This is a genomic window from Sporosarcina aquimarina, from assembly GCF_019748715.1.
In the GTDB taxonomy this organism is placed as follows: domain Bacteria; phylum Bacillota; class Bacilli; order Bacillales_A; family Planococcaceae; genus Sporosarcina; species Sporosarcina newyorkensis.
Map to the genome: position 1 here is coordinate 1 of NZ_JACLBZ010000029.1, position 57,671 is coordinate 57,671.

Here is a 57,671-nt window from a genome sequence, read left to right on the forward strand (position 1 = left end):
ACCGTCTTTCAACATCTCTTCATGCGAAGAAATGGATTATTCGGTATTAGCCCCGGTTTCCCGGAGTTATCCCCATCTGTAAGGTAGGTTGCCCACGTGTTACTCACCCGTCCGCCGCTAATCTTTAGGAGCAAGCTCCCAAAGATCCGCTCGACTTGCATGTATTAGGCACGCCGCCAGCGTTCGTCCTGAGCCAGGATCAAACTCTCCATAAAAGAGAAATTCGAGTTAGCTCGATTTCTTGCTGGCATCATTTAAGATACTCATTGTGTTTATGTCACCGGCAGAGCCGATGCACAAACGTATAATTCGTTAACGTTTTGCTGTTCAGTTTTCAAGGTTCATATGGCTGCCCTTTCGTAAGAGGCAACTTTCTTATAATACCAAATCGCTGTTTCGTTGTCAACACTTTTTCTTAAAAAGTTTTAAAGTGTTGTTCGGGTGTTTTGCAACTCCCCGATGCGACGCTTATAAATATACCACCGTCTATTCTATATTGCAAGCTTTTTTATCAAATTCTTTTAAAAGACTTGATTTAAAGCCTTTAAAAAGTAATTTACTAGATCCAGTATAGTAATTCCGGCTATAGTTTCAACTATATCAAGGCTTCTGATCTTAGAAACACAGATATAAAGAATTGTTGATCCTCTTTTTTATTATATAGAAGAAGGATCAACTTTTATATTTATTAGAACATCTTTTCAATAGTAATCTTTCTATTTGCGGATAAGTCAATATGTGTACCGCTGCCGAGGACTTTAACAATCGGCCGCAAAGGAAAATCCCGGTGCAAGTAAATAACTTCAGCTATTTCGTCCGTTGTTAATTTCACTCTTACTCCGATTGACAGTTTATTAATTAAGTCATGTAGAACTTGAATGATCTTCACGTCAAACTTTCCAAACTCATCTTCCTTCAATAACTCTATGACTTTGAAAGAATTTTCTTTTTGACGGTATGGTCTTTCAGATGTCATTGCATGATAGACGTCCGCCACTGAAATTATTTGTGCGAACTCTATAATCTCTTGTCCCTTTAAACCTCTCGGATAGCCGCTTCCATCAAAACGTTCATGATGTTGGAGAATTGCTACCTTCATTTCTTGTCTTACTAATGAAGACTCTTGCACCATTTGAAAACTATGGACTACGTGCTTTTTCACTTCATTCATCTCTTCGCTTGTTAAGAATGCTACTTTATCAATGATTTTAGAATTAATTTTTGCCATTCCGCTATCCGCCAACACACCCGCAATGCCCACTTGCAGGACTTGTCCCTTGGAATAGCCCATTTGTTCACTAATTAATGCAGCTAAAATTCCCACGCTAATGGAGTGATGTGCTTTGTAGTTTTGGATTGCTGAAAAATCATTCAACCTTCTCACATACTCTTTATTTTCTAGAAACGCTTGAATCACAGGTAATGCAATCGAACGGACTACCGCAACGTCCAGTTTCTTTCCGGACCTGTACCCGGAAAACTCTTTTTGGTAAGCTTCCACCGCTTCATCATACAAAGCCTGTAATGTTCTAGACTTAGGAGGGGCACTTTGATTCACTAATTTCTCCACCTCGGGAGTAAGTTTTACTTCGATTTTCTTTTCAGGTGATTCTGGCTCGGATTGGCTCTGGGCTTTGGATTCAATTAAAACCTTTGCTATACCAAATAAACGAAGCACCTCAATATGTGTAAGTGTTAGTTTCGTATTTTTGGCCACAATCGGGTTTTTTGTATTTACATACAGATCTTCTTTAAGGAAACTACCAGGCCTTAACTCACTGACTTCTTTGTAAACTTCCACTATTTTCACCTAATTTCTTTTTCACTATATCTATTATCATATATTATTCTCATTTATAGGGATAGATGCATGAGTATAAATTCATAGACACAAAAAAAGTTATTGAAGTGACGGTTTACGTCTCTTCAATAACTTTTCTTTACTCTGTATCTTCTGTCTCCACTGAAAGGTCCTCTTGTGCATCTACAGATTCTTCTTCAATGTCTTCCTCATGTTCTTCTTCGCTCTTCTCTACTTTCGCGACCGTAGCGACCCGCTCGTCGTCTGCCAATCGAATTAAGCGGACCCCTTGCGTAGACCGGCCAAATATAGAGATATCGCTGATGGACATACGAATTAGAATACCGTGGATCGTTATAAGCATGAGATCTTCTTCACCATTAACAGCTTTCATCGCAACAATCTCGCCGTTACGATCTGTCATATGCATTGTTTTCAGACCATATCCTCCACGTGATTGCGAACGATATTCACTTTCTGGTGTACGTTTACCATAACCTTTTTCAGTGACCACGAGAATGTCATCACCTTCGTCCACCATGTCCATACCGATGACTTCATCATCTATTCGCAGTCGAATGCCCCTCACTCCTGCTGCTGTCCTGCCGAGCGGACGAATGTCTTCTTCTGCAAAACGAATGAGCATGCCTTGTTTTGTACAGATTGCAATGTCTGAAGTACCATCAGTCGATTTCACTGAGATCAGCTCATCTTCTTCACGCAAGCCTAATGCGATCAATCCATTTGCTCGAATATTTGCGTAACCCATAATTGAAGTTCGCTTGATCACCCCGTGCTTTGTCGCAAAGAACAAATAGTGATCTTCCCTGAACTCACTGATCGGGATCATTGCCGTCACCTTTTCTCCTTTTTCAAAATCGATAAGGTTGATGATCGGTAACCCTTTTGCAGTCCGGCTATATTCTGGAATTTCATAACCTTTCTTGCGGAACACACGGCCTCTACTAGTAAATAATAGGATTGTGTCATGTGTGGATGTATTCAATAAATGTTCGACAAAGTCATCTTCATTTGTCCCCATACCCTGAATACCACGACCGCCACGTTTTTGACTGCGATAAGTGTTTGCAGGTAAACGCTTAATATACCCTTGATGCGTTAATGAAACAATGGAATTTTCGACTGGGATTAAGTCTTCATCTTCCAGCATTTCAGAACCGCCCAGCATAATTTCTGTTCGTCGTTCATCTGCAAAGCGTTCTTTAATCTCCGTTAATTCTTCACGTATGATTTCGATTACTTTTTCTTCGTCCGCCAGAATTGCACGCAATTCTGCTATGAGAGTCAACAGCTCTTGATATTCGGATTCAATCTTATCACGCTCTAACCCAGTTAGACGTTGCAAACGCATATCCAAAATAGCTTGAGACTGACGTTCTGATAAGTCGAATGTTTCCATAAGGCTGGACTTCGCTTCAGCCGTTGTTTTGGAACCTCTAATCAACGCAATAATGCGATCTATATGATCTAGTGCAATGCGCAGTCCTTCCAAAATATGTGCGCGGTCTTCAGCTTTATTCAACTCAAATTGTGTGCGTCGTCGAATGACAACTTTCTGGTGTTCCAAGTAGTGGAATAAAATTTCCTTTAACGATAAAACTTTTGGTTGTTTGTCTACAAGCGCCAGCATGTTGATACCAAAACTGGTTTGCAATGCAGTTTGCTTGTAAAGATTATTCAAAAGTACGTTGGCATTGGCATCGCGTCGGACTTCGATCACAATGCGCATCCCTGTACGGTCGGATTCATCTGCCAAGTGGGTAATACCGTCAATTTTCTTATCACGCACGAGCTCCGCAATCTTCTCAATCAATTTTGCCTTATTCACTTGGAACGGAATTTCAGTAACAATAATGGTTTCACGACCGTTTGATTGCTGCTCGATCTCTGCCTTTCCACGGATAATGAGCGAACCGCGGCCTGTTTCATAGGCACGGCGGATTCCGCTGCGCCCGAGGATCATTCCGCCGGTCGGAAAATCTGGACCCGGAACGATCTCCATCAATTCATCTGTCGTGATCGCACTGTTACCTGCCAGCGCGAGCACTGCGTCAATCGTTTCACCGAGATGATGTGGAGGAATGTTTGTTGCCATCCCCACGGCAATACCTGATGTACCGTTAACTAATAAGTTGGGATAACGTCCAGGCAAGACTGCAGGCTCTTTTTCCTGCTCATCATAGTTTGCTTGAAAGTCGATCGTGTCTTTATTGATATCACGCAATAACTCCATTGCAATACGGGACATCCGCGATTCGGTATAACGCATTGCAGCCGCGCCATCACCGTCGACAGAACCAAAGTTTCCGTGACCATCGACAAGCATATAGCGATAGCTGAAATCTTGTGCCATCCGGACCATCGTGTCATATACGGCACTGTCACCATGTGGATGGTACTTACCGATAACGTCCCCAACAATACGTGCGGACTTCTTATGCGGTTTTTCTGCTGTAATACCTAAATCATGCATGGCATATAAAATCCGTCGATGAACAGGTTTCAAACCATCTCGAACATCAGGAAGCGCACGAGATACAATAACACTCATCGCATAGTTCAGAAACGATGTTTTCATTTCTGTATTTATATTTATTTCTTGCACTCCGCCTTGTGGCAAATCTGCCATGTTGTCAAGCTCCTTTCACCACTTACATCTAAAAAATTCTGTTGGCACCGACCAATTACCGATTGGCGACCGATCAGGTATCGATATTTTGTACGTAGACCGCGTTGTCTTCAATAAATTTTCGGCGCGGCTCCACTTCATCGCCCATCAGTTCTTCAAAAGTGGCGTCTGCTTCCATTGCATCTTCCAAACGAACTTGCAGAAACGTACGTTTATCGGGATCCATAGTGGTTTCCCAAAGTTGCTCTGGATTCATTTCACCAAGACCTTTATACCGCGTAATGTCCGGTTTTGGTGAAGCAGGCATACTTCTCAAAATTTCTTGCAGTGTTTCTTCGTCATAACAATATTGCTCATTTTTCCCTGCACGTACACGATAAAGCGGTGGCTGTGCAATGTACACATAGCCGGCCTCAATTAATGGACGCATGAAACGGAAGAAGAACGTTAATAATAACGTACGGATATGCGCACCATCGACGTCAGCATCTGTCATGATCACGAGCTTATGATAACGCGCTTTCTGTAAATCAAATTCGGAGCCAATTCCTGTACCAAGTGCTGTAATGATCATACGAATCTCCGCATTACCGAGTATGCGGTCCAAACGTGCTTTTTCAACGTTCAAGATTTTTCCTCGCAATGGCAGAATCGCTTGGAAGTGACGATCACGTCCATTTTTCGCTGAACCGCCGGCGGAATCACCTTCAACAATATAGAGCTCACTAATCGAAGGATCTCTCGAAGAGCAGTCAGATAACTTACCTGGCAGGCTGGATACTTCAAGTGCTGACTTACGTCGTGTCAATTCACGAGCATTCTTGGCAGCCATACGCGCTCTTGCCGCCATAGTGCTTTTATCCACTACTTTACGGGCAACCACTGGATTTTCAATTAAAAACCGCTGAAGCGCCTCGGAAAACAGGGAATTTGTTATGGTGCTCACTTCTGAGTTTCCAAGCTTTGTTTTCGTTTGTCCTTCGAATTGAGGATCTGGATGTTTAATCGAGATGATTGCAGTCAATCCTTCACGCACATCATCGCCAGACAGATTGCCATCCGCCTCTTTCAACAAGCCATTTTTCCTTGCATAGTCGTTGATTACACGAGTTAGAGCTGTCTTGAACCCAGATTCATGTGTACCACCTTCATACGTGTGTATATTATTGGCAAATGACAGCAGGTTTTCTGCGTAGCCACTGTTATATTGCATAGCAATTTCGATTGAAATTCCATCACGTTCGCCTTCAATGTAAATTGGTTCTTCAAAGATTGGCTCTTTATTTTCATTCAAATGCTGAACGTATGATTTAATACCGCCTTCGTAATGAAATACTTCTGATTTTGGCTCTTCCTCGCGTTCGTCTGTAATCGTTATGCGCAAACCTCGGTTCAGATAGGCAAGTTCACGTAGACGTGTAGCGAGAGTACTGTACTCATATACAGTCGTTTCCGTGAAAATTTCCGGATCCGCTTTGAAACGAATCGTAGTCCCTGTTTCATCAGACTCTCCGATTACTTCAAGCTCTTTTGAAACCGGTCCTCTGGAAAACTCAATCGCATATAGCTTTTGATCAAGCCGAACAAAGACTTCTGTTTTCTCTGATAAGGCATTGACAACAGATGATCCAACACCATGTAATCCGCCTGAAACTTTATAGCCGCCACCGCCGAACTTACCGCCGGCATGTAGAACAGTCATAATGACTTCCACGGCCGGTCTTCCCGTGGATTCTTGAATTCCAACAGGTATACCACGACCGTTGTCGTCTACTCGAATCCAGTTGTCTTTCTCAATTGTTACTTCAATGTGATCACAATAGCCGGCGAGTGCTTCGTCAATACTATTATCCACAATTTCCCAAACGAGATGATGGAGTCCTTTTGCACTTGTCGTCCCAATGTACATACCAGGACGTTTACGGACAGCTTCAAGGCCTTCCAACACTTGTATCTGATTCGCATCATAAGCTGTCTGTACTTCTCTCTCTTCCATTGCCAAGGTGTTCACCTTTCCTTTCCAAACATATCAAACTTTTAATCCTTATCCTTTACGTTGTACGGAACCATCATGGACTTCGAAAATAGCCGCTTGTTGAATAGTGTCATGATCTATTCCCGTAATATTCGTTGTCGTGACAAAAGTTTGAACTTGCCCTTGCATCGTACTTAGCAAGTGTGACTGACGATAATCATCTAATTCGGATAACACATCATCGAGCAACAAGATAGGTGTTTCTCCTACTTCTTGTTTTACAAGTTCAATTTCAGCAAGTTTCAAAGAAAGTGCTGTTGTCCGTTGCTGACCCTGTGATCCAAATGTTTGAATATCGTACCCATTGACAAAAAACTGCAAATCATCACGATGCGGACCTACCAGCGTAAGCCCTCGTTCTACTTCGCGTCTTCGTACCGTCTTTAACTGATCGGCAAAAATCGATTCCATTTCTTCAACAGTCTGCCCAGAATGCAGGTCTTTTAAAGTTCCATATGAAACTTCAAGGGATTCAAGCCCCCGAGAGATCCCTTGATGAATCGGATTTGCCCATTTTTGCAGCAGCTCCATGAAATAAAAACGTTTCCGAATTATTTTGACCGCTACTTGAATATATTGTTCCGTATAAATATCGAACATCACATCTTGAAGATCCAGTTTGCCCCGGTGCTCCTTCAACATTGCATTGCGCTGTTTCAATATTTTTTGGAAACTGACGAGATCATGCAAATAGACCCTTGAAATCTGCCCGATCTCCATATCTAAAAACCGCCTGCGCAGTTGTGGGCTGCCTTTTACAATATTTAAATCTTCAGGCGCGAACATTACCACATTCATCTGCCCCACATACATGCTCAATCGATTTTGTTCGAGATGATTGACTCTTGCTTTCTTTCCTTTTTTGGAAATGGTCAATTCTAATGGCAAACGTCCAAATTTACGTTCGACATCACCTTCTATTTTACCACACTCTTGTTCCCAGCGTATGAGTTCGCGATCATTTGCAGTTCGGTGAGATTTTGCCATGGCCAATACGTAGATCGCTTCCATGACATTAGTCTTTCCTTGAGCATTTTCACCAATCAACACGTTCATGGTGGGGGAGAATTCTAATTCTAAAGAGGCATAATTTCGATAATCCGTTAATGCGAGTCGATCAATATACATCCGACTGTCCAGATTCATCCGCTGACAGTTTATATTTTCCTGCACCCGGAATATTTACAACATCGCCATCATATAATTTTTTACCGCGTCGCTGTTCCGGTTCGCCATTTACATAAACGATGTGTTCTTCTAAAAACCATTTAGCCATTCCGCCTGAACTAATCGTATTTGTCATTTTTAACAACTGACCTAGCGTAATAAATGGCGAGTTAAAATTAACTTTTTCCATTTGCATTCAATCCCTCATCAATAGTCTGTCCCTCTAGTTTACCGAACTTTTCACAATAAGTAAAAAGGATAGCCAACATGTTGACTATCCACTTTATATTTATTTCTTCAATGTTCTTAATTAAAAAGTACGGACCGGTAAAATTAATTGTAAAATCGCTTCACTATCAATTGATTTTAAAATGAACGGCCGCATGCTGCCTGTAAAATGAATCATCAAATCTTGACCATCAATTGCTTTCAATGCATCCATCATATATTTCGCACTGAATGAAATTTTCAATGGCTCGCCTTCAATCTGAACTGCTTCTACCAGCTCTTCTACATTCCCGACGTCTGGCGAATTAGAAGAGATTTGAATATGTGAACTGCCATCTGTTGAAAAGTGAACAATATTGTTGCGGTCTTCACGAGCCAGCAGTGAGGCTCGGTCAATCGCTTGCAATAAATTACGGCCATTTACGGTAATTGACGTTTTGTATTCATTCGGAATCAAGCGTGATGTATCAGGATAATTGCCTTCTAGCAGTCTGGAATAAAATAAAACGTTATGCAGTTTAAACAGAACTTGCTGATTGGCAATAAAAATTTCCACTGGATTCGAATGATCCGGCAAGATTTTACTTAATTCTTGAAGGCTTTTGCCTGGAATGACTGCATTAAAAGGTACACTTGCTTGTACTTCGGGTGTAATAATTCTTCTCGCCAAACGGTGACTGTCCGTTGCAATACAGTAAAGTTCGTCTTCTTTCATTGTCCATTGAACCCCGGTTAATACAGGACGGGTTTCTTGTTGAGATACAGCAAATACTGTCTCTCGAATAATGGATTTCATCAAGTCTGCAGGCAGTTCAAAGCGTTCTGCATCCTTTACATCTGGCAAGATAGGATATTCATCTGCACTTTGGGCAATAATATGAAATTCAGATTGTCCAGAGCGGATATGTGTTTTCATTCCGTCACGTAATTCAATCATAACTTCATTAGTAGGCAATTTACGAATAATCTCGTTAAACACTTTAGCCTGTAATACTAATGTACCCGGTTGAATCATTCGGATAATTTGAGTTCCATCTTCCTCTAGCGGAATAAATGTAGAGATTGTGATGTCTGAATCACTTCCGGTCATCGTCAATCCTTTTTCCGTGGCCTCTAACTTAATACCCGTTAAAATCGGTGTCGTCACTTTATGACTGATTGCTTTGATGACATCGCTTAATCCATCCAACAATCGATCACGCATAATTTCAAACTGCATCTCGATACCTCGCTTATATAATATTAATTAAGTAATTAAAGATAGTAGTAATAGTAATAGGGGCTGTGGATATGTGGAAAAGCCTCCCGAACGTATGCCTATTATAGTTTTCCACATGTGTATAAAACGTGGACGACCTAGCACAGTCTGTCCACAATTATCCACAGTTAATTACGCACGTCCAAGTGCCTTTTTAATATCTTGGATATCTTGCTGAAGGGATTTATCAGATTCTAGCATCTTGGAGATCTTCTCATGTGCGTGAATAACCGTAGAATGATCCCGTCCTCCAAATTCCGAACCAATTTTAGGCAAAGAAGAATCCGTCAATTCCCTCGATAAAAACATCGCGATTTGACGTGGAAATGCAATTGCCCTCGTTCTTTTCTTAGCTACAAAATCCTCCAGCCGTATATTGTAGTGTTCTCCAACAGACTTCTGAATATCCAATATGGAAATAATCCGTGGCCTTGAATTCGGAATGATATCCTTTAGAGCCTCTGCTGCGAGATCGGTCGTAATGTCTGCATTCACTAAAGAAGAATATGCTACAACCCGGATCAGTGCCCCTTCAAGTTCTCGAATATTCGAATCAATTTGATTGGCGATGTATAACATCACATCATTTGAGATATCAATGAGACCATCTGCTTTCGCCTTTTTACGTAAAATCGCAATTCGGGTTTCTAGGTCAGGCGGAGCGATGTCCGTAATCAATCCCCATTCAAAGCGTGAACGCAATCGATCTTCAAGCGTAGGAATCTCTTTTGGTGGACGGTCACTTGAAATGATGATTTGTTTGGATTCTTCATGCAGTGTATTAAATGTATGAAAGAACTCTTCTTGTGTTTGTTCTTTTCCTGCTAAGAATTGAATATCATCAATCAATAGTATGTCTACGTTACGATACCGATCCCTGAAATCACCTGCTTTATTGTCACGAATTGAATTAATGAATTCATTGGTGAATTTCTCAGATGACAAATAGACAACCTTCAAGGATGGATTCTGTTCTAGCACATAATGTCCGATCGCATGCATCAAGTGGGTTTTACCAAGGCCAACGCCTCCATAGATGAAGAGTGGATTGTAGGCTTTTGCAGGTGCCTCTGCAACGGCAAGTGATGCTGCGTGAGCAAAGCGATTGCCGGATCCGATAACGAACGTATCAAATGTATACTTTGGATTGAGCATGCCAGCGGAATTGGTCATTGGTACTTTTTCTGCGACCTTTGGCGGTGCTTTCGGTATTTTAATATCATTTTCCACCATATCTTGCGGAACAATGAATTCTATAATCCGATCTTCTCCGGTTAATTCAGACAAAATTCCAGTAATTAAATGGACATAATGTGTTTCTAACCAATCTTTCGCAAATGAATTGGGGACCGCAATCGTTACATTTTCAGCTTCGAAAGTCAGCAGTTTTGTTGATTTTAACCACGTTTCAAAACTAGGCTTTGAAACACGGGTTTCAATATTCTTCAATACCTGATCCCACAAATTCGATAAATTTTCCAATCGTGTGCCTCCTTTACGATGAGATATTAAAAAGCCTGGAATCCGCTTATGCACAGTATCCAAGCTTGTGGATAAAACTTATCGAAACATGTTGAAAAAACTATCCACACACTATTCACATATGTGGATAAGATTCTTTAAATAAATTATACACACAATAAAAGCTTTTTAATTGTAACAGGGAACATGAATAATGACAAGGTGTCTAATGATTTATTCACAATGCCCGCAACTGTGCATAAAATTGTTATCCACAGCCTTGTATATGTGAAAAACTTGTCGACAAATGCCGGAATAAAAAATCCACAATTTTAGTCTGCACACAATTCATCAAGAATCTGCTTTCAAAGAATTGTGGATAAGTTATATGTTGAACGAGCTAAAATCTAGTGAGTAGTCAAATGCTAATGAATAGAAAAGCATTGACATTCTTTTACTGGGTGGCTATACTATTCAAGACTGTCACAATAGGAAAAGAGACAATCAAGCAGGAGGTGTCTTACGAAATGAAACGTACATTCCAACCAAATAAACGTAAACGCAGTAAAGTCCACGGATTCCGTACTAGAATGAGTTCTAAAAACGGCCGTAGAATTTTAGCAGCTCGTCGCCGTAAAGGAAGAAAAGTTCTTTCAGCATAAGGCCACTGACTTATCAGTGGTCTTTTTTTTGCTATTATGGCTATTTAGGCTAACGGAATTTGTTTACGTTGTTGAGGACCAGCAGATGAAGTTTGAAGAAAATTAAAGCAGGTGGAATTATGAAGAAGAGCCAGCGGATTAAAAAGAATAAAGAATTTCAGACGGTTTTTAAGAAAGGTAAATCATTCGCCAATCGGCAATTCATCGTCTATACCTATAAAAAAGAGCATCAAGAAGAGTTTCGCATTGGCTTGTCTGTCAGCAAAAAGGTGGGCAATGCAGTCACCCGCAATCGAGTGAAACGCTATATCCGTCAATCTTTCCTAGAAATGAAAGATGAGATTAGACAGGATCTCGACTATGTTATCATCGCAAGAAATCAAGCAGCCACGCTCGATTTCCATACGGCCAAAAAAAATCTGCAGCATGTCCTGCGAATTGCCAAAGTATTTAAAGACAAGAAGAAGTAGAACGTTTAGTGTCATCATGATAAACTGAGAAAAAAGTTGAGAAATCAGCTTGTGATTGTTTGGGGGAAAACATGTGAAGAAGAAATTAATATTCCTTTCGTTGCTCGTCGTGGTCGCTGTCTTCATGGCTGGTTGTACGGAATTCAAAGAGCCGATCACCGCGGAAAGTACAGGGATTTGGAACGAGTACATAGTTTGGCCGCTCGTTACCTTGATTATGAAATTCAAATCTTGGCTTGGGACGTACGGATTGGCGATCATAGTCGTAACTGCTATCATTCGTACTGCTTTGCTACCATTAATTATTCAACAAACGAAGAGCTCGAAACGGATGCAAGAAATTCAACCACGTTTGAAGGCGTTGAAGGAAAAGTACAAGTCTAAAGATGCTGTGACACAGAAAAAGTATCAAGAAGAAATGCAACAAATTATGATCAATGAAAAGATCAATCCGGTTGCTGGATGTTTGCCAGTCATCATCCAAATGCCCATATTTATCGGTTTCTACCATGCAATCAACCGGATGAATGCAACACCGACGATTGAATTGGGGAACTTCTTGGGCGTTGCACTTGGTACACCGAGTATCGTATTCGCCATCATCGCCGGACTGTTCCAGTTGATGGTACTTCGCACGGGACCAGCAATGGATAACCCGCAAATGAAAGTCATGATGTATATCATGCCATTCATGATCATGGTTTTCGGATCATTCTTACCAGCAGCACTTGCCCTATACTGGGTTGTTGGAAACATCATTTCACTTATCCAAAATATTTTTATTTACAAGCCGTTTGACAAACCGAAAGACGGTGAAGTTGTAAAAACAGGAGGGAAAAAGAAATGAAGCAACTTACACAAAGGGCTGCAACCGTTGAGCTAGCAATTGCATCAGCTTTACAAGACCTGGGTGTAACGAGAAATGAAGTAGAAATAAAGGTGCTTGAAAACGGCAGAAAAGGATTTTTAGGTTTTGGGGCTAGGGAAGCAGAAATACTTGTGACAGTCACAAAACAGAAGCCAGCAAAGCAGCGAACACCTCAAGTAACAAATGAATTGACTGAATCTGATGAATCCAGAACATTAAATGAAGTCAGCGAAGTACCTTCCATTGTTACTGAGCCTGCACCAGAAGTGGTTCAGGAGCCGGCGGCGGAGTTGCAGCCAGAACCGATAATTGTTTCTGAACTGGAGCAGCAGCCAACTATGCTGGATCCAATTGACGATATGAATGAAGAAACTTCTAATCTCAAGAAGTACAGCGAAGCAGAAGCAATTGAGGAAACTAAACGTTATATAGAAGATGTAGCGAACAATATGGGGATTACAGACTTAGCTATCACGTACGAAACAAAAGGAAAGTACATCAATTTTCAATTGGATAGTGAAAAGGCAGCATTCTTAATAGGAAAAAGAGGCCAGACGTTGAATGCTATTCAGCAATTAGCCCAGCTCGTTGCCAATAAAGTCACCCATCAATTCAAGATTGTACGAGTCGACGTAGCAGATTATCGAGAACGTCGAGAGCAATCACTAGAGCAGCTTGCAGACCGCATGGCGGATCGTGCTATCCGTACGAAACGTCAAGTAGCACTTGAACCGATGCCTTCATACGAAAGAAAAGTCATCCATAATGCATTATCTCGCAGGCTGGATGTCGAAACTTTCTCAGAAGGAAAAGATCCATATCGACATATTGTAATTAAAGGAATCGAATAAATACTAGGCTGTCCGAAAAGTCATATATATGACTTTGGGACAGCTTTTTTTTACTCAATTTCCTCATACACCGTGCCAAACTGAATTCCTCATGCACTGACCAAAGCCTCCGTGGACTGATCTAAACTCTCTATGTACAGAAACAAACTATCCTCAAACAGTTGCAGTCTTGTCAATTTATGACTTGTACACATCTCCTAATTTGTCTATTTGTGAAATTATCCACATTTTTTCATTTCGCACGCTAGGAGATTTAGATGATTTATGATAATATAGGATGTTAGAAAGTTGTGTCCGCATTAAAGATATTCACATGTGGATAACGAAGCCAGGAAGGTGAAAAAACTTGCATTTTGATACGATAGCCGCCATATCAACTCCAATGGGAGAGGGAGCGATTGCAATCGTTCGGATTAGCGGTGAGGATGCGTGGACGATAGCGGACCGTATATTCCGTTCGCCTGCAGCTTTAGCCTTAAGTGAGCAACCCTCACATACGATTCATTACGGACATTTGCATAATCCTGCTACTGCAGAAATAGTGGAAGAAGTCATGGTCTCGATTATGAAAGGACCAAAGACGTTTACACGGGAAGATATAGTAGAGATTAATTGTCATGGAGGAATCACTTCGGTCAATCGGGTACTTGAACTCGTATTGACAGAGGGCGCAAGATTGGCGGAACCCGGCGAGTTTACCAAACGGGCATTTCTAAATGGTCGGATTGACTTATCACAAGCTGAAGCAGTCATGGATTTGATCAGAGCCAAAACGGATAAAGCGATGAACGTAGCGCTCAATCAAATGGAAGGAAAACTGTCCCATTTGATAGGCGATCTTCGCCAAGCACTTCTAGAAACACTTGCACAAGTGGAAGTGAACATTGATTATCCGGAATATGACGATGTAGAAGAAGTGACAATCCCCTTGATGATTGAAAAAGGGGAGTGGGTACGTGATGAGATTGATCAGCTATTACGTACTTCTTCGCAAGGGAAAATTTTGCGAGAAGGACTATCAACTGTTATTGTCGGGCGTCCGAATGTCGGGAAGTCTTCATTGCTAAATAGCTTAGTTCAAGAAAATAAAGCGATTGTGACTGACATTGCAGGCACTACCCGTGATATTATAGAGGAGTATGTCAATGTAAGAGGAGTTCCTTTACGTCTTGTTGACACGGCTGGAATTCGCGAAACGGAAGATATTGTGGAGCGCATCGGGGTGGAGCGTTCAAGACAAGTGCTGAAAGAAGCCGATTTGATTCTATTGATGGTCAATAGTTCAGAACCATTGACCGATGAAGACGAAAGGTTATTTGAAGCAGTTGCTGGAATGGACGTGCTCGTCATCGTCAATAAAACCGATTTGCCAGCGAAGATCGACTTGCAGCGAGTTTATGAAGTGGCGGGAAAAGAACGTGTCATCACAACGTCCATCTTACAGGAGCAAGGGATCACGGAATTGGAAGAAGCAATTGCCTCATTGTTTTTCGAAGGATCGATTGAGTCAAATGATATGACGTATGTGTCGAACGCTCGTCATATAGCGTTATTAAAACAAGCACGCAATACGATTGAAGATGCTGTAATGGCTGCTCAAACAGGAGTCCCGATTGACATGATTCAAATAGATGTAACACGTACATGGGAAATCCTTGGTGAAATTATCGGGGAAACCGTTCAAGATAGTTTAATTACGGAGTTGTTTTCAAAATTCTGCCTCGGAAAATAATAAGTTCAGCCAACCAGCTGAACAATTTAATAATAGGAAGGATGAACGAACATGCCACAATTTGAAGCAGGCACGTTCGATTGTATCGTCATCGGAGCTGGACATGCAGGCGCAGAAGCGGCTTATGCTGCAGCAAAGATGGGCGCATCGACTTTAGTTTTAACAATGAATTTAGATATGATTGCTTTCATGCCATGTAATCCGTCACTAGGAGGACCTGCAAAGGGAATCGTGGTGCGTGAAATTGACGCACTCGGCGGAGTAATGGCAAAAGTTATTGATAAAACGCATATTCAAATGCGTCTTTTAAATACAGGTAAAGGCCCGGCTGTACGCGCTTTGCGTGCACAAGCCGATAAAGTTTTGTATCAGCAAGAAATGAAACGAATTTTGGAGGAACAGCCAAACCTTACACTTCGTCAAGCTGTCGTCGAACGATTGATTGTAGAAGACGATGAAGTAAAAGGGGTGGTAACGCAAATCGGCGCCATTTTCCGCGCGAAGACCGTCATTATCACGACTGGCACATTTTTGCGCGGGGAAGTTATTATTGGAGACTTGAAGTATTCCAGCGGGCCGAACAACCAAATGCCGTCCATTAAGTTGGCAGATCACTTGAAAGAGTTGGGCTTGCAAACAGTTCGATTCAAAACAGGTACACCGCCTCGAATTAATAGCAATACGATTGACTATAGCAAGACGGAAATTCAGCCAGGAGATGACGTGCCGCGTTCATTCAGTTATGAAACGACAGAGTTCATCATGGATCAATTGCCATGCTGGCTTACGTACACGACACCTGAAACGCATGAAATCATTAACGAAAACCTTCATTTGTCTCCAATGTATTCGGGGATGATCAAAGGTAAAGGGCCAAGCTATTGCCCATCCATTGAAGATAAAATCGTTCGTTTTGCAGATAAATCAAGACATCAAATTTTCTTGGAACCTGAAGGCCGCAATACGCGTGAAGTGTATGTCCAAGGATTGTCTACGAGTTTACCTGAACATATACAACATCGCTTAATCGCCAGTGTACCTGGTTTAGAAAAAGCGGAGATGATGCGTGCAGGCTATGCGATAGAGTATGATTCCGTTATTGCTACTCAATTATGGCCAACACTGGAAACGAAGAAAATTAAAAATCTATATACGGCAGGTCAAATAAACGGAACATCCGGTTATGAAGAAGCCGCTGCGCAAGGTCTGATGGCAGGAATCAACGCAGCACGCAATGTTCTTGGCAAAGATGAGGTCGTACTAGCGCGGAGTGATGCGTATATTGGGGTGTTAGTCGATGACTTGGTCACAAAAGGAACGAGCGAACCGTATCGTCTGTTGACGTCTAGAGCTGAATATCGTCTATTGCTTCGCCATGATAATGCAGACATGAGACTGACGGAAATTGGTTATCAAATTGGCATGATCAGTGAAGAAAGACACGAAAGATTTATTGCTAAGAAAGCGCAAATTGATGCTGAAATTGATCACTTGCGTAAGACTTCCGTCAAGCCGACAGAAGAAGTCCAAGCAATTATCGCTGAAGCAGGGGGCACCGCATTGCGTGAACCGATGAAAGCTGCTGATCTATTGAAACGTCCGGAAATGAAATACAGCGAATTACGCAAAGTAGTTCCTCCTCTTGAAGAGATAAATGAGGAAGTGGCGGAGCAAGTAGAGATTTTCATTAAGTACGAAGGATATATCGAAAAGTCTATGCAACAAGTAGAGCGAATGAAGAAGATGGAGAACAAGCGGATTCCTGAACATATCGATTACGATGCGATTTCAGGAATTGCAAAGGAAGCAAAAGCAAATTTAAAGGCTGTACAGCCTTTATCGATTGCACAAGCTTCTCGTATTTCAGGGGTTAATCCCGCAGACATATCCATCTTATTGGTCTATATTGAGCAAGGGAAAATTGCGAAAGTATCCGGTTGAGTATATGGCTGGCGCAAAGATGCGTCAGTCTTTTTGAAAAGGAATGAGAACATGACGGAAGAACAGTTTTACGAAGCATTACGACAGGAAGGCATTGAATTGTCCGATGTGCAAAAACAGCAATTCAAGCGCTATTTTGAAGTGCTTGTAGAGTGGAATGAAAAAATGAATTTGACGGCGATTACGGATGCGCCGTCTGTGTATTTGAAGCATTTCTATGATTCAATCACTAGTTCATTTTACGTGGACTTGTCTTCTGTTGAATCGATTTGTGATGTAGGCGCTGGTGCTGGCTTTCCGAGTATTCCATTAAAGATTTGCTTTCCGCATCTTCAAGTGACAATTGTAGATTCTTTGAACAAGCGAATAACTTTTTTAAATCATTTGGCGAATGAATTGAAGCTGGAAAAGGTGGCGTTCGTCCATGCGAGAGCAGAGGAATTCGGACGCGATCCAAAGTATAGAGAACAATTCGATTTAGTTACCGCCCGTGCGGTAGCGCGTTTGTCTGTACTATCCGAGCTATGTATCCCGCTTGCTAAACAAGGAGGACTTTTTGTCTCCATGAAAGGCGCTGCGGCTTCAGAAGAACTGCAAGACGCAACGAAAGCTGTTAAATTACTCGGAGCAGTGTTGCAGGAAGAACATGAATTTTTATTGCCAGTAGAAAACAGTGAACGACATATCTTTATATTTAAAAAAGAGAAACAAACGCCAAAGAAATATCCACGAAAAGCAGGGGTACCAAACAAAACGCCAATTACAGGCTGAACCTATAAAAATGTTTCACGTGGAACGGAAAAAGAGATAGAATTGTAAAAGGGACTAGTTTCGAAAAGGTGGTGCAGGGGTTGAAAAATACTTTTTCGCGCTTTTTTGGTGGGGGAGAGAAGATAGGATCGATAGAAGAGGACGTTCAGAATCTTGAAAAGGTAGAACAAATTGCAATTGATTTAATCAAACCAAATCAATTTCAGCCGCGAACAATTTTTAATGACGAAAAAATTGAAGAACTCGCTAGAACGATCCATACGCATGGTGTCATCCAACCGATTGTAATTCGGAAAATGGATGAAGAACAGTATGAAATCATTGCAGGGGAAAGAAGATACCGTGCGATGCGCAAGCTCGGCTGGTCTGAAGTCCCGGCTATTGTTCGTAACCTGAATGATAAAGAAACAGCTTCGATAGCATTGATTGAGAACTTGCAACGTGAAGAGTTGACGGCCATTGAAGAAGCATACGCCTATGAAAATCTGTTAAAGCTCCATGAACTGACACAGGAGGCGCTAGCTCAACGATTGGGAAAAGGTCAGTCGACAATTGCTAACAAGATGCGTTTATTAAAGCTGCCTGAAGAAATACAAGATGCAATTTTGAAACAAGAAATTTCTGAAAGGCATGCACGTGCTTTATTACCATTAAAAGAAGCAGCTCTTCAATTAGAAGTAATGGAAGAAGTGAAAATCAATCACTATAATGTGAAGCAACTCGAAAAACGAATCCAAGAAATTCTACATCCTAGTGAAGAAGCGCAGCCTGCCAAAAAACGAGCACCCCGTCGAAAAGCAGTCAGCAAAGATGTAAGAATTGCAGTGAACACACTGAGACAATCTCTGTCTTTGATGACGAAGAGTGGAATCGAAGTGGAATCAGAAGAAGAAGACTCAGAAGAATTCTATACTATCACGGTCAAAATACCTAAAAAGTGACGAACCAAAACTCTTGCTACTCGACTAGCAAGAGTTTTCTTATATATCAATAGAGTTCATCTAATGAAGATGATAAAATGATAGAGACAGTATAATAAGGTATTTCATAAATACAGTAAGCAAGTTAGGGTAGCCTGAACAATCAACAAGTCAGCTTCCCAATCCACTTCAACGCTTGCGGATGGCTCTCGCGATAAGCCTACCGCTTGTGAGGCGCTTACGTTGGTATTATGTTGAATAAATAGTCTTTGCTTAATAATAAGATGAGAATAAAAGGTTAGTTCATTTAAAAACTTTACCAGTTGATTGAAGTGGAAGATGGGAGACTCCATCTGGAGCGGAAATCAACGATGCACAATGACTACCAAAATAATTGAACTATGAAAGAAAGCAGGTGCGAGAGTGGGTAAGATTATCGCCATAGCAAATCAAAAAGGAGGAGTCGGCAAAACGACGACTTCTGTAAACTTAAGCGCATGCCTTGCCCATATCGGCAAAAAAGTGCTTTTAATCGACTCCGATCCTCAGGGCAACGCAACGAGTGGAGTCGGCATCAATAAGGGAGACGTGCAAGACTGCATCTACAGTATATTGATTGATGACGTACCTGTAAAAGACGTCATCCTTCAGACGGAAATTGAAAATCTTGAGATTATCCCTGCGACCATCTCCCTAGCAGGGGCAGAAATTGAATTAGTCTCTACAATTTCTCGTGAGGTACGGATGAAACACGCCATACAGGATATTAAAGATCAATATGACTACATCATCATCGATTGTCCTCCGTCGCTTGGTCTGTTGACGTTAAATGCACTGACAGCTTCTGACTCGATCATCATTCCAGTACAATGTGAATACTACGCACTGGAAGGGCTCAGTCAGCTGCTCAGCACCGTCCGGCTCGTGCAAAAACATTTGAATGACTCGCTTTATATTGACGGTGTATTACTGACAATGTTCGATGCACGAACGAATTTGGGAATTCAAGTCATTGAAGAAGTGAAAAAGTATTTTCAAGACAAGGTGTACCGTACGATCATTCCGCGAAATGTTAGATTAAGTGAGGCACCGAGTCACGGTAAGCCGATTATTATGTACGATTCAAGATCAAAAGGTGCAGAAGTCTATTTAGAGCTGGCAAAGGAAGTGGTGGAGAATGAGTAAGGGTCTAGGTAAAGGGCTTAACGCATTGTTTCCTGGTGAGTCACTGGAAAAAGTGGAACTTCTGCGTTTGAACAGCATCATAGAAAATCCATACCAGCCACGGAAAGAGTTTGATGATACATCGCTTTCGGAGTTAAGTGAATCCATTAAAGAACACGGTGTGCTACAACCGATTATCGTACGAAAAACAGGGACGCAATACGAAATTGTTGTAGGGGAAAGAAGATATCGTGCATCGAAGTTAGCGGGGAAAAAAGAAATTCCAGCGGTCGTCCGCGAATTAACAGATGAACAATCGATGGAAATGGCTATCTTAGAAAACTTGCAAAGAGAAGACTTGACTCCGATTGAAGTTTCAGAAGCCTACCAAAAGCTTATGGAAAGTCTGCAACTCACACAAGAACAACTAGCTTTTCGCCTTGGAAAGAGCAGACCGCATATTGCGAACCACGTCCGATTGCTCGCATTACCGGAGAAGGTACGAAAAGATATATCACAAGGAAATCTGACGATGGCGCATGGGCGGACTTTATTAGGTCTTCGAAAAAAGGAACAAATCCTATTAATTGCAGAAAAGACAAAGAAAGAGCACTTAAATGTTCGCCAATTAGAGAAGCTTGTACAACAATTAAATGAAGATGTTCCACGTGAAACAAAAAAAGAAAAGAAGAAAGATTTGTTCATTGCAGCTCAAGAAACTACACTAAGAGAACAATTTGGGACGAATGTAACGATTAAAAAGACAAAGAATAAAGGAAAAATTGAAATCGAATTTTTCTCAGACGAGGATTTTGAACGAATCCTTGAACTCTTGAATGATTAATAATTCGTCAAATACCTATTTTGCGAATAAAGCAAAATAGGTATTATTCTGACTGAAGAGGACACGGATGTGACTGCATGATATTATTTGGATCGGTGTTTAATGTGCTGACTATTGTGGTAGGTACATTGATTGGGCGTTTTTTACATGGTATACCTGAGCGAATGAAACAAACGATCATGTATGGGATCGGACTAGCAGTAGTAGCAATTGGTTTGCAAATGACGTTCGAGTCCACACAAATCGTCATCGTAATTATCAGCATCGTGATAGGAGCAATCATTGGTGAGTGGGTAGATTTGGATCAAAAGATCAAACGACTCGGCCAATGGATTGAAGGAAAGCTGCCGGCAAGAAAAGAAGGCCCAGGTATAGCCCAAGGTTTTGTGACCGGCACACTTATATTCTGTGTAGGTTCTATGGCAATTATCGGTGCCATAGACAGTGGGCTTCGAAACGATCACAATGTACTCGTGATGAAAGGGATTTTGGATGGTTTTACTTCTATTATTTTAAGTTCTACATTAGGGATTAGCGTGGCTTTTTCAGCTGTTCCAGTTCTTCTGTATCAAGGTAGTATTACGTTTCTTTCAACGTTCATTAGCCGTTTCGTTCCAGATGATTTGTTACAGTTCTTTATATCTGAAATGACTGCGACAGGTGGGCTAATGATTGCGGCAATTGGCCTGAACTTAATCGGCCTGACGAAGATGCGTGTGGCGAATTTTATCCCTGGTATTGGTGTAGTTGCCATCCTGGTGACGATTGTTTATGCTTTTTGAAGTTTGCCGATGATGTGCTAGTTGTAAAGCTCGGCCAATCATGCGGCTCATTTCAAAAGGAAGATGCAAACGGGTACTTTGTAAAACGGCTTGTTCCATAAAACCAGCAATGTTGACGATGCCTTTAATTGAGACATCGCCGATTGGAGGAAGCTCTTTGCCCACTGCTTTTCCTGGTGAAATTGGTCCGCTATGGAACAATAGATCACCGACTGCGTCCCTTTTACTAAGACACGCGTCAATAGCAACAGTGAATGCATCGGGATAAATCTCGGTTGTTTGTTTGATTCGTTGTTGTAAATTTAATGCATGAAGAGGTTCCCTTAAAGTACCGATCACCGGGTAGGGAAATAAGCTGAGTTCAGATAAGTAGGAGCCAGTCAACGGACCCAGGGAGTCACCTGTTGAACGATCTGTCCCGATACAATAGAAAACAATAGGTTTTTGGTTAAAAGGGATATGCTCTGCGAAATAAGAACTTAATTTCCAGACAACACCGGTTTCTTTGTGGGGAATACGGTAATGATAAGAAGACTCAGCAATATACATACGGAAACACCAGTCCTTTATAATTTTTATACGTTAGGGTACTGTGGTAAAAAAATGTAAGTACGTATTGCTGTGCAGTATAACCTGGGGGATTGAGGTTTATACGAAAGGAGGATTTCTTTCAATGGCAGTGTCTACAAATACAGAAGTGAAAGAAAACCTGGAAGATGTAGGGGAAGCGTTTAAGCAAGTGAATAAAACATTATTTGATTCGGATTTTTGGATCAGTACCGGCTTCTTTGCGCTACGAATCTTTTTGATTGTCATGATTTCTATTGTGTTGGTAAAGGTAGGACATATGCTGATCCGCCGATTTTTTTCTATTAAATTAAAGAGTCCAATGCGTAAGAATGAACGGCGTGAAAAGACGATGATCAAGCTGTTGGAAAACGCATTGACGTATGTCGTGTTTTTTTCCGCGATGCTTTCCATTTTGACGGAGTTCGAAATTGATGTAAAAGGACTTCTAGCCGGAGCTGGAGTTCTTGGGTTAGCAGTTGGTTTTGGAGCACAAAGCTTAGTGAAAGATGTCATTTCAGGTTTTTTTATTATCTTCGAAGACCAATTCGGCGTGGGAGATTACGTACGCATTAATTCTGCCGAAGGAACAGTTATTGAAATTGGTCTGCGAACGACAAAGATTGGTTTATTCGGAGGCGAAGTATTTATCGTGCCGAATGGACAAATTGGCGAAGTTATAAATTTTTCGGTGACTAACTCTATGGCCATATTGGATATCGGGGTATCTTATGAAACAGATATCGACCATGCAGAAGAGCTGATATCCGAGTTTTTAAAAGGATTGCCAAAAGATCGCTATCCGGAAGTGATTGGCATTCCGGAAATGCTTGGCGTTCAAAGTATCGACCCATCCAAAATCGTGTTACGCATTGTAGCTGAAACAGAGCCTGTTGCAAATTTCAGAGTGGGAAGGAAGTTACGTCAAGATTTAAAGAAATTCATGGATCAAAATGGAATTGAACTGCCTTATCCAAAAATGGTGTTATTCCAAGAGAAGATGGAAGGGGATTCGCAAAATGGCGGAGAAAGAGTTTGATTTGCATGACGTGGTGGAGATGAAAAAACCACATCCTTGCGGCAAGAATGCGTGGAAGATCATTCGAATGGGTGCCGATATCCGAATAAAATGTGAGGGATGCGGGCATAGTGTCATGATTCCACGTAATGAATTTGCCAAAAAGATGAAAAAAGTTCTTCTGAAGAACGAGTCTTGAGAACAAATAGACATTCAAGCATATTGTCCTTATAATGAAATGGTTGACTATCGAATAATGCAAGCTTTGGATAGATGAGAAAGGTGTGGGAAGAATGGCGTTAACAGCTGGGATTGTAGGTCTTCCGAACGTGGGGAAATCAACATTATTTAATGCAATTACAAAGGCAGGAGCGGAAGCGGCAAACTATCCATTTTGTACGATCGATCCGAACGTAGGGATCGTTGAAGTACCAGATGAGCGTTTGGATAAGCTGACAGAACTCGTTGTTCCTAAAAAGACTGTTCCGACTGCATTCGAATTTACTGATATTGCAGGAATTGTAGAAGGCGCGAGTAAAGGAGAAGGATTGGGAAATAAGTTTCTTTCCCATATTCGTGAAGTCGATGCAATCTGCCAAGTAGTCCGTTGTTTCGTGGATGAAAATATTACGCACGTTGCAGGTAAAGTGAATCCGATTGATGATATTGAAATCATTAATTTGGAATTGATCTTAGCGGACATGGAAAGCGTGGACAAACGTTTGGCGCGCGTTTCCAAAATGGCGAAGCAAAAAGACAAAGCGGCTATGATCGAAGAACCAATTTTATTGAAGTTAAAAGAAGGCTTTGAAAACGAATTGGCAGCGCGTTCTGTTGATTTGACGGATGATGAATATCAAGTGGTCAAGGGCATGCATTTATTGACGATCAAGCCAATGCTTTACGTTGCAAACGTCTCGGAAGATGAAATTGCCGACGCTGACAATAATCCGTATGTTCAGCAAGTGCGTGATTTTGCTGCGAAAGATAATGCAGAAGTCATTGTCGTATGCGCGAAGATTGAAGAGGAAATGGCAGAGCTTGAAGACGATGAGAAGGAAATGTTCTTAGAGGAACTCGGCATCAAAGAATCAGGACTCGATCAATTGATCAAAGCAACGTATAATTTGCTTGGATTGGCTACTTATTTCACGGCAGGCGTTCAGGAAGTGCGTGCATGGACGTTCCGTAAAGGCATGAAAGCTCCGCAATGTGCGGGCGTTATTCATACCGATTTCGAACGGGGCTTTATTCGGGCGGAAACGGTAGCTTACGATGATTTAGTAGAGAATGGGTCGATGGCAGCAGCGAAAGAAGCTGGAAAAGTCCGTTTGGAAGGTAAAGAATACATCGTTAAAGACGGCGATGTTATGTTGTTCCGTTTTAACGTGTAATTGGGGTATTTGAAAAGCTGTTTCCTTATCTTGATAGGGAAACAGCTTTTTTGTACATTCATTCAGTACTATAAATGTAAAGCTTCGGCAGCTCGGGATCATCTTTCACCATGGCGTTATCAGGAAACTTCTTCAGCTCTTTATACATTGCAAAATCCCCGGCTGCCCCGCCAATCAGTAATGCACCCAGCATCAGCAAGACACCGTCACCTATATAGAGCGCAATTACAGCCGGTAAAATCCCTGTCATCCAAAAGGGCAGTAATAACGCTTTACGAATTCCTTTATTGTCCATTAATTGATCTGCCGTGGCATAAGCAATTCCCATTTTTAAATTGACTCCGTAGTCCATGTTCTTCCAAGGTACTTTGCAAAAAACACGGAATCCCAGCAAATGGAAAAACTCATGTACCACAATTAAAATAAGATATCCGATAAATCCATAAATCAAATACCAAAAAGAAAAGGTCAACTCCAATCCGCCTTCTAGCAGAAAACGAATCAGGAAAAGTGCGAGAAGTGGAAGGACTGTCAGCCAAATACTCTCCTTCGCTACTTTTTGCAAATCTAATTCTACAATCACAGGATGTTGTTCTTCCATACGCAATCACTCCTTGATCCTCTCAGTATAGTCTATTAAGGGTTGATGTTTCAACGGAGTTGTGGTAATATCAACTGATGTGAGTAATATCAAAATTACTTACTCCTTGCCCGCTTGAAAAGCAGGGCCCAAGTCCATAAGGAGGTGACTATTGATGAGAAAGTACGAGATTATGTACATTATGCGCCCAACTCTTGAAGATGACGCGAAAAAAGCATTGATCGAACGTTTTGATAACGTCCTAACTTCAAACGGAGCGGAAATCATCGAGTCGAAAGAGTGGGGCAAGCGTCGTCTTGCATACGAAATCGACGACTTACGTGAAGGTTACTACCAATTAGTAACTGCAAACGCAGGTACTGAAGCAATCGATGAATTTACACGTCTAGCGAACATCAACGAAGGTATCATTCGTCATATGACTGTTCGTGTGGATGCGTAAGCTGATATAAACTAATTTAATCTGATGATGAGGGAGGTTTGATTCTGAATGATAAACCGTGTCGTTTTAGTTGGTCGATTAACGAAAGATCCTGAACTAAAGTATACACAGAGTGGTATTGCAGTGACTCGTTTCACTCTGGCAGTGAACCGTGCGTTCTCTAACCAGCAAGGAGAGCGAGAAGCAGATTTTATTAACTGTGTAGCTTGGCGTAAACAGGCTGAGAATATCGCGAATTACTTACGAAAAGGAAGTCTTGCCGGAGTAGATGGTCGTATTCAGACGGGCAGCTTTGAAGGACAAGATGGTAAGCGTGTTTACACGACAGAAGTTGTTGCAGACAGTACTCAATTTTTGGAACCGCGTAGTGCCAATCAAGAACGGCCACAAACGCCATCTTATGGTGGAGCGCCTTCTTATAATAATGCACCTTCGCAAGACCAAGGGTACAACCAGCAATCCTACCAACCGAATCAGCAAAATATGACGCGTGTCGATAACGATCCATTCCAACCAGGCGGCGGTCCGATTGAAGTAACAGATGACGATTTGCCGTTCTGATTGATAGGTTCATTCATACGCAAACAGGAAGGAGGACAACAATTATGGCACCACGTCGTGGAGGTCGCAGACGCCGTAAAGTTTGCTATTTTACTTCAAACAACATTACACACATCGACTATAAAGATGTAGATTTGTTGAAGAAGTTTATCTCTGAGCGAGGGAAAATGTTGCCTCGTCGAGTTACTGGTACAAGCGCTAAATACCAACGTAAATTGACGATCGCAATCAAACGTGCACGTATCATGGCACTTCTTCCGTTCGTAGCAGAAGAGCGGTAATATATAAACCGCCACTGACTGAATTATTCAGTCAGTGGCGGTTTTTTTATCTAAATTTACGAAAGTTTGGTCCATTTTACGTTAGTGTCAGTGAAGTAATCCCTTAAGAGTCGTCCATTTAGAATAATAGCTATTGATTGCGTAGTGTTCACTAAATGTCCTAATTAACTGGAAGTCATAGCTCCCTCTACTTTTGTTTTCAGAGTGAATCATGATACAATTAGAAGGATGAATGTAACAAAATTTTAATAAAGACCAGTAGAACATTGTCTGCTTACGGAAAATCCGTATGCTGGAACAGAACAAGTTGTGAATGAATTGAGGCGTGAAGGATATGCAAGATCAAGCAAGGAGAATTACGTACGGAGCGATGATGATCGCATTATTTGCCCTACTATTGGCGTTCACGATGTATGTACCGTTGCTCGGTGCATTGACGCTGCTGTTTATTCCGCTACCTATAACGCTGTATCGTTTGCGTTATGACCGGCTTTCTACATTGCTGGTGGCCGCGTGCACTTGGCTCATTACACTGCTGATCGGTGGACTGCTGTCGATTCCGTCAGCCATCGTATTGAGTGCTGTCGGATTTGTCATCGGAGATACAGTTCGTACAGGCAAATCAAAGCTTTATGTATTTATGGCGACAGGGCTGACGTTATTAGTGTCTTTGAGTCTATTGTATCTCGGTTCTGTATGGTTTTTTAAGATGAATCCGATTGAACAGCTATTGCAGCAATTCCAATCGATACAGGAAGAAGCATTGGTCATGCTTACCGGAATGGGGAATTCAACAAGAGACATAGAAAAGATGGTGGCTGAGGCGTTTACCTATTATCAAACGATCGTCCCGTCGCTGTTTATTTTATCAGTTTTTATAGCGGCCTATTTGTTTGTAATGCCAATTTTGGCGGTCGCTGCACGCTTACGTTTTGAAGTTCCTAAGTTTGCTTCCTTCCTTACTATGCGTTTGCCGTTTGCTACTGTGGTCGTCTATATGGTTTTGTTATTGATTTCCATTTTATCACAGACGGAACAAGGAACGACATTGTATCTTATGGAAGCGAATGCCATTCTCATCTTTAGATTCTTATTCTTCATACAAGGTTTGGCGTTGATTTATTTTGCATTACACACGATGAAGTTACCGGGAATCGTCAATGTACCGGCTACGTTGCTCGCAATGTTCCTCAGTCCGTTTACTGTAATGCTAGGTGTTATAGATATCGCCATCAACGTTCGTGCTTGGATAGGTAAAGACAAGAGAGGGTAGGAGATGAACTATTGAATTTATTTTATAAAAAACGAGCTATACGGACTCCGTTGGCAATCTTGTCACTCCTTGGAGCGGTAGGTGCTGTCTTGCTGATGCTTTACCAATTTTGGATTGGGCTGTTTTTCGCGGTCATTTTTGCAATGGCACTCGCGATGGCCTGGAAGATGGAAAATGAAAGTTATCAAGAAACTGAAAAGTATATTGAAACGCTATCTTATCGAATGAAAAAGGTCGGTGAGGAAGCGTTATTGGAACTCCCCATCGGGATCATCTTATTAAACGACAAGTACTTGATCGAGTGGGTGAATCCATTTGTCTCTTCTATCTTTCCGGATGAAACATGGATTGGAACCGACCTGTATGATATGAATGAAGGCTTCCGCCAAATAACGAAAGAGGACAATGAGCAGGAAGTCATCACACTGAATAACCGTTCGTACAGAGTATATTATAAACCGGAAGAGAAGTTACTATATCTATTTGACGTAACGGAGCGGATGAAGATCCAATCTCTTTATTACGAGGACCGTACGACCATCGGAATTTTGCTGGTAGATAATTATGATGAGCTATCGCAAACGATGGATGATCAAACTCGGAGCCGTATGAATTCCTTGGTCACTTCACTTGTCAACGAGTGGGCAGAGGAGAATGGTATTTTTGTTAAGCGTATTTCTTCTGATCGTTTCTTAGCGGTGTTCAATGAAGGTACATTGGAAAAGTTAGAGAAGACCAAGTTTGCCTTGCTAGATACAATCCGTGAGAATACAGCAAAGCATACCGCACCGCTTACATTGAGTATTGGTGTTGGAACAGGTACTACGTCTCTCACAGCTCTTGGTGAGTTGGCTCAGTCAAGTCTAGATTTGGTTCTAGGCCGAGGCGGTGACCAAGTCGCCATCAAGCATTACGATGGTAAGTTGAAATTTTACGGAGGTAAGACAAATCCGGTTGAAAAGCGGACGAGAGTGCGGGCGCGGGTTATATCTCATGCGCTGCGTGACTTAATCCAGGGCAGTGATCGTGTATTTGTCATGGGTCATAAGATGCCAGACATGGATGCGGTAGGTGCGTCAATCGGAGTACGTAAAATGGCGCGTATGAATAATGTAGAAGGCTATGTTGTTGTTAATTTTGATGAGTTGGATGCAAGTGTCAATCGACTGATGGATGAAGTTGAAAAAGACGAAGAACTATTTAAGCATATGCTTATGCCAGATGAGGCACTGGAATTGATGACAGAGCGTTCATTGGTGGTCATTGTAGATACGCATAAGCCAAGTATGGTCATTGACGAGCGTGTCTTAGAAAAGGCACAAAAGGTTGTCTTGATTGATCACCATCGACGTGGCGAGGAGTTCATAAACAATACCGTTCTTGTTTATATGGAACCTTATGCATCATCTACGGCGGAACTGGTTACGGAACTTCTGGAATACCAGCCGAAAAATGAAAAATTGACGATGTTGGAATCTACTGCAATGCTCGCGGGGATTGTCGTAGATACGAAAAGCTTTACATTGAGGACAGGAGCCCGGACATTCGAGGCTGCTTCATATCTGCGGACGAATGGAGCGGATACCGTATTGGTGCAACGCTTATTAAAAGAAGATATTGCAACGTATATCGAGCGTTCCAAGTTAATTGAGACCGTAGAGTTTGCGGGCGATGGCGATATTGCGATTGCGAAAGGACACGATGGTGTCGTCCATAGTTCAGTGCTCATTGCACAGACCGCTGACATCCTACTGACAATGCAAGGCATCTCCGCTTCCTTTGTAGTGGCTCAGCGTGCTGATGGAAAAGTTGGAATCAGTGCCCGGTCATTAGGTGAGCTAAATGTCCAAGTCGTTATGGAAGACCTGGGGGGCGGAGGTCATCTGACAAATGCAGCTTGTCAATTAGAGATAGGATCAGTTGAGGAAGCTGTCGAAATGTTGAGGAATACACTAGATCAATACGTGGAGAGGGGAAATGGATGATGAAAGTAATTTTTTTGCAAGATGTAAAAGGAAAAGGTAAAAAAGGTGAAGTAAAAGAAGTATCAACGGGTTATGCGCAGAACTTTTTGCTGAAAAATAAGATGGCAATCGAAGCAACGGCAAGCAATCTTAGCCAGTTGGAAGGCCAAAAGAACCGTGAAAAGAAAGATGCAGCAGCTGAACTGGCAGAAGCAAAGGAACTAAAAGAGACAATTGAGAAATTAACAGTTGTACTAAAAGCAAAGTCCGGTGAAGGCGGCCGACTATTCGGTTCTATTACATCGAAACAAATTGGACAAGCATTGGAAAAACAACATAACATCAAAGTGAATCGTCGAAAAATGGAGCTGCCGGATGCGATTCGTGCGCTTGGATTCACAAATGTACCGATAAAATTACACCCTGATGTAACCGCAACATTAAAAGTGCAAGTTACAGAAGAATGATAAGGAGATAATAGTTTGAACCAGATGATCGAACGTACACCTCCTCATAATAATGAAGCAGAACAGTCGGTCATTGGGGCTATATTTTTAGAACCACAGGCACTAATTACCGCATCGGAAATTTTATTGCCAGATGACTTCTACCGGATTGCCCATAAGAAGATTTTCGATACAATGCTTGTGTTGAGCGATAAAGGACAGCCGATCGATCTTGTTACCATCACCGAAGAACTAAAGGTGAAAAATGAGCTTGAGGATGTTGGAGGAATCTCCTATTTAACGGAGCTTGCCAACGCCGTACCAACCGCAGCGAATATCGTACACTACGCAAACATCGTAGAAGAGAAGGCTTTATTGCGACGACTGATTCGAGTAGCTACGGGCATTGTAGAAGATGGTTATACTCGAGAAGATGAAGTTGAAGCTTTGCTTGGTGAAGCTGAGAAAAAGATGATGGAAGTGTCCAACCGCAAAAATGCCGGTGACTTCCGTCATATCAAAGATGTTTTAGTAGAGACGTATGATAACATTGAATTGTTGCATACACGTAAGGGTGAGGTGACAGGGATTCCAACTGGTTTCCGTGACTTGGATAAAATTACGGCAGGCTTTCAGCGCAATGATTTAATCATTGTGGCGGCTCGTCCTTCTGTTGGTAAGACGGCTTTCGCCTTGAACGTCGCACAAAATGTGGCGACAAAGACGGATGAAAACGTTGCGATTTTCAGTCTGGAAATGGGTGCTGAGCAGCTCGTCATGCGGATGCTTTGTGCGGAAGGTAATATCGATGCACAAGTGCTTCGTACAGGGAATTTAGAAGCGGATGATTGGCGCAAGCTGACTATGGCGATGGGGTCCTTATCCAATGCCGGAATTTTCATTGATGACAGTCCAGGGATTCGTATCAATGAGATTCGATCCAAATGCCGACGCCTGCAGCAAGAGCACGGTCTTGGGATGATCATGATCGACTATTTGCAGCTTATTATGGGAAGTGGGCGCTCCAGTGATAACCGTCAACAGGAAGTGTCCGAGATTTCGCGTTCATTGAAGGCATTGGCGCGTGAATTAAAAATACCTGTTATCGCCCTTTCTCAGCTTTCCCGTGGCGTAGAACAGCGGCAAGACAAGCGACCGATGATGTCTGACTTACGGGAATCCGGAAGTATCGAGCAAGACGCCGATATCGTATCGTTCTTGTACCGTGAGGATTATTATGACAAAGAAACTGAAATGCAGAATATGATTGAGATCATCATAGCCAAGCAGCGTAACGGTCCGACCGGTACGGTGACGTTGGCTTTTGCAAAGGAATACAATAAGTTCTTAAATATTGACTGGAGTCAGCATGAAGCACCTCCATCCTATTGAGCGACAACACTTCTTTTCTCTAGATGTTTAGAAAAGGAGTGTTGTTTTTTCACTATCCACCGAACATGTATTTCCCGGGAAATAGCAACATGTGGTAGCTACTTGAAAAAAGTGCGATTTGAGTGTAATCATGATAGAGTTAAAGGATATGGAAAGATTTTTTCTTTGTAGCTAATTGTCTATAAAACCGATTGCCAAATTGGCAGGAAAGGAACAGACCATGCAAAATAAAACAATATTCATAGTAGACGATGAAAAACCCATCGCAGATATAATAGAATTTAATCTGAAAAAGGAGGGCTTTACGGTTTTTTGCGCGTATGACGGAGAAGATGCGATTAACCGCGTGGAAGAAATTCAACCGGATCTTATGCTGCTCGACATCATGCTGCCAAAGCGTGATGGTATGGAAGTATGTCGGGAAGTCCGTAAGAAATATGATTTTCCGATTATTATGCTGACAGCTAAGGATTCAGAGATCGATAAAGTATTAGGACTAGAGCTTGGAGCAGATGATTATGTCACTAAGCCATTTGGTACTCGTGAATTAATTGCGCGTGTAAAAGCGAACTTGCGACGCCATGCGAGAACAATGGAAGAAGACAAGGAAGAAGCGACAAATGATATTACGGTCGGACAGCTTGTCATTCAGCCAGATGCTTATTTTGTACAAAAGCGCGGTGAAACGATTGAACTAACACATCGTGAATTCGAGTTGCTGTTTTACTTGGCAAAGCATATTGGACAGGTGATGACTCGAGAGCACTTATTGCAAACAGTATGGGGCTACGATTATTTTGGGGATGTGCGAACAGTCGATGTCACGATTCGGCGTTTGCGTGAAAAGATTGAAGACACGCCGAGTCATCCAAGCTGGATTGTCACAAGACGTGGCGTAGGTTATTACTTGCGCGACCCGGAACAGGAGTAAGTCACTATGCAGAAAGTTGGCTTCTTCCGGTCGATCCATGTCAAGTTCGTCTTGATCTATGTTTTACTCATTCTCGTGGCGATGCAGATTATCGGGCTTTATTTTGCTACTACGCTAGAAAAAACACTAAAAGAAAACTTTACAAATTCGATTGTAGACCGGATGAATTTGGTAGAGTTCAGTGTGAGGGAAGAAATTACGAAAGAACGGGAAGATGGCGAACCCACGCTCGAACAAGGCTTAAAAAATGTTCTCACTGAGTTTACTTCAGATGATATTAAAGAAATACAAGTCATTAACCCAAAATATCGTATTTTAGCTACTTCTTCATTTGAAAATCAAATGAGAGTCGGACAGCATTCAAATAATGACAGTGTACGGAAGTCCATCACATCTGAAAGTATTAAAGATGTCATCACACTCGATCCTCAATCGCGTAAACGAGTCCTTGCGTTAGCACAACCTATATTCAATGGGAATGAAATTATCGGTTCGCTCTACGTCGAAGCCAATATCGAGACCGTCTTTCAGCAAATCGAACAAATTAATCGAATACTAGCTGGAGGAGCCGCATTTTCGCTTACCATCACGATTATCGTCGGGATTTTCATTGCGCGGACTTTTACTCGTCCCATCTCGGACATGCGGCGACAGGCACAGGCAATGGCGAGCGGAAACTTCATGCGAAAGGTTAAAGTGTACGGAACCGACGAAATGGGTCAGCTGGCAATTGCGTTTAATCATTTGACCAATCAACTGCAAGAGTCGCAATCAACCACCGAGAGTGAGAGGCGAAAACTAGCCTCTGTTCTGGAAAATATGACGGACGGAGTTATTGCGACCGATCGAAAAGGTCGTGTCAGTTTGATTAATGATTCTGCACTACAGATGCTTAACCTAACGACGGATTTGGTGATTAACCGTCCAATTGCTAGCATTCTGGGCATTGAATCAGAGTATACATTTGAAGAGCTGATTCAAGTAAAAGAGTCGATTCCTCTAGATTTCAGTACGGAAGAGCAATCTTATATTTTACGTGCAACGATTTCTGTGACGCAACGCGAAACAGGCTTCGTCAACGGTTTAATTGTCGTATTGCATGACAATACGGAGCAAGAAAAGATCGACATGGAACGCCGTGAATTCGTTTCAAACGTCTCCCATGAATTACGTACACCGTTGACTACGATGCGCAGTTATTTGGATGCATTGGCTGAAGGGGCATGGAGAAGTGAAGAAATCGCACCGAATTTCCTTCACGTAACACAAAATGAAACAGAGCGGATGATCCGTCTCGTTAACGACCTACTGAAGCTATCTCGAATGGACAGTAAGGAATATGAGCTGAATAAAGAATGGGTAGAATTCAACCGATTCTTCAATGCAGTCATCGAACGTTTTGAGTTCTCCAAGTCACAAAATGTACACTTCACACGCAACCTATATTCAAGCAGTTTATTTGTCGAAATTGACACCGACAAACTAACTCAAGTACTCGACAATATTATTTCCAATGCGTTGAAATATTCACCAGACGGCGGGGAAGTCCGTTTTGGCGTTACAGTTTCCGGTGATCATATTAAAGTTATGATCTCAGACGATGGGATGGGAATCCCCAAGTCGAATGTGAATCGCATTTTCGACCGTTTCTATCGAGCGGACAGAGCACGCTCTCGTGCCCTTGGTGGGACAGGTCTAGGTCTCGCAATTGCAAAAGAAATGATTGTTGCACATAAAGGAAGCATTTGGGCTCAAAGTGAGGAAGGAAAAGGGACAACGATCTTCTTTACATTGCCATTTGAACAACAAGAGGACGGTGAGTGGGATTGAAGTATATTGAAACAATCAAATCCATCATATTACTGTTGCTTGTCCTTCTGAGTGTAATGTTCACCTTCACAATTTGGACGTTCACTCCAAATTATGAACCGATGGAACAATTACAGACGGTTGATATTTCCATTGCCGAAAAGAAGACGATAGATGAGATTATCAAACCGTATAAAGTGATTACTAATTTGAAAGATCAGGTGCTAGGTTCTGTTGATTCTGGCAAGATTAATACGATCCTTTCAGAGATGGGTACTTGGAATTTGACAAACTTGCAGAGAGTGAATCAAGACATGACGAAATTGGATATTTCACAAGTGTTGCGGCAGCCAAGTCAGATGATACTTTACTTCCAAGGCGAAGTCCCAATTCTTGTCTATGATAATGTACTATTGATCGACGATACTAGTATTCCGGAGGATACATTCAATCGACTGGTCATCGACTGGAGTCAATCCACTCAACTGCCGACTGTTCATTTTTTAAGTGAAACAAGTGGCATACATTATCAAGCACAAGTCAGTTTGCCGAATAGATCAAGCTTTCTACGCAATATTGTTGATGTTGGTCAGTCGTTTGCCGAGTATGCTGAAATTGATCGGGGCAACGCACCATTCTTGGCAGTTTCAAAAGATCCAGTCACTATTAAACGGTATACGTATTATCAAGAAGAGGTTAATCCAATTCAATTTCGAAATGCATTATTCAGTGATCCGAGTGCTGTCCGACGCAATCAAACCGATACCAACATAGAAGAGTATGTTGATGACCATCGTGCGCGAATGGACGTCAATACGAAGAATAAAACACTGACCTATGTCATGCCGGTCGCGGAAAGTCAGGAAATTGCAATTCCTTCAGAGCTGCTTGTAAACACAATTGATTTCATCAATGAACATGGTGGTTGGACGGACGACTTTCGCTATGCATATATGAATCCCATTTCCCGCTATGTTAAATTTCAGTTATATGTGGACGGTTTGCCAGTCTATAGTGATCAGTCCGGCACAAATGAGATAATAGAATACTGGGGAGAGTCTCAAATCTACAAATACATTCGGCCGTATTACAAACTTGTCAATTTTGAGACAGTAGATGAAGAACTTCCGTCAGGTTTGGATGTGGTAGAAGCACTCAAAGAGTCTGACGAATTGGACTTTGATTTGATTGATGAAATCTCCACGGGTTATTACTTGATTCATGATGAAAATAGCAGATTGCTCATTTTGCAGCCTTGCTGGTATTATCTGATCAAAGACAACTGGTTCCGCTTTATACCAGACGGCTCTTCTGAAGGAGGTGACCGGGTTGGATTGGAATAGAACCAAAACGATCTTTATCATCGTCTTTTCAATTTTGAATATTTTCTTGTATTCTTTATACGTGAATCGCCAAATGGATGTCGGGGATATGCAGGTCATTGGAAAAACTTCTTTGGAAGAAACGTTGCAGTTAGAAAATATCACCTACAGTCCGATTCCGTTCACTAAAAAGGAAGTCTCTTATTTATCAGCCCATATGGCTACATTTACTGAAGAAGATCTGAAGCAATTAAATAATCAGTCATTTGTACTGATTGATAAAACACGTTTGCTTTCTCATCTGAAAAAGACAGTAAAGGCGAGAGATGGGGATGGCAATTATGAGTTCGATGATTTTCTAGCGAAGTATATTCTCAAAGGTGATAGCTACGCATTGTGGGATGTCGATGAAGAAGAGCAACGTGCTGTATTCTTTCAGCGAGTGAAAAGTGAAACCATCTTCTACAGTCCCAATGCAATGTTGGTTGTTCATTGGGATGACGAAGGGAACATTACGCATTATGAACAGCGTATGCTAGAGGATTTTGTCAGCTTCAATCACAAAAAGGAATTGTTGTCACAGGACGCTGCAGTAGGCTCACTTGTAACGCGTGGCTATTTGAAACCCGATTCTACTGTCGTACAGGTCAAGTCAGGATATTCTATTCTAGTCCAATTGACGGAAACCCAAGTATTTGCACCGACGTGGAACATTCAGGTAAAATTGAAGGATGGAACTATCGAAAACTACTTCATTAATGCAATTGAAGGAAAAGTGATTGAGTTCCAATCCGATCTACTAGAAGAACAGACAGAATAGGAGTTTTCCACATGCGTTTTAGCATTTTAGCGAGTGGCAGTACAGGCAACTCGCTTTATATAGAGACGGACGAGCATGCTTTTCTCGTGGATGCCGGGATGAGCGGTAAGAAAATCGAAGGCTTGCTCGGCTCGATCAATCGCTCCATGAAAGAAATAGATGCTATTTTTGTCACACATGAACATAGCGATCATATTAAAGGAATTGGTGTTCTCGCGAGGAAATACAAAACCCCCATTTATGCTAACGCAAAGACATGGTCAGCGATGGACGGTCTTGTTGGAGAGATTCCATTGGATCAACGTTTTCATTTCGACATGGAGACAGTGAAAACATTCGGGTCGTTGGATATTCAATCATTTGCCGTGTCTCACGATGCAGCAGATCCCATGTTTTACACATTCAATGAAGGGGATCGAAAGCTAGCTGTTATCACCGATACAGGATATGTCAGCGATCGTATGAAGGGTCATATCGCAGGAGCTGACAGTTTCGTCTTTGAAAGCAATCATGATGTAAGCATGCTGCAAATGGGGCGTTATCCATGGTCTATTAAACGTCGAATCCTGAGTGATGTCGGCCACGTGTCGAATGAAGATGCAGCTGTCGCGATGAGTGAAGTCGTAGCTCAAAAAGAGACGCATATTTATTTAGCACACCTTAGTTTAGATAATAATATGAAAGACTTGGCGCGCATGAGCGTGGCACAGACATTGGAGAGTTGCGGTATTCGTGCAGGCGAATATGTCCACTTACGCGATACAGACGCAGCAGAATCTACAGAGCTTGTACTTGTCTGAAAAAATGCGAAAAGCCTTGCTTTAATTAGTAAGGCTTTTTTGCATTTTCAATGATAGATTGGGGTAAAGTACATGTATGATATGTAATGAGAACGTTTGGATGAGGAGGAAATGCGAATGGATGATGAAAGAAGAGGGATAGATGGAGAAAGAGAGCTAGAAAGAGAAGAAACATCATGGCAGCCAATCCCGCCTGCCGAAACGAAACAAGAGAAAAAACGTAGAAGTGGTTTTTGGATGGGCCTGCTTGGTGGAATAATAGGTGGACTGATCGTTTGGTTGGTCGTAATGTTTGCATCTGATTCAACAACAAATGAAGTACAAGTAAATAAACCTTCTAATTTAACAGAGACACAACACAGCCAAGTTCCTATGGATATTTCAACAGAGATTACGGACGTAGTAGATGACGTAGCTTCGGCTGTTGTTGGTATTACCAACATCCAGACAGTTCAAGATTTCTGGTCGGCAAGGACTTCTGTCCAGGAAGCTGGGTCAGGCTCAGGCGTTTTGTACAAAAAAGATGGAGACAAAGCATATATCGTCACCAATCATCACGTCGTGGAAAATTCAGAGCAATTGGAAGTCAGCTTTGACGACGGAACTAAAGTAGAAGGAAAGCTGATCGGCAGCGACTTATGGACGGATCTAGCTGTAGTTGAAATTGATTCGAAACATGTAGATACGGTAGTGGAATTCGGTGATTCCGATGCGCTAAAACGCGGCGAGTCGGTCATCGCCATAGGTAACCCACTTGGACTAGGATTCGCAGGGTCTGTCACAGTCGGTGTCATTTCAGGGAAAGATCGTTCGATTCCAATGGATCTGAATAAAGATGGAATCATCGATTGGCAAGCAGATGTATTGCAGACAGATGCTGCAATCAATCCGGGGAACTCAGGTGGTGCACTGATTAATATGGCAGGTCAGCTGATCGGCATTAACTCCATGAAAATTTCACAGGAGACAGTAGAAGGAATCGGATTAGCAATTCCGATTAATATTGCATTACCGATCATTGAACATCTTGAGGAGACAGGGCAAGTGAATCGACCGACAATGGGTGTTTCCTTACTCGATCTTCAGCAAATTCCAAGTCAACAGCAGCAACAGACCTTGAATTTACCCGAGGATGTGACGGAAGGCGTGGTCGTAACAGAAATCATGCCGAATTCCCCAGCACTTGCGGCAGGCGTTAAAAAGTATGATACAATTGTTCAATTGGATGAGGAGAAAGTGACGGATATGGTCGCGCTTCGTAAATATTTATACAATAAAAAAGAAATTGGCGATCAACTGAAATTGAAAGTGTATCGTGATGGAAAACCAGTGGAGTTAGAGATGGTCTTGAAGGATGGCAACACATTCTAAGACTATCCACAACCTGAACAAATTACAATCCACATCAGGCATCGAGCAGAAACGTGCTACGGTGCCTGATTTTTTATGGAGTTATCCAATTGTGGATAAAATCTAAATAATGTGTATAGTATTGTGTAAAAGAAAATAAGTATATACTAGTAGAAAAGCTGGTTAGTGTAAGGTATAAAGCCTTGGCATTCATGGTTTTTGAAATTTTCTATTTTACTGGTAGACATGAAAGTTTTCATTATGAGAATAAAACTATAAAAGGTTATCCACAGAACAAGATAAGAATAGTTAGTGAATTTTACATGTAGTAGGGAACAAATAGTCGGGCACAATATGTAGAATGTGCTGTGGATATGTGTATAAGTATTGTGTATAACTTTTGGAGAGCGAGTGGATAAGTTGTGAATATAACAATTGTGACCGTGGGTAAGTTAAAGGAGAAGTATTTGAAGCAAGGAATTGAAGAGTATACAAAGCGGCTGAAAAGCTATGCCAAAATGCAATTAATTGAAGTGGCGGATGAAAAAGCACCCGAAACTTTGAGTGAAGCGGATATGGAAATTGTTAAAAAGAAAGAGGCAGATCGGATCTTGGCGAAGATTGCTCCGGATGCTTATGTAATTGCTTTGGCGATTGATGGAAAGATGAAAACTTCGGAAGAATTTGCTGCGAGTATAGAATCGCTAATGACATATGGGAAAAGTAAGATCGTGTTTGTAATTGGCGGTTCGCTTGGATTGCATATGAGCGTGTTGCAACGGGCGAATGAGAAGTTATCTTTTTCAAAAATGACGTTTCCACATCAGTTAATGAAACTTGTGCTGGTCGAGCAGGTTTATCGGGGGTTTCGGATTATTAAGGGAGAGCCATATCATAAGTAAAGGCGGTTATCGATAAAATAAGACGAGACTCGGTCAGTGACAGACACTAGACATAAATGAATTCAAAGAGAACCATAAGAAAAGTGCTTCCATTGAAGTAGAAAATGCGAAGCTTTAATAGTTTTCAAGGTCTATTTCGAAGCTGGAGATAGGCCTTTTAGGCGTTTCAGAGCAATCGAGATTAGTTAATATTGTAACTAATAGTAGGCGGGTGAGTGATAGTATCAGCATAATACCGGATAAAGTCCCAAAATTAATTAATTACTAATTTGAAATCATATTTTTGACTTCATATTTATAAAACTATATACACAGTGAAAAAAACATCCCTTTTCATCAGTTTTGAATTATTCACATGATTCTTTTATCACATAATAAAAGTTGTTTCCGGTCAAAAAGTCTTGAATTTAATGGAGTTACGTGAGATTATAAGGGAGCATAATTTTAAACTAAAACTATAGAAGTTAAAGGCAAACTGATCTGAAAGGGCAGGACGCAAAGCTTAGGGTCTAAAGTTTAGGGATTATTTAAAAGTCCTGCAATCTAAACAATGATCGCCTGGTTACCAAGTTTATGGATTAATATATTCCTTTGGCTATTCTATATTATATAGAATAGCTTTTTTAGTGTTTAAAATTACCTGGCATGAGTTTGGCGTCAAGATATAGTTAGAAAGGATTAAGAGATTCTTTAAGTTATCAATTTAGAAGCTTTGCAGTTGTTGGTAACTTACGCTTTGATTCACTATCATAAACAGAAAGAAGTGTAAAAATGAATAAGAAAAGAATTTCGTTCAAAGCGAAGTTATTGGTTTTTTCATTATTACTATCACTAGTACCAATTATTTTTATTGGAGTTTTAGTTAATAAAACAGTTAGCGAAAAAACCGAGGATGATTATATCAGTTTCAGCGAGAAAGAAATTAAACAGGTGGACAATGGCATTTCTCTATACTTTGAAACGATTAGAGAAAATGTCAATTTATTAGCTAATGACAATTCCGTTTTAAATGCCGATTCAAGTATTACTTCATATAAAGATATAGCGGGAGATGCCTCTATTGATATGACCCCTTCAGAAAATGGGGATAAAGAGAAAGCCATTTTTAATGTGTTTTCTCAATTTAGTATTAATCACCCTAAAGCTTCTTATGTTTATATGGGCACATCGGATGGAGGTTATGTCCAATATCCCGAGGGACCAGTGTCAGCAGGTTTTGATCCTAGAGACCGTCCTTGGTATAGCACAGCTATTGAAGAACCAGGTGAAGTAAAATTAACAAGCGCCTATGAGGCAACTGGTATAGAAGGAATTATAGTAAGTAATGTAGTGTCGATTGAAAAAAATGGAAAACAAACAGGTGTGTTAGGTTTAGATGTAAGTTTGGAAGGCTTAACAGATATTATCAAGGAAATTAGTATAGGCGATAATGGTTATGTAATTCTCGCGCAAGAAGATGGAACAATTCTTGCACATCCAAAAGATCCTGAATTGAACTTCCAACCAGTGTCTAAACTAAACATACCTTCTTTAAAAGATCTAAGTAAAGATGGCTCATTTGAAGCTGAACTAGATGGAGAAGACTATGTATTAAACACAATCACTTCAGAAATTGATGGCTGGAAGTATATTGCTGTTATAAAGAAGGATGAAATTTTAAGTACCGCTACTTTTATTCGCTCAATGCTTTTTCTTATAGGCGGTATTTTTGCGATTCTTGCTGTAATCGCATCTATTGTTATGAGTTTACGGATAACGAAGAGAATTAAAAGTATTAGTGATTTGTCTTTAGCGATGTCAAATGGTGATTTGACTCAACAAGTCACGGTGAAGGTGAAAGATGAAATCGGGGATATGGGCGAAAATTTCAATACCATGTCTAACAGTTTAAAAGAAACAATAAAAAAAATTGCACATGAATCCCAACAATTATCTGCGACATCTGAGGAGCTGGCAGCCTCTTCAATCGAAAATCAAACAGCTTCCAATGAAATATCCGAATCAATTCAATTTGTTGCTACTGGAACAGATGAACAGGATGCTGCTATGAAAAATGCGGTAGGTATTATCAATGAAGTGTATAAGCATGTTGATGACGTGACAGTGAGCATGAACAATGTAAGTAATTCCATACATTATTCGACAGAAACTGCTATACAGGGCAGTGATGTCGTTGAGCAAACTGTAAATCAAATGGTTGAAATTGATAAAAACGTGAGTTCTTCCGCTGAGAAAATTAGCATGTTAAATGAAAAATCAAATGAAATTAGACAAATCAGCTTTATCATTCAATCAATTTCAGAGCAAACGAATTTATTAGCTTTGAATGCTGCAATTGAAGCTGCAAGAGCTGGCGAACATGGAAAAGGATTTGCAGTAGTGGCAGATGAAGTTCGAAAACTCGCAGAGCAATCCAGTAATTCAGCATTGCAAATCAATGAAATTATTCAAGATATTGAAGATGGCATTGAAGATTCGATGGGTCTAGTAAATCTAGGGGTAAGCTCGGCAAAAGAAGGAATGAAACTCGTGAATGAAAGCGGGAAAGCGTTTGGAGAAATTAAGGACTCCATTCTCGCTGGTACAACAAAAATATCCGAGGTTAACATAGCAATGGAAAACATGAAGAATCATATAGCTGAAGTGGTAGTTCACATAGAGGACGTTTCAAAAACGAGTATTGAAGTAAATAATTATTCTCAAAACGTCGCAGCATCTTCCGAAGAAATGAGTGCCTCAATGGAGGAGGTTTCATCGGTTTCTCATGAGTTAGCTAGGATGTCAAATGAATTGGAAGTAGCCATCCAGGAATTTAAACTGTAAAAGTATAATTTCTATCTAAACAATAACCAAAAGAATGTGTTAGATATCCTAACATTTTGATCCATTATATTTAACTTTGTTTATGATATACAGAAATGTTGTATAAAATGACCTCTGAATATTGTTATATAACTTTCAGGGTGAAAATTTTATAGTTAATTTGTTTTAGAATAGGGAGGAAACATTATGTTTAACATATTAAATCGAGTTAGAACCTTGATAGCTCTTATGGTAGTAGTAGCCGTGCTTCCATTGGCAAGTGTCTCTGCGGAAGAAACTGAATTTAATCCATTTGAAAAAAGTATTAGCGAAATTTCCGATGCTTTAGATAACAACCAAATTAAATCTGAGCAGTTGGTTAAGTATTATCTAGAACGTATAGAAGCATATGACAAGCAAGGTCCTGCGATTAATTCGTTCACTAATATTAATGAAGAAGCTATAGAGATTGCAAAGCAATTAGATGCAGAGAGACAAAGTAAAGGCAAAAGAAGTGTACTTCATGGTATTCCAATCGTTGTAAAAGATAACTTTGACGTCAAAGGCATGCCGACAACGGCTGGCTCTGTTGCACTAAAGGATGCTTATCCCGTAAAAGATGCTTTTGCTATTCGGAAACTTAAGGATGCAGGAGCCATTATCATTGGAAAAACAAATATGTCAGAGTTTGCAGCATCTTATGGTAGATTAGGATATAGCTCTTTGGGCGGTTTAACCTTGAATCCTTACAACCTTAAACGTGATGCTTCTGGTTCTAGCAGCGGAACTGCCGCGGCAATCACAGCAAACTTTGGTGTATTTGGATTAGGTACTGATACGTCTGGATCGGTCAGAGGACCATCTCATGTTACGGGACTTGTCGCTATCAGACCGACATTAGGTTTAATAAGCCGTGGCGGAATCGTTCCGTCCTCGTTAAATTTCGATACTGCTGGTCCAATGGCTAGATCTGTAGAAGATGTAGCGATTGCATTGAGTTTTATGGCTGGAGTCGATGATAAAGATGACCAAACCTTATCTGCAAAGGGACATATAGTTGAAGACTATAGTAAGTCCTTAGACAATACTGCTTTACAAAATGCAAGAATTGGAGTAGCTGTTGACTTTTTTGGAGACAACGCTGAGGTGGATACAATTACTAATAAATCCTTGAAGAAAATGGAGGAAATAGGGACGGAACTTATTCCGGTATCTTTCTCAGAGACGACACAATATCTTTGGACACCAATTATTGGGCCAATTAATGAAGCTAATTTTAAGTCTCAGTTAGAAGAGTATCTAAAACAGTTCCCTGAAAGTCAGCCGAAAACACTAGAAGAAATAATTAAAATTAGTGAATCACCAGAGGTTTTGAATTCAGCAACGCCAGTAAATCCAGCAGGTTTGGAAGGTCTAAAAACGAATTTAAAACAAGCGGCGTTTAAAGACACACCAGAGTACAATGATTTAGTAACAAAAGAGATATCTAAAGTACGTGATGAAGTACAATCAATAATGGAAAAAGAAAATTTGGATGCCATTGTTTTTCCAACAATGTCATGTCCTGCATCACCAAGATTCGATAAGGAAGACCCGACATATTTATGTGATGCCTATGACACGTATGCCGCAAGTTATGTAGCGTCTGCTACAGGATTCCCTGAGATTACTGTTCCTGCCGGTGCTACTGGTGAAGAACTGCCTGTTGGGATCTCTTTCATGGGGTTGGCATTTAGTGAACAGTCTCTATTAGATATAGCTTATTCTTTTGAACAAGCAACCAATGCTAGAACACTGCCTAAAACAACGCCTAATTTCGAAATGAATGCAGATGAAAAGCCAGCATTTAAAGATGTAAGTTCATATGTCGATGAAATTATGTATTTGACAGACAAAGGAATAATTAATGGTTATCCAGATGGAACATTTAAACCAAATGAGTCAATTACACGTTTACATGCTATACGATTGATTTTGAAAGAAAAGGGAATTGTCGACTATTCAGATGTTACTAACCCAGAATTTGTTGATGTTTCACCTGGTGATTATGGATACGAGGAGATTGCTAAGGCTGTTGAATTGGGTATCGTCAACGGAAAAGTTAATTCCCAAGGTGAAAAGTATTTCGACCCTACCGGAAAATTAAGCCGCTCGCAAGCGGCTGCAATCTTAGTGTTAGCTTATGATTTAAAAGGCACTCACCCAACCGATTTTAAGGATGTTCCCAAGGGGAATTGGGCTCACAACTATATTTCTGCGTTGGTAGCAAATAATATTACAACGGGTTATTCCAACGGTAAATTTAAGCCTAATATTAATATATCACGTCAACATTTCGCGGCATTTATGGCCCGATACCTAGATGATCAATTTAAGCCCACGAAGTAAAGGCCGATAGAGGCCTTTCTTCAATTTAGATAAAGGTTACACAAAAATTATAGAAAAGATTTAGGCTTCTCATAAGCAGTCAGAGCTTATGAGAAGCCTTTTGTATGTGTAGAATTACGGTCATGTTAAAAAGCTTTGGTTACTATAAACAAATTACAGGTTAATATGTTATGGCGAAGCTTATCATAAATAAGGCAATTCATAGAGAGGACCACCTGAAACGTTGACATGACAATGACTTAGGTGGTTTTGTCTTTTATATTATGTAAATTATCAAGTCAAGTTGTACAATGCTGAAGCAAAAGAAAAGTATAGCGATGGCTAATTGAACAAAAGATTAAAAAATATCATTTTTTTAGAAATACATATCGAAAAATGTCGGATTTTGTAGGATTCAATAGGTTTACCGTAAAATATCGACATAACTCTATTTTCTAGGTATGAAAGCGTTTACCAAGGAGAGAGGGAAACGGAATCATGCCGTGATTAGCCGGCTACATTCATTCGGCACGTAAGTAAAAAAAGACAAACTTTAACATAGGCTTGGTTAACCCGGCTCTTGATAAATCGGTTGAACGGTTCGGCTGAGGGAACTTATCAATGAAGCGGTAAAGGCTTTTTAGAAAGGTGAAGATATATGATTGAACTCAACCAGATTACAACACTGTTCCTTGCAGTAGCTCTCTATTTGCTTGGAATGGCACTTGTCAGCCGGGTCGGATTCCTTAACCGGTTCCTGATCCCGGCGCCTGTCATCGGCGGTTTGATATTCGCCACTTTAGCGCTCGTGTTGAAAACTACGGGGATTGTCGAGATTACATTGGATACATCGCTACAGTCGTTGTTCATGATCGCCTTCTTTACGACGGTCGGCCTTGGAGCAAGCTTCAAGCTCATCAAACTGGGCGGAAAGCTCTTAGTCATCTATTTGCTCTTGTGCGGCGTCACGGTGTTCTTGCAGAACGTCATCGGTGTTTCGTTTGCTCAATTGTTTGGAATTGATCCACTATTGGGTGTCATGGCTGGAGCAGTTTCGATGAACGGAGGACATGGCGGTGCTGCGGCCTACGGACAGACGATTGAGAACTTGGGCGTTTCCTCAGCCTTGACGATTGGAATGGCTGCCGCCACACTTGGCCTAATTTGTGGTAGCCTTACCGGCGGTCCGGTTGCGCGGTACCTGATTAAAAAACATGACTTAAAGCCATCAGCGGGTAAAATAGAAGAATATGTAGAAAATGATGAGAGGCCGATTCAAGAGTGGTCGTTCATGGTGCAAGTTGCCCTTCTCACGTTCTCCATGGCAGTGGGAACGTATCTTGGGGATTTGTTTACAAATGTGACCGGCTTCGTCCTGCCGTCCTATATCGGGGCGATGTTCGTAGCGGTTATTGTTCGGAATCTTACTGACCGCTTTGTAAAGGGTACGGTGAACATGAAGGAAATCAACTTAATCGGGGACGTTTCGCTTGCAATCTTCCTCTCGATGGCACTGATGAGCATCAAGCTGTGGGAAGTTGCAGATCTCGCACTACCGCTCATCGGCATTATACTCATCCAGGTTATCGTCATCGTCTTATATGCCGTCTTTGTGATGTTCCGAATGCTTGGCAAGGACTACGATGCGGCTGTTATGATCTCCGGATTCTTAGGCCACGGGCTGGGTGCAACACCGAACGCAATGGCGAACATGTCCGCAACCGTGAGCAAGTATGGTCCTTCTCGCACGGCATTCCTGGTCGTGCCAATTGTCGGTGCATTCCTTATTGATGTTGTATTTAGCGCGCCGATCATTATCACAACCATTAACTTGTTCAAGTGAGTTATTGGAATGACTGTTTCCAGATTAACTATCTCAATTTTATAAAAAAAGCTTCTAGCCCTTGTCTATCGGCTGGAAGTTTTTTTGTATAGGAAAGGATGAGGAAGATAAAGTTTTCATCCAGAAATGAGAATCCTTATGTTAATGTTTTTTATATTTACTAAGTCCACTTCTTGCTCACCTGTTAAGACAAGCTTATTTGTTGGCATATGTATTATCTCCTTCTAAATATTCTGAATATTTATTGGGAAAGTCGTATTTACATTAGCAACGGAGAACCTTATTATAAATAAATGTTATAAAAGGAAATGCCACGTAATTATATCTACTGTCATTAATCCCTGACCACGCATAGTTCCAGGTTTTTTTACAATACTAAGCATGCCGTAAAATATCTTATTTGCAGGAGGGAAAGAATCGTAAATGGCTAAGAATTCAAAACAAAGTTGGAAAAAGGATCATCCAGGCACTTTTTTAAGCAATTCTGTTCAGAAGGCTGATCGTTCGGTGAAGCAGGCGATGTCGCATCCTGAGGAGATAGCTGTGGAGCATGCTTTTAATTCGATAGCACGAACAGAAAAGGCATTAACGAAGGCAGAGCAATATGATGAGCGTATGGATTCCGTTCAACAAAACAAAGAACAGTTAGACATGATGAAGAAACAGTTGAACGAAGCACAAGAGATTGTAGAAGACCAATAAACGAAGACAACCCCCCCTCTAGGTTTTGTTAGCCTTTTGGGGTGATTTCTTCATGACCGTCAAATAACGAAAAACTTATCCTGACATTAAATTCCATAAAATATTCGTTGATATTTTTCAATTGAATTTAGAAATGTATTACATAGCTTTTAATGGAGTGATAGTAACTCTATCAGCTGCTCTAAATGGAAATAAAACGCGAGATAAATAGGTAAGCCTTATTTTCAGGCATAAGACCGGAAGCATTTCATTTTCCAATCGTCTTCTTGAAGACCCTCGGATTCTCCACATAGCTCCCGAGCACCCAACCACAATCCGTACAGATGAGATGGATCAGCTTATGACCTATTCCCATCTTTTTATAAGTTGTCACGCTTGCGTATCCGCTTTGAACTCCTTTTCCGATCGCCGATCCTCCGCATTGCGTGCAAGCTTTTACATTTGTAGGCTGCATTTATTCTCCTCCTCTCCTGTATACGAATCATTTCCTTTAAAAGATTCGAGCGCTTCTTTCTATAAATGTCTGTGTGGAATCGGAATTCTCATATTTCAAATGTATTAATAATGTAAAAATGAGTTGAATAATATAGAGAAAAAAGAAAAGGGTTAATTGAGACAATGAAATGCAAATAGTACTATACTTAGAACAACAGCTAAAACAGGAAAGGTGTTAGGTGATCCTATTGAATAATAACGATATACTTACTCGATTAAGATATGCATTGGATATAAAAGACACAGCCATGGTAGAGATTTTTGAGTTGGGTGGTATGGAAACGACGAAAGAAGAAGTTCAGAAAATGTTGTCGAAGTCAAAAGAAGATGAAGCGCAAGAAAATGAGTACGTTAAAGAAGTCAATAATACTATGTTGGAGTCCTTTTTAAATGGATTTGTGAGCCTGAAAAGAGGAGTGCAGGATATTAAGCCGGAGAACGAGCAAAACCAATTCTTAATGACTGACCGAAACGTGAATAATATCCTGCTCAAGAAGATGAAAATTGCACTTTCGCTCACGAGTGAAGATATGTTGGAGATCTTACAGGATGCAGGGGTTAATTTATCAAAAAGTGAATTGAGTGCAGTTCTCAGAAAAGAAGGACACCGAAATTATAAGGAATGTGGCGATCGATACGCTAGAAATTTCTTAAAAGGTTTGGCGCTAAGATATAGAGAATAGGAGTAGTAAATTGCTTGTCTGATTAAAAAAGGTATCTACGCATTATTGAATATAGGGTTCAATATTGCGCAGGTACCTTTTTGCATAACTTATTCTCCATTCTGTATAGGTCTCTCTAAGTTGCTATTTCACAGGTGATTTTTCTTTAATCATCTTCAACGTCGCTACAATTAGAAAACTAACAATGACCAACAGCAGCCAAGAACTTAATTTTCCTATGCCGACCAGCTGCCATGTGTCGCTTTGATTCGGATATTTCCAAGCGCCAAAAAACGTTGCGATGTTCTCTGCAACCCAGATAAAAAAACCGATAAGTACAAATGAAAACGCAAGGGGCATACGGTATCGTGTTCCGTTCACTGCATATGTGACCCAAGACTGCCAAAAAACAATTACAACCAGCGCAGACAACCACCAACGAATATCAATCCAATAATGATGAGTGAAAAAGTTTAAGTAGATGGCAGCGGCGAGTGGCACGACTGCCCAAAGTGGCGGCCATTTCACGAGATTCACATCCAGTCTCCTCCATGCCTGGCAAAGATAGCTTGCAACACTTGCATACATGAATCCGCTGTATAAAGGCACTCCTAGTATTTTGAAATACCCATCCTCGGGGTATGACCAGGATCCCATATTAACTTTAAATACTTCAAGGGCCAGACCGATCAAGTGAAACATAGTGATGACTTTTAATTCATCACGAGTTTCTAGCCCCGAACGCACCATCCACCATTGCATAAGAAGAAAGATGATGAGTAGCCAGTCGTATCGAGGCAGTATAGGCAGGGGAATGACTTGGGTCAAGGCTAAGGAGCCAAAGATAACGACTGGAAACAGGCAGGACAGGGCTTGCTGCCATCCAAAATGGACAAGTTGCAGCCAGGCTCTCTTGATCTGTGTTTTTACTGTTTTTTGCTGAATTAAGCTGTCTCTCATAGGGCACCTCCTTCTAGTTTCATTTATAATCTGGAAATATAAATAAAGATGAAATGTAGTCTCTGTGGAAGTTAGTATGACGATGAATGATCGGATAGGGTTCGCTATTTAGCGTGAATTGCCTGATTATGTGTTATATAATGAACGAGCAGATTACATAAGGGAGTGGTAAAAGTAGATGTTTATAAGAAATAAAGCATTTTATTTAATCTTTAGCCTGATGGCGCTGGCTTTTCTTTTAGTGGGGTGTGGATCGTCAACAAAAGACGAACAGCAGGAGGAGAAGACAGACGGGCAATCAGAGGAACAACCGGTAAAAGAAGCAGATTATTCGGAAGAAGTGGAAGAAAACCCGATTGTGACGATTACGATGGATAACGACGAAAAAATCGTCCTAGAATTAGATCCTTCTGTAGCTCCAAATACAGTAGCCAACTTTATTTCATTAATTGAGGAAGGTTATTACGATGGGCTGATTTTCCACCGAGTCATTCCAGGTTTCATGATCCAAGGGGGAGATCCTTCGGGAAATGGATCAGGCGGTCCGGGATATTCGATTGACGGGGAATTCACTAGTAATGGATTTAAAAATAATCTGAAACATGAACGCGGTGTTATCTCAATGGCACGCACAGGGGAACCAAATTCTGCAGGCTCCCAATTTTTTATTATGGCAGAGGATACGTCCCAGCTTGACGAAGAATATGCTGCGTTTGGAAAAGTAATTGAGGGCATGGAAATTGTGGATGCAATCGTTGCTACTGAAACAGACTCTTCAGATAAGCCGTTAGAAGATCAGAAAATGAAGAAGGTGGAAGTGGATACGAAAGGCTTTGACTATCCATCTCCGAAAGTGAACGACTAATGTAAGAAGGGTGTCCTAGTAGGTTTCGGGGCTTTTATAAATAAATTTAAGGTACCTGCATCATATTGATTTCCGAAATCAGTATGGTACAGGTACCTTTTTTAACTGTTATATGAACGTAAATGATAAGAACCAAACAAAAATGTATACGAAAATTCTTGCGGGGTATAAAATAGGGCAGTTAGCATTATGTTGCAGGAAGGATGATGCAAATGTTAAAAGCTTACGCTTGGCTAACATTTTGTGTGCTGGTATGGGGAAGCAATTTTGTTTTCGGAAAGATGTTAGTTGAAGTGTTTTCCCCCTCCATGTTAACCACACTCAGACTTTTATTTATCGTATTATTTCTAATTGGGATATCTGCTTACAAAAAGCAGTTACGAAAAGTTACGAAAGCAGACTTCCTTGCGCTGTTTTTTCTTGGAGTAATCGGCGTTTTCATCAATCAATGGTCATTTTTCGCAGGGTTGCAAACGGCAGACCCTACAACTTCTGCATTGATTTTAGCCACAGCACCTATTGTAACTGGCGTATTAGCGGCTATCTTTTTAAAAGAAAAGTTCACCATTCGAATGTTGATGGGATCAGTTGTTGCTCTTATAGGGATTTATTTTGTCGTGACCAGAGGGGGCGTATCTTCCCTGCAGATCGACAAAGGTTTAATATGGATTGTGATCACGATGATTACCTTCGCTATTATGGTTATAATGACCAGACTTCTTTCTCAACGAATAGACCCATTCACCATTACGCTCTATTCAAATGTTGTCGGTTTAGTGGTGTCAATTCCCTTCGCTTTTACATTAGATACTCCTTTGCGAATCAGCTTCGAGATATCAGATTGGGCTTTTCTGATTAGTACCGCCATTGTGGTGCACGGCATTGCGACATTGATTTGGAACAATAATATACGGTATGTCGATGCTTCAAAGGCATCTATATTATCTAATCTTGAACCTTTTGTCGCCATGGTAATGGGAGTATTACTGCTTTACAAACCAATCGCTGGATCAGAACTTTTGGGATCTTTATTTATAGTTGGCGGAGTCTTGCTTTCCACATATCAACGAAAGAAGCGTTAGGTGCCTGCGTACCAGAAAACGTGTTAGCAGGAACATCCATAAATGTTTGAACTAACACGTCAGTTTTTTACGGTTTTTTCATTACTTAAGTAGTTCTGGACGATTTGTTAGTGCTTTTATGTAAGGTGAAAAAAAACTAATAAATACTCCTGTAAATAGCGCGTTCACTAGCGTCCCCAGCCCGATTGCTCCATCAAATAATAAAGCAATGATAACGAGAATAAAACTGATCATGGCGCGGGTATACGTCATACTCAAACCCGTTAGCTTGGATAATATTAGCATGGAACGATCCATTGGGTTGGGCGCAAATTGGGATTGTAAATAAATCGCAATACCCAGACCTATCAATACAATTCCTGCTCCTGTACAGATCCATTGACCGATCCAAGTTCCCGGTGCAATCCAATCACGCAATAAAAATAACCATGCGTCAATTCCAAGGCCAGTGATAAATGCCGAAATTAATGCGTAATATTCAGGTCTTTTCTTCTCCGCAATGGCGTTACAAAAGACCATTGCTGCCCCAACGACAATTTCCCAACTGCCGATTGTTAAGCCAAATGTGCGGTATAAGCCAACAAGAAGGGCATCAAACGGTGAAGCACCCAGTGCGGATTGGATCGTTAATGTGATGCCTAACGTCAAAACAATTAGACCGGCAAGATAATAATGAAATCCGGCTTGCAGCAATCGCAAAGAACATAACCCCCTAGACGTGATAATATGATAAATATAGCAACGATCATCTAGTTCTGATTGTATAGTAACTTCCGGAATGTTCAAACATTGTAGGAACAGAAAGCGAGGGGTGTTCATGAGCAGACGTCTGATTGATGCCCATATTCATTTGGATATGTACGAAGACGGGGAAAGAATCGTTCTCCTAGACAAGTTAGAAGAAAGTTCGGTTGATGCACTAGTCACTGTATCGAATAATTTAGCATCATCCAATCGTCAATTGGAACTAGCAGGTTTAGACAATAGGATCAAACCAGCAATCGGATATCATCCAGAACAAGCTTTGCCGGCTGAGGAAGAGCTTCAAGCAATCCTGAACGTAATCGATCAAAACAGTCACCGGCTTACTGCCATTGGAGAAGTGGGCTTGCCGTATTATACGCGTCAAGAACAACCTGATTTAGAAGTAGAACCTTACATAGAAGTACTTGAGCAATTCATTCGAAAGGCGAAGGGCTATGAGTTGCCGATCGTGCTGCATGCCGTTTATGAAGATGCTGCTCTTGTTTGCGATCTACTGGAGTCTTATTCAATTGAAAAAGCACATTTTCATTGGTTTAAGGGAGAGGATACAATTCTAAAACGTATCCTAGCGAATGGATATGTCGTCTCCGTGACACCGGATGTCACATACAAAGTAAAGGTTCAGCATATTGTCGACCAGACACCACTTTCACAGTTGATGGTCGAGACAGACGGACCATGGCCGTTTGAAGGTCATTTTTCAGGAAAAGTGACACACCCTTCGATGATGCACAAAAGTATCCAAACGATCGCGGAAATAAAGCATTTGAATATAGATGAAGTCTATCGAAAGATTTATGCAACGACTATAAATTTCTATCGGATTGAATAAAAGAAGAGACGTGCCCTCGAAAAGTAGAGGGTTCGTCTCTTTTTATATACCGATTTTGAGCCCAACGTGGTCGGTTTAAGAGCAAAGTACAATAATCTTATAAGGTGTAGTCTGAGCAGGTATACTTCTTGTAGAAGCACCGTATACCACAATTAGATCGCGTCCGCCAATATCTCCATTAAAGGATTGGCCATTTTGTAAGATGATTTGAGTTTGCGGGGATAGATTCAGTCGCAGCGTTCCGTCACTACTTTCCAGACGACGGTTAAAATAGTCCACTTTCACATTTTGATATGGTGAATCTCTACTCATGACAAGTGCCCTGAATTGTGGTGGGTAGATAAGAGGGGCTGGTGCATTTGCATCGTAGAAACCAGTTACCTGATCACCTATCTCTACCATTACATGATCTACAAAATAAGTTGTCGGTCCTACTACAAAATTCACTATGTTTCCGTAACCGCTATCTACCATGAACAGCTTATAACATCCGGCTTCATTATCTTGGTCTGTTGAAAAATCATCAATCATCATTACAATTCCGCTAAAAGAATGAAATTCCATCATCCGACTCCTCGCGTTATTAATTAACTTCCTCTTTATAGATTATGTATTCCTCCCAGCTTGGTGAATGATTTGACTAGAACAATACGATAGTTAAGTCTTTTTAGAAAGGTTTGACATTGATACAATAACAGGATATATTAAATGATAATAGTTCTCATTTGTTGGCTCAATTGAATATGAATCTTCAATTGTCACACAAATGCCATGAGAAACGGTAGAAAAGTATAGTTTATCATTCGTACTTTCTACCATTTGTGCGATAATTTAGATGTGGAATTTTGCCCAGTTGTTGGGGCTTCCCTAGTGTCAGTTATTTTTTACAATGATTTATTGAAAGGAGATTTACAACAAGTGAAAAAAGGATTTATTTTTGTTTTACTTACAAGTTTTTTACTGTTTACTGTTGCCTTGCCAAAAGCTTCAGCACAGGTTGCGGATGGTACACATTCACTCGAATATCAAGTGAATCAGCCGGATAGTAACTCTGCTTCAATCGCCAATGATTATTTCGTAAAACCGGCGAAAGTAACGACTAAAAATGGAACTGCCACCGTGCAAATCACACTGAAAAACAGTGAGTGGATTACAAAGTTCGAACCGCCGGGCGGGGCGACTATAGTCAGTGAAGATAAAGAAGCCGACACACGTGTTGTTCAATTTACAGTAAGTGACTTGTCACAACCTATTAAAACGGCGATGAAAGTTGATATTGAAGATATTAATTACCATCATGAATACACAGTATCAATAGTTTTCGATGCGATGGAGGATGCTGCTCCGGTCACTCCGCCAGCTACGAATGAAACTAAAACAACTGAAGATAAGAAAGTAACCACAAACGCCACAACAACTAAAAAGCCAACAACTGAAGGACAAGTGGCAAACCCACAGACTAGTGACTCAGCGCCATACCTATTAATCTTTGCGTTAGCAGGTTCTGCATTTTTACTTTATAGAACTAAATTTAAAAGAAAACAGGGGGAACAATCATGACGAAAAAACAATCATCACGCGCAACGAAAGTGGTCCTTGCATCATTACTCGCAGCATCACTCTCCATTCCAACAGCGGCGTCTGCAAATATTGGAACAAGTGACAAGGCTGCGACTACTATTGCAGCTACAGTTGCAACGGATCAGGTAATAGATTTTCATGTATACAAACCAGGAACTAACGAGCCACAGCCCGCAATTAGCGGTCACATCGTCCCTCAAGGAAAGCTAATTGAAAAAGACGGTGAATATGAAGCTCAATTAACAATCCCGGCCAAATCTGCACCAATGATTGCAGGACTTCAGACAAAACAGGGCGAAACATATGTTGATGCAACAGAAGTAAAAAATGCAGACGGGACGATTACATACAGTTTCCCAATGGCAACGGATACCGTTTACCCAGGTAAAATCCATGTAGTTGTAGCTGCTGCCAATATGGATCATTGGTATGACTTCGATTTCAAAGCACAGGTTGCTAAAGAAGAAGCAGAGGCAGTTAAGAATGTAGCAGTGCAAGTGTTCAAAGATGGTACGAGTGAAGAATCGATCATGAAGAATTACATGTCACCTACAGCAAGCGTTAAGAAAGTAACAAATGGCAATGAAGTAACAGTAACATTTCCGAAAGGTCACTATATTCAAGAATTCAAAATCGATGGCAAAAAAATAGCGATTGCTACCGAAGACAAGTCAACAGATGAGCGCACATACACATTTAACGTGGCTGATCTTACAAAATTAGTTGATGCAGAGCTTCACGTTATCGTAGACGAAGCAGGCGTTAAATATGATTCAAATCACAAAGTTCAGATTGGCTTGGATGGTGTAAAACCAAGCGACAAGCCAGTTGTAAATCCAACTCCAAGTGCGAATCCTTTTAAAGATATTGACAAGGATGGAAATAAAGCTGCGATTCTAGCTCTTTATGAAAAGGGAATTGTTAAAGGTGCAGATCAATTTAACCCTCGTAACAACATTACACGTTCCCAATTTGCATTAATGGTAGCACGTGCGTTGGACTTGAACTCAACTCAATCTGCAGGATTTAAGGATATCGCTAACATTACAGACAAAGAACGCGTAGGTGCAATCAACGCGCTGGCCGAAGCAGGAATCGTCAAAAAAGGTGACAAGTTCAATCCGAATAACACATTGACTCGCCAGCAAGGCGCATTGATGCTTTATCGTGCCGTAAATTACGCTGCAGGAAAAGAAATGAGCTACGGAGATACAAGTCTATCCTATTATGCGGACAGAGCTCTTATAACAGATCCAGAGACGAAAAAGGCTTTCGCTCTTCTGTATGCGGGAGATATAATGACAGGCTCTAAAACGACGGACGGTAAGACAGTTATCAATCCAGGCAGCCCATTGAAACGTACACAAATGGCTAAGATCTTAAATGGTTCACTTGAATTTATGGAGAAATAATAAGTTTTAACATGTACTTCCTTTCGCTGTTCTACTCAGCGGGAGGAAGTTCCTGTCGTTTTATCTTTATTCAGCAGCACGCTGAATAATAGAAGTATGTAGGCTAAGATCGCCACATCCTGTGGCAACACCTGCATGACCTACATCCTGTAGGTCTAAGCACAATTCAAAATCTGGACGCAATTACGCCGAGGCATAATTGTTTTTCAATTAAAGGGAGCGACCGTTGGAAATGAGAAGAATAATCTATATAGCTTTGCTTACATCAATCATCTCTGCGCTGCTTCCTTTTCATTTTGGAGAATCTGTCGTAACAGCAGATGAACCAACAAAATTTAAGAATGGCGTGTATCAAGTTGAACTAAATTTTCTAGCACTTGAAGCGGTGGAACTGGGAGAGTTATTCAGCAAGCACGCTACGTTAATCATCCATGAAGGTCGATATGCATTGTCGGTTCCAATAAGGTTTGAAGGCGGCATCATCAATTCCATAACTGCAAAACAGCAGGAAACCACAATTAACTCCCTACTGGATAGATCTGAAAATTTAGTTCAGTTTGATATGAAAGATGTAAAACAGAAGATCGTGCTCGAAGGGACAGTAAAATTATCGGCAGATGAAAAGCCGAGAGTGTTTTCTCAGGAAATGGTAATTAACTTTGATTCATTCCTCGAAAGAGAAGAACCATCAATAAGTGACAGTCAACAAAGCCGTGACCTTATCAATTACACGCTATTAAAAGACGGCAAAGAAGAACTCTCCGTCATGCAGACATATGTAAACCCTGTCATGAAAATAATTGAAAAAGATGACAGCTTTTATGCACAGATGGAGATCATCCAATCATCTTGGATCAAAGTTCTGACGGTAGAGCGTCAAGGAAAAATGGTAGAGCCGAAAGTCATCTCACAGAGTGACAACACACGTATTATTGAGTTTGAAGTGGAAGATTTCCGCAAGAAAATCCGGCTTTGGGCTGAAGTGGAAATTCCTCAATTAATGTATTCGTCTAGCTACTTTACACAGTTACAGTTCGATGAAAAGCAAGCAATGAAATTTGAAACCAAAGTGGATATACCTGAACTGGTTACGTCGAATGAGACAAAGATACCTCTTGTGAGAAGGCCTGTACAATCACCTGAGTCAACACGGCCATCTCGTAAGGAGAAGCAGTCGAGTCCAACTGTCGCAACACCTAAAGAAGTTCCTGTAGAAGAGCAATTACTATTTGACCGTACTTTGGATGAACTGAAGAAAGATGAGAAACTACCAGTCAGACAGGTGGCAGAAGAAGAGGTGAAGGGGGATCAAATCGCCTATAAGCCAGATGAACAAGTCATACCCTTCAATTTATTAAAGGTCGGTCTTCTTTTCTTCGTCTGTATCCTATCGGGGATCTTGCTGATTCGTCGTATTAAGAATGGAAAAAAAGAAATGGTTAATGAGTAATGAGTGGAGGATCACAACGTGCAAAAAAAATGGAGAAATTTCATGCTCTTCGTAGCGATTATGGCATTATCCGTTGTAGCCGGGTGCAGTGGCAGCGATACCAGTAAAGAAACGGAAGCAGCAAGCTCGCCTGTTGAGAATGAAGCTGAAGAAACGAATGATCAACGAATCATAGCGGGGACTGTCGTGATTGCAGAAATTCTTGATAAATTAGATATTGATGCAATTGCCGTGCCAGAGTCTGAAAAGCAATTAGCCAGTCGTTTCAATGATCTTCCTACGATCGGCAATGCCATGCAGCCTGATATGGAAATCGTAAAGTCTCTGAACCCAACGGACTTTTTATCTGTTTCTACATTGGAATATGATTTGACG

The 57,671-nt window shown here is 41.0% G+C and carries 53 protein-coding genes, 1 rRNA gene and 1 riboswitch (1 of these 55 running past the window's edge); of the genes, 40 read left to right on the forward strand and 14 right to left on the reverse strand.

Annotation, left to right across the window (positions count from 1 at the left end; genetic code table 11):
- From H7J92_RS13270 to dnaA, 8 genes are all read right to left on the reverse strand, one after another.
- Positions 1 to 215 (reverse strand): 16S ribosomal RNA (locus H7J92_RS13270); the annotation flags it as partial.
- A 473-nt stretch (positions 216 to 688) separates the two neighbouring features.
- Positions 689 to 1,801 carry an HD-GYP domain-containing protein gene (locus H7J92_RS17965; RefSeq protein WP_221837385.1) on the reverse strand — a complete coding sequence of 371 codons (1,113 nt, stop codon included), beginning with the start codon at positions 1,799 to 1,801 and terminating at the stop codon, positions 689 to 691.
- 139 nt (positions 1,802 to 1,940) lie between these two features.
- Positions 1,941 to 4,451 (reverse strand): DNA gyrase subunit A, encoded by a 2,511-nt coding sequence (gyrA, locus tag H7J92_RS13280; protein ID WP_221837387.1) that lies wholly within the window; start codon positions 4,449 to 4,451, stop codon positions 1,941 to 1,943.
- A gap of 73 nt (positions 4,452 to 4,524) precedes the next feature.
- The gene (gene gyrB, locus H7J92_RS13285) at positions 4,525 to 6,447 is read right to left on the reverse strand and encodes a DNA topoisomerase (ATP-hydrolyzing) subunit B (RefSeq protein WP_221837389.1); all 1,923 of its coding nucleotides are present in this window, start codon (positions 6,445 to 6,447) and stop codon (positions 4,525 to 4,527) included.
- Between the two features lie 48 nt (positions 6,448 to 6,495).
- Positions 6,496 to 7,614 carry a DNA replication/repair protein RecF gene (recF, locus tag H7J92_RS13290; protein WP_221837392.1) on the reverse strand — a complete coding sequence of 373 codons (1,119 nt, stop codon included), beginning with the start codon at positions 7,612 to 7,614 and terminating at the stop codon, positions 6,496 to 6,498.
- On the reverse strand, positions 7,604 to 7,843 hold the full coding sequence (gene yaaA, locus H7J92_RS13295) for a S4 domain-containing protein YaaA (RefSeq protein ID WP_078818773.1): 240 nt from the start codon (positions 7,841 to 7,843) through the stop codon (positions 7,604 to 7,606). Before yaaA ends, recF begins: the two co-directional genes overlap by 11 nt.
- A gap of 120 nt (positions 7,844 to 7,963) precedes the next feature.
- Complete coding sequence (dnaN, locus tag H7J92_RS13300) at positions 7,964 to 9,100, reverse strand: DNA polymerase III subunit beta (RefSeq protein ID WP_221837395.1); 1,137 nt, start codon at positions 9,098 to 9,100, stop codon at positions 7,964 to 7,966.
- A 171-nt stretch (positions 9,101 to 9,271) separates the two neighbouring features.
- A complete protein-coding gene (gene dnaA / locus H7J92_RS13305; protein ID WP_009499369.1) occupies positions 9,272 to 10,621 on the reverse strand; it encodes a chromosomal replication initiator protein DnaA in 1,350 nt (449 codons plus the stop codon).
- 506 nt (positions 10,622 to 11,127) lie between these two features.
- Here dnaA and rpmH point away from each other — a divergent pair.
- The 11 genes from rpmH (at position 11,128) to H7J92_RS13360 (ending at position 21,605) form a co-directional block, all read left to right on the forward strand.
- Entirely contained in the window at positions 11,128 to 11,262 is a 135-nt protein-coding gene (gene rpmH, locus H7J92_RS13310) for a 50S ribosomal protein L34 (RefSeq protein WP_040760031.1), read from the forward strand.
- Between the two features lie 119 nt (positions 11,263 to 11,381).
- Entirely contained in the window at positions 11,382 to 11,732 is a 351-nt protein-coding gene (gene rnpA / locus H7J92_RS13315; RefSeq protein ID WP_040760028.1) for a ribonuclease P protein component, read from the forward strand.
- A gap of 73 nt (positions 11,733 to 11,805) precedes the next feature.
- A complete protein-coding gene (gene yidC / locus H7J92_RS13320; RefSeq protein ID WP_040760025.1) occupies positions 11,806 to 12,579 on the forward strand; it encodes a membrane protein insertase YidC in 774 nt (257 codons plus the stop codon).
- Entirely contained in the window at positions 12,576 to 13,451 is an 876-nt protein-coding gene (gene jag, locus H7J92_RS13325) for an RNA-binding cell elongation regulator Jag/EloR (RefSeq protein WP_221837397.1), read from the forward strand. Before yidC ends, jag begins: the two co-directional genes overlap by 4 nt.
- Positions 13,452 to 13,797: 346 nt before the next feature.
- Positions 13,798 to 15,183 carry a tRNA uridine-5-carboxymethylaminomethyl(34) synthesis GTPase MnmE gene (gene mnmE / locus H7J92_RS13330; RefSeq protein ID WP_221837400.1) on the forward strand — a complete coding sequence of 462 codons (1,386 nt, stop codon included), beginning with the start codon at positions 13,798 to 13,800 and terminating at the stop codon, positions 15,181 to 15,183.
- A 51-nt stretch (positions 15,184 to 15,234) separates the two neighbouring features.
- Entirely contained in the window at positions 15,235 to 17,124 is a 1,890-nt protein-coding gene (gene mnmG, locus H7J92_RS13335) for a tRNA uridine-5-carboxymethylaminomethyl(34) synthesis enzyme MnmG (protein ID WP_009499361.1), read from the forward strand.
- 51 nt (positions 17,125 to 17,175) lie between these two features.
- Complete coding sequence (gene rsmG / locus H7J92_RS13340) at positions 17,176 to 17,895, forward strand: 16S rRNA (guanine(527)-N(7))-methyltransferase RsmG (RefSeq protein ID WP_221837403.1); 720 nt, start codon at positions 17,176 to 17,178, stop codon at positions 17,893 to 17,895.
- Positions 17,896 to 17,975: 80 nt separating this feature from the next.
- The gene (gene noc, locus H7J92_RS13345; RefSeq protein WP_221837406.1) at positions 17,976 to 18,836 is read left to right on the forward strand and encodes a nucleoid occlusion protein; all 861 of its coding nucleotides are present in this window, start codon (positions 17,976 to 17,978) and stop codon (positions 18,834 to 18,836) included.
- A gap of 402 nt (positions 18,837 to 19,238) precedes the next feature.
- The gene (locus tag H7J92_RS13350) at positions 19,239 to 20,000 is read left to right on the forward strand and encodes a ParA family protein (protein ID WP_009499358.1); all 762 of its coding nucleotides are present in this window, start codon (positions 19,239 to 19,241) and stop codon (positions 19,998 to 20,000) included.
- A complete protein-coding gene (locus H7J92_RS13355) occupies positions 19,993 to 20,823 on the forward strand; it encodes a ParB/RepB/Spo0J family partition protein (RefSeq protein ID WP_221837409.1) in 831 nt (276 codons plus the stop codon). Before H7J92_RS13350 ends, H7J92_RS13355 begins: the two co-directional genes overlap by 8 nt.
- A gap of 77 nt (positions 20,824 to 20,900) precedes the next feature.
- Positions 20,901 to 21,605 carry a DUF554 domain-containing protein gene (locus H7J92_RS13360; protein ID WP_221837413.1) on the forward strand — a complete coding sequence of 235 codons (705 nt, stop codon included), beginning with the start codon at positions 20,901 to 20,903 and terminating at the stop codon, positions 21,603 to 21,605.
- Here H7J92_RS13360 and yyaC read toward each other — a convergent pair.
- Positions 21,516 to 22,154, reverse strand: coding sequence for a spore protease YyaC (gene yyaC, locus H7J92_RS13365; protein WP_221837416.1), 639 nt, complete (start codon positions 22,152 to 22,154; stop codon positions 21,516 to 21,518). The genes H7J92_RS13360 and yyaC overlap by 90 nt on opposite strands.
- A 124-nt stretch (positions 22,155 to 22,278) precedes the next feature.
- Between yyaC and H7J92_RS13370 the strand changes: the two genes are divergently transcribed.
- From H7J92_RS13370 to ychF, 3 genes are all read left to right on the forward strand, one after another.
- Entirely contained in the window at positions 22,279 to 23,211 is a 933-nt protein-coding gene (locus H7J92_RS13370) for a mechanosensitive ion channel family protein (protein WP_245799558.1), read from the forward strand.
- Positions 23,192 to 23,389 (forward strand): DUF951 domain-containing protein, encoded by a 198-nt coding sequence (locus H7J92_RS13375; RefSeq protein ID WP_009499353.1) that lies wholly within the window; start codon positions 23,192 to 23,194, stop codon positions 23,387 to 23,389. The genes H7J92_RS13370 and H7J92_RS13375 overlap by 20 nt, the downstream gene beginning before the upstream one ends.
- A 94-nt stretch (positions 23,390 to 23,483) precedes the next feature.
- Positions 23,484 to 24,584: a redox-regulated ATPase YchF gene (gene ychF, locus H7J92_RS13380; RefSeq protein ID WP_078818759.1), complete on the forward strand. Its 1,101-nt coding sequence runs from the start codon at positions 23,484 to 23,486 to the stop codon at positions 24,582 to 24,584.
- 58 nt (positions 24,585 to 24,642) lie between these two features.
- On the opposite strand, the gene H7J92_RS13385 is transcribed toward ychF, so the two are convergent.
- Entirely contained in the window at positions 24,643 to 25,185 is a 543-nt protein-coding gene (locus H7J92_RS13385) for a DUF3267 domain-containing protein (protein WP_078818758.1), read from the reverse strand.
- Between the two features lie 154 nt (positions 25,186 to 25,339).
- On the opposite strand from H7J92_RS13385, the gene rpsF reads away from it, so the two are divergent.
- The 18 genes from rpsF to H7J92_RS13475 all read left to right on the forward strand — a co-directional run bounded on the left by rpsF (position 25,340) and on the right by H7J92_RS13475 (position 47,192).
- Entirely contained in the window at positions 25,340 to 25,627 is a 288-nt protein-coding gene (gene rpsF / locus H7J92_RS13390; protein WP_009499350.1) for a 30S ribosomal protein S6, read from the forward strand.
- A gap of 48 nt (positions 25,628 to 25,675) precedes the next feature.
- Positions 25,676 to 26,188: a single-stranded DNA-binding protein gene (gene ssb, locus H7J92_RS13395; RefSeq protein WP_009499349.1), complete on the forward strand. Its 513-nt coding sequence runs from the start codon at positions 25,676 to 25,678 to the stop codon at positions 26,186 to 26,188.
- Between the two features lie 41 nt (positions 26,189 to 26,229).
- Positions 26,230 to 26,469 (forward strand): 30S ribosomal protein S18, encoded by a 240-nt coding sequence (gene rpsR, locus H7J92_RS13400; protein WP_171805962.1) that lies wholly within the window; start codon positions 26,230 to 26,232, stop codon positions 26,467 to 26,469.
- A 334-nt stretch (positions 26,470 to 26,803) separates the two neighbouring features.
- Entirely contained in the window at positions 26,804 to 27,742 is a 939-nt protein-coding gene (locus H7J92_RS13405) for a YybS family protein (RefSeq protein ID WP_009499313.1), read from the forward strand.
- A gap of 11 nt (positions 27,743 to 27,753) precedes the next feature.
- Positions 27,754 to 29,727 (forward strand): DHH family phosphoesterase, encoded by a 1,974-nt coding sequence (locus H7J92_RS13410; protein WP_139366044.1) that lies wholly within the window; start codon positions 27,754 to 27,756, stop codon positions 29,725 to 29,727.
- Entirely contained in the window at positions 29,727 to 30,173 is a 447-nt protein-coding gene (rplI, locus tag H7J92_RS13415; RefSeq protein WP_221837505.1) for a 50S ribosomal protein L9, read from the forward strand. The genes H7J92_RS13410 and rplI overlap by 1 nt, the downstream gene beginning before the upstream one ends.
- Before the next feature lie 24 nt (positions 30,174 to 30,197).
- Positions 30,198 to 31,544, forward strand: a complete 1,347-nt coding sequence (dnaB, locus tag H7J92_RS13420; protein ID WP_425441362.1) for a replicative DNA helicase — start codon at positions 30,198 to 30,200, stop codon at positions 31,542 to 31,544.
- A 220-nt stretch (positions 31,545 to 31,764) separates the two neighbouring features.
- Positions 31,765 to 32,475 (forward strand): response regulator YycF, encoded by a 711-nt coding sequence (yycF, locus tag H7J92_RS13425; protein ID WP_078818756.1) that lies wholly within the window; start codon positions 31,765 to 31,767, stop codon positions 32,473 to 32,475.
- 6 nt (positions 32,476 to 32,481) lie between these two features.
- A complete protein-coding gene (walK, locus tag H7J92_RS13430; RefSeq protein WP_221837419.1) occupies positions 32,482 to 34,305 on the forward strand; it encodes a cell wall metabolism sensor histidine kinase WalK in 1,824 nt (607 codons plus the stop codon).
- A complete protein-coding gene (locus H7J92_RS13435) occupies positions 34,296 to 35,627 on the forward strand; it encodes a YycH family regulatory protein (RefSeq protein WP_078818755.1) in 1,332 nt (443 codons plus the stop codon). The genes walK and H7J92_RS13435 overlap by 10 nt, the downstream gene beginning before the upstream one ends.
- Positions 35,614 to 36,426 (forward strand): two-component system regulatory protein YycI, encoded by an 813-nt coding sequence (locus H7J92_RS13440; protein ID WP_221837422.1) that lies wholly within the window; start codon positions 35,614 to 35,616, stop codon positions 36,424 to 36,426. The genes H7J92_RS13435 and H7J92_RS13440 overlap by 14 nt, the downstream gene beginning before the upstream one ends.
- A gap of 11 nt (positions 36,427 to 36,437) precedes the next feature.
- Positions 36,438 to 37,226 carry an MBL fold metallo-hydrolase gene (locus H7J92_RS13445; RefSeq protein ID WP_078818753.1) on the forward strand — a complete coding sequence of 263 codons (789 nt, stop codon included), beginning with the start codon at positions 36,438 to 36,440 and terminating at the stop codon, positions 37,224 to 37,226.
- Positions 37,227 to 37,343: 117 nt separating this feature from the next.
- Positions 37,344 to 38,597 carry a S1C family serine protease gene (locus H7J92_RS13450; RefSeq protein ID WP_078818752.1) on the forward strand — a complete coding sequence of 418 codons (1,254 nt, stop codon included), beginning with the start codon at positions 37,344 to 37,346 and terminating at the stop codon, positions 38,595 to 38,597.
- Between the two features lie 401 nt (positions 38,598 to 38,998).
- Complete coding sequence (gene rlmH / locus H7J92_RS13455) at positions 38,999 to 39,478, forward strand: 23S rRNA (pseudouridine(1915)-N(3))-methyltransferase RlmH (protein ID WP_078818751.1); 480 nt, start codon at positions 38,999 to 39,001, stop codon at positions 39,476 to 39,478.
- A gap of 459 nt (positions 39,479 to 39,937) precedes the next feature.
- A riboswitch (cyclic di-GMP riboswitch) is annotated at positions 39,938 to 40,048 on the forward strand.
- A 201-nt stretch (positions 40,049 to 40,249) separates the two neighbouring features.
- Positions 40,250 to 42,301, forward strand: coding sequence for a methyl-accepting chemotaxis protein (locus H7J92_RS13460; protein ID WP_221837425.1), 2,052 nt, complete (start codon positions 40,250 to 40,252; stop codon positions 42,299 to 42,301).
- Between the two features lie 186 nt (positions 42,302 to 42,487).
- Entirely contained in the window at positions 42,488 to 44,668 is a 2,181-nt protein-coding gene (locus H7J92_RS13465) for an amidase family protein (RefSeq protein ID WP_221837427.1), read from the forward strand.
- A gap of 637 nt (positions 44,669 to 45,305) precedes the next feature.
- On the forward strand, positions 45,306 to 46,490 hold the full coding sequence (gene gltS, locus H7J92_RS13470) for a sodium/glutamate symporter (RefSeq protein ID WP_009499309.1): 1,185 nt from the start codon (positions 45,306 to 45,308) through the stop codon (positions 46,488 to 46,490).
- 423 nt (positions 46,491 to 46,913) lie between these two features.
- Entirely contained in the window at positions 46,914 to 47,192 is a 279-nt protein-coding gene (locus tag H7J92_RS13475; RefSeq protein ID WP_009499308.1) for a hypothetical protein, read from the forward strand.
- A 247-nt stretch (positions 47,193 to 47,439) separates the two neighbouring features.
- On the opposite strand, the gene H7J92_RS13480 is transcribed toward H7J92_RS13475, so the two are convergent.
- Positions 47,440 to 47,646, reverse strand: coding sequence for a hypothetical protein (locus H7J92_RS13480; RefSeq protein WP_009499307.1), 207 nt, complete (start codon positions 47,644 to 47,646; stop codon positions 47,440 to 47,442).
- Between the two features lie 223 nt (positions 47,647 to 47,869).
- Between H7J92_RS13480 and H7J92_RS13485 the strand changes: the two genes are divergently transcribed.
- Positions 47,870 to 48,370 carry a YehS family protein gene (locus H7J92_RS13485; protein WP_221837508.1) on the forward strand — a complete coding sequence of 167 codons (501 nt, stop codon included), beginning with the start codon at positions 47,870 to 47,872 and terminating at the stop codon, positions 48,368 to 48,370.
- Between the two features lie 123 nt (positions 48,371 to 48,493).
- Here H7J92_RS13485 and H7J92_RS13490 read toward each other — a convergent pair whose 3' ends face one another.
- Positions 48,494 to 49,309: a DUF817 domain-containing protein gene (locus tag H7J92_RS13490; RefSeq protein WP_009499305.1), complete on the reverse strand. Its 816-nt coding sequence runs from the start codon at positions 49,307 to 49,309 to the stop codon at positions 48,494 to 48,496.
- Between the two features lie 178 nt (positions 49,310 to 49,487).
- On the opposite strand from H7J92_RS13490, the gene H7J92_RS13495 reads away from it, so the two are divergent.
- Both H7J92_RS13495 and H7J92_RS13500 read left to right on the forward strand, forming a co-directional pair.
- Positions 49,488 to 50,174 carry a peptidylprolyl isomerase gene (locus H7J92_RS13495; protein ID WP_009499304.1) on the forward strand — a complete coding sequence of 229 codons (687 nt, stop codon included), beginning with the start codon at positions 49,488 to 49,490 and terminating at the stop codon, positions 50,172 to 50,174.
- A gap of 212 nt (positions 50,175 to 50,386) precedes the next feature.
- The gene (locus H7J92_RS13500; protein WP_221837429.1) at positions 50,387 to 51,256 is read left to right on the forward strand and encodes a DMT family transporter; all 870 of its coding nucleotides are present in this window, start codon (positions 50,387 to 50,389) and stop codon (positions 51,254 to 51,256) included.
- Between the two features lie 81 nt (positions 51,257 to 51,337).
- Here H7J92_RS13500 and H7J92_RS13505 read toward each other — a convergent pair whose 3' ends face one another.
- Complete coding sequence (locus tag H7J92_RS13505) at positions 51,338 to 51,955, reverse strand: YczE/YyaS/YitT family protein (protein ID WP_221837431.1); 618 nt, start codon at positions 51,953 to 51,955, stop codon at positions 51,338 to 51,340.
- A 118-nt stretch (positions 51,956 to 52,073) separates the two neighbouring features.
- On the opposite strand from H7J92_RS13505, the gene H7J92_RS13510 reads away from it, so the two are divergent.
- Positions 52,074 to 52,853, forward strand: coding sequence for a TatD family hydrolase (locus H7J92_RS13510; RefSeq protein WP_221837433.1), 780 nt, complete (start codon positions 52,074 to 52,076; stop codon positions 52,851 to 52,853).
- A 75-nt stretch (positions 52,854 to 52,928) separates the two neighbouring features.
- Here H7J92_RS13510 and H7J92_RS13515 read toward each other — a convergent pair whose 3' ends face one another.
- Complete coding sequence (locus tag H7J92_RS13515) at positions 52,929 to 53,420, reverse strand: hypothetical protein (RefSeq protein WP_078818744.1); 492 nt, start codon at positions 53,418 to 53,420, stop codon at positions 52,929 to 52,931.
- 303 nt (positions 53,421 to 53,723) lie between these two features.
- On the opposite strand from H7J92_RS13515, the gene isdC reads away from it, so the two are divergent.
- The 4 genes from isdC to isdE form a co-directional block, all read left to right on the forward strand.
- A complete protein-coding gene (gene isdC, locus H7J92_RS13520; protein ID WP_245799557.1) occupies positions 53,724 to 54,413 on the forward strand; it encodes a heme uptake protein IsdC in 690 nt (229 codons plus the stop codon).
- Positions 54,410 to 55,846 carry an NEAT domain-containing protein gene (locus H7J92_RS13525; protein ID WP_078818743.1) on the forward strand — a complete coding sequence of 479 codons (1,437 nt, stop codon included), beginning with the start codon at positions 54,410 to 54,412 and terminating at the stop codon, positions 55,844 to 55,846. Before isdC ends, H7J92_RS13525 begins: the two co-directional genes overlap by 4 nt.
- A gap of 232 nt (positions 55,847 to 56,078) precedes the next feature.
- Entirely contained in the window at positions 56,079 to 57,296 is a 1,218-nt protein-coding gene (locus H7J92_RS13530) for an NEAT domain-containing protein (protein WP_221837434.1), read from the forward strand.
- Positions 57,297 to 57,338: 42 nt separating this feature from the next.
- A protein-coding gene (gene isdE, locus H7J92_RS13535; protein WP_078818769.1) for a heme ABC transporter substrate-binding protein IsdE crosses the window boundary here: on the forward strand, positions 57,339 to 57,671 show its 5' portion. 555 nt of this gene lie beyond the right edge of the window; only the first 333 of its 888 coding nucleotides appear in the window; the start codon lies at positions 57,339 to 57,341; its stop codon lies beyond the right edge, outside the window.

Bases quoted from the DNA above. Each gene is read 5' to 3' on its own strand.
- yaaA (WP_078818773.1), bottom strand. From the start codon at position 7,843: ATGGAAAAAGTTAATTTTAACTCGCCATTTATTACGCTAGGTCAGTTG.
- gltS (WP_009499309.1), top strand. From the start codon at position 45,306: ATGATTGAACTCAACCAGATTACAACACTGTTCCTTGCAGTAGCTCTC.
- gyrA (WP_221837387.1), bottom strand. From the start codon at position 4,451: ATGGCAGATTTGCCACAAGGCGGAGTGCAAGAAATAAATATAAATACA.
- H7J92_RS13445 (WP_078818753.1), top strand. From the start codon at position 36,438: ATGCGTTTTAGCATTTTAGCGAGTGGCAGTACAGGCAACTCGCTTTAT.
- gyrB (WP_221837389.1), bottom strand. From the start codon at position 6,447: ATGGAAGAGAGAGAAGTACAGACAGCTTATGATGCGAATCAGATACAA.
- H7J92_RS13450 (WP_078818752.1), top strand. From the start codon at position 37,344: ATGGATGATGAAAGAAGAGGGATAGATGGAGAAAGAGAGCTAGAAAGA.
- H7J92_RS13460 (WP_221837425.1), top strand. From the start codon at position 40,250: ATGAATAAGAAAAGAATTTCGTTCAAAGCGAAGTTATTGGTTTTTTCA.
- ssb (WP_009499349.1), top strand. From the start codon at position 25,676: ATGATAAACCGTGTCGTTTTAGTTGGTCGATTAACGAAAGATCCTGAA.
- H7J92_RS13475 (WP_009499308.1), top strand. From the start codon at position 46,914: ATGGCTAAGAATTCAAAACAAAGTTGGAAAAAGGATCATCCAGGCACT.
- rplI (WP_221837505.1), top strand. From the start codon at position 29,727: ATGAAAGTAATTTTTTTGCAAGATGTAAAAGGAAAAGGTAAAAAAGGT.
- H7J92_RS13525 (WP_078818743.1), top strand. From the start codon at position 54,410: ATGACGAAAAAACAATCATCACGCGCAACGAAAGTGGTCCTTGCATCA.
- H7J92_RS13510 (WP_221837433.1), top strand. From the start codon at position 52,074: ATGAGCAGACGTCTGATTGATGCCCATATTCATTTGGATATGTACGAA.
- yycF (WP_078818756.1), top strand. From the start codon at position 31,765: ATGCAAAATAAAACAATATTCATAGTAGACGATGAAAAACCCATCGCA.
- H7J92_RS13360 (WP_221837413.1), top strand. From the start codon at position 20,901: ATGATATTATTTGGATCGGTGTTTAATGTGCTGACTATTGTGGTAGGT.
- dnaN (WP_221837395.1), bottom strand. From the start codon at position 9,100: ATGCAGTTTGAAATTATGCGTGATCGATTGTTGGATGGATTAAGCGAT.
- ychF (WP_078818759.1), top strand. From the start codon at position 23,484: ATGGCGTTAACAGCTGGGATTGTAGGTCTTCCGAACGTGGGGAAATCA.
- rsmG (WP_221837403.1), top strand. From the start codon at position 17,176: ATGACGGAAGAACAGTTTTACGAAGCATTACGACAGGAAGGCATTGAA.
- H7J92_RS13495 (WP_009499304.1), top strand. From the start codon at position 49,488: ATGTTTATAAGAAATAAAGCATTTTATTTAATCTTTAGCCTGATGGCG.
- walK (WP_221837419.1), top strand. From the start codon at position 32,482: ATGCAGAAAGTTGGCTTCTTCCGGTCGATCCATGTCAAGTTCGTCTTG.
- H7J92_RS13355 (WP_221837409.1), top strand. From the start codon at position 19,993: ATGAGTAAGGGTCTAGGTAAAGGGCTTAACGCATTGTTTCCTGGTGAG.
- H7J92_RS13500 (WP_221837429.1), top strand. From the start codon at position 50,387: ATGTTAAAAGCTTACGCTTGGCTAACATTTTGTGTGCTGGTATGGGGA.
- jag (WP_221837397.1), top strand. From the start codon at position 12,576: ATGAAGCAACTTACACAAAGGGCTGCAACCGTTGAGCTAGCAATTGCA.
- H7J92_RS13480 (WP_009499307.1), bottom strand. From the start codon at position 47,646: ATGCAGCCTACAAATGTAAAAGCTTGCACGCAATGCGGAGGATCGGCG.
- H7J92_RS13490 (WP_009499305.1), bottom strand. From the start codon at position 49,309: ATGAGAGACAGCTTAATTCAGCAAAAAACAGTAAAAACACAGATCAAG.
- H7J92_RS13405 (WP_009499313.1), top strand. From the start codon at position 26,804: ATGCAAGATCAAGCAAGGAGAATTACGTACGGAGCGATGATGATCGCA.
- mnmG (WP_009499361.1), top strand. From the start codon at position 15,235: ATGCCACAATTTGAAGCAGGCACGTTCGATTGTATCGTCATCGGAGCT.
- H7J92_RS13465 (WP_221837427.1), top strand. From the start codon at position 42,488: ATGTTTAACATATTAAATCGAGTTAGAACCTTGATAGCTCTTATGGTA.
- H7J92_RS13530 (WP_221837434.1), top strand. From the start codon at position 56,079: ATGAGAAGAATAATCTATATAGCTTTGCTTACATCAATCATCTCTGCG.
- H7J92_RS13385 (WP_078818758.1), bottom strand. From the start codon at position 25,185: ATGGAAGAACAACATCCTGTGATTGTAGAATTAGATTTGCAAAAAGTA.
- yyaC (WP_221837416.1), bottom strand. From the start codon at position 22,154: ATGTATATTGCTGAGTCTTCTTATCATTACCGTATTCCCCACAAAGAA.
- recF (WP_221837392.1), bottom strand. From the start codon at position 7,614: ATGTATATTGATCGACTCGCATTAACGGATTATCGAAATTATGCCTCT.
- dnaB (WP_425441362.1), top strand. From the start codon at position 30,198: ATGATCGAACGTACACCTCCTCATAATAATGAAGCAGAACAGTCGGTC.
- rpmH (WP_040760031.1), top strand. From the start codon at position 11,128: ATGAAACGTACATTCCAACCAAATAAACGTAAACGCAGTAAAGTCCAC.
- rpsF (WP_009499350.1), top strand. From the start codon at position 25,340: ATGAGAAAGTACGAGATTATGTACATTATGCGCCCAACTCTTGAAGAT.
- H7J92_RS13370 (WP_245799558.1), top strand. From the start codon at position 22,279: ATGGCAGTGTCTACAAATACAGAAGTGAAAGAAAACCTGGAAGATGTA.
- rnpA (WP_040760028.1), top strand. From the start codon at position 11,382: ATGAAGAAGAGCCAGCGGATTAAAAAGAATAAAGAATTTCAGACGGTT.
- H7J92_RS13375 (WP_009499353.1), top strand. From the start codon at position 23,192: ATGGCGGAGAAAGAGTTTGATTTGCATGACGTGGTGGAGATGAAAAAA.
- H7J92_RS13515 (WP_078818744.1), bottom strand. From the start codon at position 53,420: ATGATGGAATTTCATTCTTTTAGCGGAATTGTAATGATGATTGATGAT.